Annotated in this window: 69 protein-coding genes, 2 rRNA genes, 1 pseudogene, 1 riboswitch and 2 other annotated features (1 of these 75 only partly in view); all 72 genes and pseudogenes read left to right on the top strand. The window is 39.1% G+C overall.

Features of this window, described 5'->3' with window-relative positions:
- A 23S ribosomal RNA gene (locus ABDZ63_RS13825) occupies positions 1 to 111 on the top strand; the annotation flags it as partial.
- 92 nt (positions 112 to 203) lie between these two features.
- Positions 204 to 319: ribosomal RNA gene (gene rrf, locus ABDZ63_RS13830) — 5S ribosomal RNA — on the top strand.
- Between the two features lie 186 nt (positions 320 to 505).
- Positions 506 to 1165, top strand: coding sequence for an MgtC/SapB family protein (locus ABDZ63_RS13835; protein ID WP_425541994.1), 660 nt, complete (start codon positions 506 to 508; stop codon positions 1163 to 1165).
- A 238-nt stretch (positions 1166 to 1403) separates the two neighbouring features.
- Positions 1404 to 1868: a CtsR family transcriptional regulator gene (locus tag ABDZ63_RS13840; RefSeq protein WP_343784453.1), complete on the top strand. Its 465-nt coding sequence runs from the start codon at positions 1404 to 1406 to the stop codon at positions 1866 to 1868.
- A gap of 14 nt (positions 1869 to 1882) precedes the next feature.
- Positions 1883 to 2428, top strand: a complete 546-nt coding sequence (mcsA, locus tag ABDZ63_RS13845) for a protein-arginine kinase activator protein McsA (protein WP_343784455.1) — start codon at positions 1883 to 1885, stop codon at positions 2426 to 2428.
- Positions 2428 to 3501, top strand: coding sequence for a protein-arginine kinase McsB (mcsB, locus tag ABDZ63_RS13850; protein WP_343784457.1), 1074 nt, complete (start codon positions 2428 to 2430; stop codon positions 3499 to 3501). The genes mcsA and mcsB overlap by 1 nt, the downstream gene beginning before the upstream one ends.
- A 15-nt stretch (positions 3502 to 3516) precedes the next feature.
- The gene (gene clpC / locus ABDZ63_RS13855; RefSeq protein ID WP_343784459.1) at positions 3517 to 5976 is read left to right on the top strand and encodes an ATP-dependent protease ATP-binding subunit ClpC; all 2460 of its coding nucleotides are present in this window, start codon (positions 3517 to 3519) and stop codon (positions 5974 to 5976) included.
- Positions 5977 to 6046: 70 nt separating this feature from the next.
- The gene (gene radA / locus ABDZ63_RS13860; protein ID WP_343784461.1) at positions 6047 to 7417 is read left to right on the top strand and encodes a DNA repair protein RadA; all 1371 of its coding nucleotides are present in this window, start codon (positions 6047 to 6049) and stop codon (positions 7415 to 7417) included.
- A 186-nt stretch (positions 7418 to 7603) separates the two neighbouring features.
- Positions 7604 to 8692, top strand: coding sequence for a PIN/TRAM domain-containing protein (locus tag ABDZ63_RS13865; protein ID WP_343784637.1), 1089 nt, complete (start codon positions 7604 to 7606; stop codon positions 8690 to 8692).
- A 178-nt stretch (positions 8693 to 8870) separates the two neighbouring features.
- A pseudogene (ispD, locus tag ABDZ63_RS13870) lies at positions 8871 to 9527 on the top strand (2-C-methyl-D-erythritol 4-phosphate cytidylyltransferase); the annotation flags it as partial.
- A gap of 48 nt (positions 9528 to 9575) precedes the next feature.
- Positions 9576 to 10052, top strand: a complete 477-nt coding sequence (gene ispF / locus ABDZ63_RS13875; protein ID WP_343784639.1) for a 2-C-methyl-D-erythritol 2,4-cyclodiphosphate synthase — start codon at positions 9576 to 9578, stop codon at positions 10050 to 10052.
- Between the two features lie 51 nt (positions 10053 to 10103).
- Positions 10104 to 11579, top strand: coding sequence for a glutamate--tRNA ligase (gltX, locus tag ABDZ63_RS13880; protein WP_343784463.1), 1476 nt, complete (start codon positions 10104 to 10106; stop codon positions 11577 to 11579).
- A gap of 27 nt (positions 11580 to 11606) precedes the next feature.
- Positions 11607 to 11821: a binding site (T-box leader), on the top strand.
- A gap of 206 nt (positions 11822 to 12027) precedes the next feature.
- The gene (gene cysE / locus ABDZ63_RS13885; RefSeq protein ID WP_343784465.1) at positions 12028 to 12684 is read left to right on the top strand and encodes a serine O-acetyltransferase; all 657 of its coding nucleotides are present in this window, start codon (positions 12028 to 12030) and stop codon (positions 12682 to 12684) included.
- Positions 12681 to 14078 (top strand): cysteine--tRNA ligase, encoded by a 1398-nt coding sequence (gene cysS, locus ABDZ63_RS13890; protein ID WP_343784467.1) that lies wholly within the window; start codon positions 12681 to 12683, stop codon positions 14076 to 14078. Before cysE ends, cysS begins: the two co-directional genes overlap by 4 nt.
- Complete coding sequence (locus tag ABDZ63_RS13895; protein WP_343784469.1) at positions 14075 to 14473, top strand: Mini-ribonuclease 3; 399 nt, start codon at positions 14075 to 14077, stop codon at positions 14471 to 14473. Before cysS ends, ABDZ63_RS13895 begins: the two co-directional genes overlap by 4 nt.
- Before the next feature lie 5 nt (positions 14474 to 14478).
- Entirely contained in the window at positions 14479 to 15219 is a 741-nt protein-coding gene (gene rlmB / locus ABDZ63_RS13900) for a 23S rRNA (guanosine(2251)-2'-O)-methyltransferase RlmB (RefSeq protein ID WP_425541993.1), read from the top strand.
- A 5-nt stretch (positions 15220 to 15224) separates the two neighbouring features.
- A complete protein-coding gene (locus ABDZ63_RS13905; protein ID WP_343784473.1) occupies positions 15225 to 15734 on the top strand; it encodes an NYN domain-containing protein in 510 nt (169 codons plus the stop codon).
- 157 nt (positions 15735 to 15891) lie between these two features.
- The gene (gene sigH / locus ABDZ63_RS13910) at positions 15892 to 16542 is read left to right on the top strand and encodes an RNA polymerase sporulation sigma factor SigH (protein WP_343784476.1); all 651 of its coding nucleotides are present in this window, start codon (positions 15892 to 15894) and stop codon (positions 16540 to 16542) included.
- Between the two features lie 86 nt (positions 16543 to 16628).
- The gene (gene rpmG, locus ABDZ63_RS13915; protein WP_343784478.1) at positions 16629 to 16775 is read left to right on the top strand and encodes a 50S ribosomal protein L33; all 147 of its coding nucleotides are present in this window, start codon (positions 16629 to 16631) and stop codon (positions 16773 to 16775) included.
- A gap of 29 nt (positions 16776 to 16804) precedes the next feature.
- Entirely contained in the window at positions 16805 to 16972 is a 168-nt protein-coding gene (secE, locus tag ABDZ63_RS13920) for a preprotein translocase subunit SecE (RefSeq protein WP_343784480.1), read from the top strand.
- Positions 16973 to 17233: 261 nt separating this feature from the next.
- Entirely contained in the window at positions 17234 to 17767 is a 534-nt protein-coding gene (gene nusG, locus ABDZ63_RS13925; protein ID WP_343784482.1) for a transcription termination/antitermination protein NusG, read from the top strand.
- A 142-nt stretch (positions 17768 to 17909) separates the two neighbouring features.
- Positions 17910 to 18335, top strand: coding sequence for a 50S ribosomal protein L11 (rplK, locus tag ABDZ63_RS13930; protein ID WP_343784484.1), 426 nt, complete (start codon positions 17910 to 17912; stop codon positions 18333 to 18335).
- 195 nt (positions 18336 to 18530) lie between these two features.
- Positions 18531 to 19229, top strand: a complete 699-nt coding sequence (gene rplA, locus ABDZ63_RS13935) for a 50S ribosomal protein L1 (protein ID WP_343784486.1) — start codon at positions 18531 to 18533, stop codon at positions 19227 to 19229.
- A gap of 45 nt (positions 19230 to 19274) precedes the next feature.
- Positions 19275 to 19430: a sequence feature (ribosomal protein L10 leader region), on the top strand.
- 45 nt (positions 19431 to 19475) lie between these two features.
- A complete protein-coding gene (gene rplJ / locus ABDZ63_RS13940; RefSeq protein ID WP_343784488.1) occupies positions 19476 to 19982 on the top strand; it encodes a 50S ribosomal protein L10 in 507 nt (168 codons plus the stop codon).
- A 55-nt stretch (positions 19983 to 20037) separates the two neighbouring features.
- Positions 20038 to 20403 carry a 50S ribosomal protein L7/L12 gene (gene rplL, locus ABDZ63_RS13945; protein WP_343784490.1) on the top strand — a complete coding sequence of 122 codons (366 nt, stop codon included), beginning with the start codon at positions 20038 to 20040 and terminating at the stop codon, positions 20401 to 20403.
- 93 nt (positions 20404 to 20496) lie between these two features.
- Positions 20497 to 21102, top strand: a complete 606-nt coding sequence (locus tag ABDZ63_RS13950) for a class I SAM-dependent methyltransferase (RefSeq protein ID WP_343784492.1) — start codon at positions 20497 to 20499, stop codon at positions 21100 to 21102.
- Positions 21103 to 21505: 403 nt separating this feature from the next.
- Positions 21506 to 25060 (top strand): DNA-directed RNA polymerase subunit beta, encoded by a 3555-nt coding sequence (gene rpoB, locus ABDZ63_RS13955; protein ID WP_343784494.1) that lies wholly within the window; start codon positions 21506 to 21508, stop codon positions 25058 to 25060.
- A 48-nt stretch (positions 25061 to 25108) separates the two neighbouring features.
- Positions 25109 to 28723: a DNA-directed RNA polymerase subunit beta' gene (gene rpoC, locus ABDZ63_RS13960; protein ID WP_343784496.1), complete on the top strand. Its 3615-nt coding sequence runs from the start codon at positions 25109 to 25111 to the stop codon at positions 28721 to 28723.
- A 197-nt stretch (positions 28724 to 28920) separates the two neighbouring features.
- Positions 28921 to 29172 carry a ribosomal L7Ae/L30e/S12e/Gadd45 family protein gene (locus tag ABDZ63_RS13965; RefSeq protein WP_343784498.1) on the top strand — a complete coding sequence of 84 codons (252 nt, stop codon included), beginning with the start codon at positions 28921 to 28923 and terminating at the stop codon, positions 29170 to 29172.
- 95 nt (positions 29173 to 29267) lie between these two features.
- On the top strand, positions 29268 to 29681 hold the full coding sequence (gene rpsL, locus ABDZ63_RS13970) for a 30S ribosomal protein S12 (protein WP_343784500.1): 414 nt from the start codon (positions 29268 to 29270) through the stop codon (positions 29679 to 29681).
- 37 nt (positions 29682 to 29718) lie between these two features.
- Positions 29719 to 30189, top strand: a complete 471-nt coding sequence (gene rpsG / locus ABDZ63_RS13975; RefSeq protein ID WP_343784502.1) for a 30S ribosomal protein S7 — start codon at positions 29719 to 29721, stop codon at positions 30187 to 30189.
- A gap of 41 nt (positions 30190 to 30230) precedes the next feature.
- A complete protein-coding gene (fusA, locus tag ABDZ63_RS13980) occupies positions 30231 to 32309 on the top strand; it encodes an elongation factor G (protein ID WP_343784504.1) in 2079 nt (692 codons plus the stop codon).
- Positions 32310 to 32432: 123 nt separating this feature from the next.
- On the top strand, positions 32433 to 33623 hold the full coding sequence (tuf, locus tag ABDZ63_RS13985; protein ID WP_343784506.1) for an elongation factor Tu: 1191 nt from the start codon (positions 32433 to 32435) through the stop codon (positions 33621 to 33623).
- Between the two features lie 431 nt (positions 33624 to 34054).
- Positions 34055 to 34363, top strand: coding sequence for a 30S ribosomal protein S10 (gene rpsJ / locus ABDZ63_RS13990; RefSeq protein WP_343784508.1), 309 nt, complete (start codon positions 34055 to 34057; stop codon positions 34361 to 34363).
- A gap of 21 nt (positions 34364 to 34384) precedes the next feature.
- A complete protein-coding gene (gene rplC, locus ABDZ63_RS13995) occupies positions 34385 to 35011 on the top strand; it encodes a 50S ribosomal protein L3 (protein ID WP_343784510.1) in 627 nt (208 codons plus the stop codon).
- A 28-nt stretch (positions 35012 to 35039) separates the two neighbouring features.
- On the top strand, positions 35040 to 35663 hold the full coding sequence (gene rplD, locus ABDZ63_RS14000) for a 50S ribosomal protein L4 (RefSeq protein WP_343784512.1): 624 nt from the start codon (positions 35040 to 35042) through the stop codon (positions 35661 to 35663).
- Entirely contained in the window at positions 35663 to 35953 is a 291-nt protein-coding gene (gene rplW / locus ABDZ63_RS14005) for a 50S ribosomal protein L23 (RefSeq protein WP_343784514.1), read from the top strand. The genes rplD and rplW overlap by 1 nt, the downstream gene beginning before the upstream one ends.
- 28 nt (positions 35954 to 35981) lie before the next feature.
- Positions 35982 to 36812 (top strand): 50S ribosomal protein L2, encoded by an 831-nt coding sequence (gene rplB / locus ABDZ63_RS14010; RefSeq protein ID WP_343784517.1) that lies wholly within the window; start codon positions 35982 to 35984, stop codon positions 36810 to 36812.
- A 52-nt stretch (positions 36813 to 36864) separates the two neighbouring features.
- Positions 36865 to 37143: a 30S ribosomal protein S19 gene (rpsS, locus tag ABDZ63_RS14015; protein WP_343784519.1), complete on the top strand. Its 279-nt coding sequence runs from the start codon at positions 36865 to 36867 to the stop codon at positions 37141 to 37143.
- 19 nt (positions 37144 to 37162) lie between these two features.
- Positions 37163 to 37507 carry a 50S ribosomal protein L22 gene (gene rplV, locus ABDZ63_RS14020; RefSeq protein ID WP_343784521.1) on the top strand — a complete coding sequence of 115 codons (345 nt, stop codon included), beginning with the start codon at positions 37163 to 37165 and terminating at the stop codon, positions 37505 to 37507.
- 3 nt (positions 37508 to 37510) lie between these two features.
- Positions 37511 to 38152, top strand: a complete 642-nt coding sequence (gene rpsC, locus ABDZ63_RS14025; protein ID WP_343784523.1) for a 30S ribosomal protein S3 — start codon at positions 37511 to 37513, stop codon at positions 38150 to 38152.
- 18 nt (positions 38153 to 38170) lie between these two features.
- Positions 38171 to 38605, top strand: a complete 435-nt coding sequence (gene rplP / locus ABDZ63_RS14030) for a 50S ribosomal protein L16 (protein ID WP_343784525.1) — start codon at positions 38171 to 38173, stop codon at positions 38603 to 38605.
- Positions 38595 to 38798: a 50S ribosomal protein L29 gene (gene rpmC, locus ABDZ63_RS14035; RefSeq protein WP_343784527.1), complete on the top strand. Its 204-nt coding sequence runs from the start codon at positions 38595 to 38597 to the stop codon at positions 38796 to 38798. Before rplP ends, rpmC begins: the two co-directional genes overlap by 11 nt.
- Positions 38799 to 38817: 19 nt before the next feature.
- Positions 38818 to 39081, top strand: coding sequence for a 30S ribosomal protein S17 (gene rpsQ, locus ABDZ63_RS14040; RefSeq protein ID WP_343784529.1), 264 nt, complete (start codon positions 38818 to 38820; stop codon positions 39079 to 39081).
- 42 nt (positions 39082 to 39123) lie between these two features.
- On the top strand, positions 39124 to 39492 hold the full coding sequence (rplN, locus tag ABDZ63_RS14045) for a 50S ribosomal protein L14 (protein ID WP_343784531.1): 369 nt from the start codon (positions 39124 to 39126) through the stop codon (positions 39490 to 39492).
- Positions 39493 to 39530: 38 nt separating this feature from the next.
- Positions 39531 to 39842: a 50S ribosomal protein L24 gene (gene rplX, locus ABDZ63_RS14050; RefSeq protein WP_343784533.1), complete on the top strand. Its 312-nt coding sequence runs from the start codon at positions 39531 to 39533 to the stop codon at positions 39840 to 39842.
- A 26-nt stretch (positions 39843 to 39868) separates the two neighbouring features.
- A complete protein-coding gene (rplE, locus tag ABDZ63_RS14055) occupies positions 39869 to 40408 on the top strand; it encodes a 50S ribosomal protein L5 (RefSeq protein ID WP_343784535.1) in 540 nt (179 codons plus the stop codon).
- Between the two features lie 25 nt (positions 40409 to 40433).
- Positions 40434 to 40619: a type Z 30S ribosomal protein S14 gene (locus ABDZ63_RS14060; protein WP_091773731.1), complete on the top strand. Its 186-nt coding sequence runs from the start codon at positions 40434 to 40436 to the stop codon at positions 40617 to 40619.
- Positions 40620 to 40649: 30 nt separating this feature from the next.
- Positions 40650 to 41048, top strand: coding sequence for a 30S ribosomal protein S8 (rpsH, locus tag ABDZ63_RS14065; protein WP_343784540.1), 399 nt, complete (start codon positions 40650 to 40652; stop codon positions 41046 to 41048).
- A 31-nt stretch (positions 41049 to 41079) separates the two neighbouring features.
- Positions 41080 to 41616: a 50S ribosomal protein L6 gene (rplF, locus tag ABDZ63_RS14070; protein WP_343784542.1), complete on the top strand. Its 537-nt coding sequence runs from the start codon at positions 41080 to 41082 to the stop codon at positions 41614 to 41616.
- A gap of 32 nt (positions 41617 to 41648) precedes the next feature.
- Positions 41649 to 42011: a 50S ribosomal protein L18 gene (gene rplR, locus ABDZ63_RS14075; RefSeq protein ID WP_343784544.1), complete on the top strand. Its 363-nt coding sequence runs from the start codon at positions 41649 to 41651 to the stop codon at positions 42009 to 42011.
- A 24-nt stretch (positions 42012 to 42035) separates the two neighbouring features.
- Complete coding sequence (gene rpsE, locus ABDZ63_RS14080; protein ID WP_343784546.1) at positions 42036 to 42539, top strand: 30S ribosomal protein S5; 504 nt, start codon at positions 42036 to 42038, stop codon at positions 42537 to 42539.
- 12 nt (positions 42540 to 42551) lie between these two features.
- Positions 42552 to 42734 (top strand): 50S ribosomal protein L30, encoded by a 183-nt coding sequence (gene rpmD, locus ABDZ63_RS14085; RefSeq protein ID WP_343784548.1) that lies wholly within the window; start codon positions 42552 to 42554, stop codon positions 42732 to 42734.
- Positions 42735 to 42768: 34 nt separating this feature from the next.
- A complete protein-coding gene (gene rplO, locus ABDZ63_RS14090; protein ID WP_343784551.1) occupies positions 42769 to 43209 on the top strand; it encodes a 50S ribosomal protein L15 in 441 nt (146 codons plus the stop codon).
- Positions 43209 to 44501 carry a preprotein translocase subunit SecY gene (gene secY / locus ABDZ63_RS14095; RefSeq protein WP_343784553.1) on the top strand — a complete coding sequence of 431 codons (1293 nt, stop codon included), beginning with the start codon at positions 43209 to 43211 and terminating at the stop codon, positions 44499 to 44501. The genes rplO and secY overlap by 1 nt, the downstream gene beginning before the upstream one ends.
- A gap of 41 nt (positions 44502 to 44542) precedes the next feature.
- Positions 44543 to 45196 carry an adenylate kinase gene (locus ABDZ63_RS14100; RefSeq protein WP_343784555.1) on the top strand — a complete coding sequence of 218 codons (654 nt, stop codon included), beginning with the start codon at positions 44543 to 44545 and terminating at the stop codon, positions 45194 to 45196.
- On the top strand, positions 45193 to 45939 hold the full coding sequence (gene map, locus ABDZ63_RS14105; protein ID WP_343784557.1) for a type I methionyl aminopeptidase: 747 nt from the start codon (positions 45193 to 45195) through the stop codon (positions 45937 to 45939). Before ABDZ63_RS14100 ends, map begins: the two co-directional genes overlap by 4 nt.
- A 16-nt stretch (positions 45940 to 45955) precedes the next feature.
- Positions 45956 to 46252: a KOW domain-containing RNA-binding protein gene (locus tag ABDZ63_RS14110; protein WP_343784559.1), complete on the top strand. Its 297-nt coding sequence runs from the start codon at positions 45956 to 45958 to the stop codon at positions 46250 to 46252.
- 19 nt (positions 46253 to 46271) lie between these two features.
- A complete protein-coding gene (infA, locus tag ABDZ63_RS14115) occupies positions 46272 to 46490 on the top strand; it encodes a translation initiation factor IF-1 (RefSeq protein WP_017185218.1) in 219 nt (72 codons plus the stop codon).
- Positions 46491 to 46523: 33 nt separating this feature from the next.
- Positions 46524 to 46637 carry a 50S ribosomal protein L36 gene (gene rpmJ, locus ABDZ63_RS14120; RefSeq protein WP_343784564.1) on the top strand — a complete coding sequence of 38 codons (114 nt, stop codon included), beginning with the start codon at positions 46524 to 46526 and terminating at the stop codon, positions 46635 to 46637.
- 24 nt (positions 46638 to 46661) lie between these two features.
- Entirely contained in the window at positions 46662 to 47027 is a 366-nt protein-coding gene (gene rpsM, locus ABDZ63_RS14125; RefSeq protein ID WP_343784566.1) for a 30S ribosomal protein S13, read from the top strand.
- Between the two features lie 25 nt (positions 47028 to 47052).
- A complete protein-coding gene (gene rpsK / locus ABDZ63_RS14130) occupies positions 47053 to 47454 on the top strand; it encodes a 30S ribosomal protein S11 (RefSeq protein WP_343784568.1) in 402 nt (133 codons plus the stop codon).
- Between the two features lie 171 nt (positions 47455 to 47625).
- Entirely contained in the window at positions 47626 to 48570 is a 945-nt protein-coding gene (locus ABDZ63_RS14135) for a DNA-directed RNA polymerase subunit alpha (protein ID WP_343784570.1), read from the top strand.
- Between the two features lie 42 nt (positions 48571 to 48612).
- Complete coding sequence (gene rplQ, locus ABDZ63_RS14140) at positions 48613 to 48975, top strand: 50S ribosomal protein L17 (RefSeq protein ID WP_343784572.1); 363 nt, start codon at positions 48613 to 48615, stop codon at positions 48973 to 48975.
- Between the two features lie 449 nt (positions 48976 to 49424).
- Positions 49425 to 50261 carry an energy-coupling factor transporter ATPase gene (locus ABDZ63_RS14145; protein WP_343784575.1) on the top strand — a complete coding sequence of 279 codons (837 nt, stop codon included), beginning with the start codon at positions 49425 to 49427 and terminating at the stop codon, positions 50259 to 50261.
- Positions 50237 to 51103 carry an energy-coupling factor transporter ATPase gene (locus tag ABDZ63_RS14150; protein WP_343784577.1) on the top strand — a complete coding sequence of 289 codons (867 nt, stop codon included), beginning with the start codon at positions 50237 to 50239 and terminating at the stop codon, positions 51101 to 51103. Before ABDZ63_RS14145 ends, ABDZ63_RS14150 begins: the two co-directional genes overlap by 25 nt.
- Positions 51100 to 51897 carry an energy-coupling factor transporter transmembrane component T family protein gene (locus tag ABDZ63_RS14155; RefSeq protein WP_343784579.1) on the top strand — a complete coding sequence of 266 codons (798 nt, stop codon included), beginning with the start codon at positions 51100 to 51102 and terminating at the stop codon, positions 51895 to 51897. Before ABDZ63_RS14150 ends, ABDZ63_RS14155 begins: the two co-directional genes overlap by 4 nt.
- Positions 51898 to 51910: 13 nt before the next feature.
- Positions 51911 to 52648: a tRNA pseudouridine(38-40) synthase TruA gene (truA, locus tag ABDZ63_RS14160; RefSeq protein ID WP_343784581.1), complete on the top strand. Its 738-nt coding sequence runs from the start codon at positions 51911 to 51913 to the stop codon at positions 52646 to 52648.
- A 102-nt stretch (positions 52649 to 52750) separates the two neighbouring features.
- A riboswitch (purine riboswitch) is annotated at positions 52751 to 52853 on the top strand.
- 199 nt (positions 52854 to 53052) lie between these two features.
- Positions 53053 to 53553 (top strand): 5-(carboxyamino)imidazole ribonucleotide mutase, encoded by a 501-nt coding sequence (gene purE, locus ABDZ63_RS14165; RefSeq protein WP_343784583.1) that lies wholly within the window; start codon positions 53053 to 53055, stop codon positions 53551 to 53553.
- On the top strand, positions 53541 to 54689 hold the full coding sequence (gene purK, locus ABDZ63_RS14170) for a 5-(carboxyamino)imidazole ribonucleotide synthase (protein ID WP_343784585.1): 1149 nt from the start codon (positions 53541 to 53543) through the stop codon (positions 54687 to 54689). The genes purE and purK overlap by 13 nt, the downstream gene beginning before the upstream one ends.
- Positions 54667 to 55962 (top strand): adenylosuccinate lyase, encoded by a 1296-nt coding sequence (purB, locus tag ABDZ63_RS14175; RefSeq protein WP_343784587.1) that lies wholly within the window; start codon positions 54667 to 54669, stop codon positions 55960 to 55962. Before purK ends, purB begins: the two co-directional genes overlap by 23 nt.
- A 56-nt stretch (positions 55963 to 56018) precedes the next feature.
- Positions 56019 to 56448, top strand: partial view of a phosphoribosylaminoimidazolesuccinocarboxamide synthase gene (gene purC, locus ABDZ63_RS14180; protein WP_343784589.1) — the 5' portion only. The gene runs 293 nt beyond the window's last position; only the first 430 of its 723 coding nucleotides appear in the window; the start codon lies at positions 56019 to 56021; the stop codon falls past the right edge of the window.

Consider the following 56448-nt stretch of genomic DNA (forward strand, 5'->3'; position numbering starts at 1 on the left):
ATCGCTTCAAGCGAGTAAGATCCCTCAGAGACGATGAGGTAGATAGGTCCGAGGTGGAAGCGTGGTGACGCGTGGAGCTGACGGATACTAATCGATCGAGGACTTAACTTAAATCAACGTGATAAAACGCGTCTTCGACTTTGGTTGAATCTTATCTAGTTTTGAAGGTATTAGATCTTCAATTAATCTGATATATTGATTTGTCCGGTGGTTATGGCAGAGAGGTCACACCTGTTCCCATGCCGAACACAGTAGTTAAGCTCTCTAGCGCCGATGGTAGTTGGGGTTCTTCCCCTGTGAGAGTAGGACGCCGCCGGGCACCTTATAAAAGCTAAGAAGATTTGTCTTCTTAGCTTTTTTTGTATATGATTAACTAATATACTTGAATATAAATGATTAAGTGAACACATAAAATAAAAATATATACATTTCTAATATTGTACTTTAAAAGGAGGGGGAAGAGTTGTTTGATTTAGGCTCATTTTTAGGAGAAAACTTTGATGTTATGGTTTATCGAGTCATTCTTGCTACTATTTTATGTGGGTTAATTGGATTTGAACGCGAATTAAAAAAGCATTCAGCCGGATTTAGAACCCATATTTTAGTAGGGGTCGGTGCATGTGTTATGATGCTATTATCTATTTATGGCTTCCAGCCGTACATAACTGACCATTATACAATTCGATTTGACCCAGCTCGTATCCCTTCATATGTTATTAGTGGTATTGGATTTTTAGGTGCAGGTACGATATTGGTACACGGAGTGACAGTGAGAGGTTTAACAACAGCTGCTTCTATTTGGACTGTAGCTGGTTTAGGCCTTGTGATTGGTGCTGGAATGTATGCTTTAGCTATTTTAGCAACATTAGTGGTTTTGTTAAGTTTAATTTTCTTGAACTCGTTTGAAAAGTTATTTACAAGAAAAAAATATGATAACCGCGTGCATTTACTAGTAAAAGAAGACGTTTATTTAGGAGATGTTTTAAATATATTTGATGAATTTGATCTTTTAATAAAACGAATGGAAATAGAAAGTGAAAGTAGTCTACAAAGAAATATATATATTGAGTTAGAAAAAGATCAATCCTATAATAAAAATGACCTGTTAGACCGAATTAGTAAAATAGATCACGTGACATATATATATGAAAAAAATAATCTTTGATAAAAACCCCTTTTAACGCGAATGCGAAGGGGTTTTTAACTTTCTTAAAGGAGCATAACCTACAGGGCTCTATTAAAAGTAGTTAATAAGCAGGAAATATTATTAAATTTACATAATCAAGTTTAAATCAAAATGTTTGCAACACCCTACAAAGTGGGTATAATATAAATATAGTCAAAGATAGTCAAAGTCAAATTAATCTTATTGACTTAAGTTGATCTAAAGGAGGGAAAATGCGGTGAGAAACATTTCAGACGTGATAGAAGACTATTTAAAACAAATTATTCAATCAAGCAATAGTGATGTCGTAGAGTTAAAGCGTAGTGAAATTGCTGAGAGTTTTGAATGTGTCCCTTCTCAAATAAATTATGTCATTAATACCCGATTTACTTTAGAAAAAGGCTATCTTGTGGAAAGTAAAAGGGGTGGTGGTGGCTATATTAGAATAATTCGATTAAAGCCAAAATCAAACCAAGAATTAATTAAAGAAATGGATTTAGTAGCTAATCAACCTTTAACACAACAATCCGCTTTTGATTTAGTAGAACGATTAAAAGAAGAAGATTTAATCACTGAAAGGGAAAAACGTTTAATGCTAAAGGTGATGCACCGAGATATTTTAGATATTCCCTTGCCACATCGAGATCTAATTCGCTCTAAAATTTTTAAAGAGTTATTAACAACAATTAAAATGCATGGTTGATTGGAGGGTGAAAGATGCAATGTCAAAAGTGTCAGCAGCATGAAGCTTCTGTCCATTACACTCAAGTAGTTAATGGACAAAAGAAAGAAGTTCATTTATGCGAACAATGTGCCCATGAAGAAGGATATATGGATTTTACGAATGAGGGGTTGTCCCTTCATCATTTCTTAACAAACATGTTTCCATTTGATCAATCGATTAACCAACAGCATAAAGAAAAAGTACACCCTGCCGAAAGTTTAACATGCCAAGGTTGTGGATTGAGCTATTCACAATTTAGAAGGAAAGGTAAGTTTGGATGTAGTCAATGTTATGAAACGTTTGATTCTTATTTAAATCCGATTTTTAAACGTGTTCATAGTGGTAATACTGAGCACGTTGGTAAAATTCCAAAACGAATCGGTGGGGATATTCATAAACGTAAAGAGATTGATCAATTAAAGAAAAACTTACAACAAGTAATTGAAGATGAAAATTTTGAAGAAGCAGCGCAAATTCGTGATCGTATAAGAAATTTGAAACAAGATTTAGATGATGCACAACAAGGTGGTGATGCGTAGTGTCGTTGCAAGATTTTATAAATGAAGCAATCAGCCCTTGGATGAATGATGAGGGAAATGACTCTGATATCGTTTTAAGTACACGTATTCGACTAGCGCGTAACTTAGAGGAAGTGCCATTTCCAACAAGTCAAGATCAGAATTCACAACATAAAGTGTTACAACATGTCGAACAAGAATTTAATCAGCATTCTGTTCATGACTTTAAAAAGTTTCAACTTGTGAAGATGGCTGACTTAGAGCCAATTGAAAAGCGAGTGTTAGTTGAGAAACATTTAATTAGTCCTAATTTAGCGGACAATAAAGAAACTGGTGGTGTTCTGATTTCGGAAAATGAACAGGCATCGATCATGATTAATGAAGAGGATCATTTACGAATACAACTTTACTATTCAGGTTTTGAATTAACTGAAGCGCTACAACAAGCTCAAGAACTTGATGATTGGTTTGAAGAGAGAACGCGCTATGCTTTTGATGAGCATAAAGGGTATTTAACCAGTTGTCCAACAAATGTTGGAACAGGTTTAAGGGCGTCTATTATGATGCATTTGCCAGCTTTAACCATGACGAACCAAATGAACCAAATTGTCCCTGAAATTAACAAGATCGGATTAGTTGTTAGAGGGATTTATGGTGAAGGTACTGAAGCGTTAGGGCAGTTGTATCAAATTTCAAACCAAATGACTTTAGGTAAATCTGAAGATGACATTATTGAAGATCTACAAAGTGTAGTCAAACAAGTGATTGATAGTGAACGAAAAGCGCGTGAGTGGGTGATGCAACAATCGGGTATACAGTTAGAAGATCGTATTTTCCGTTCATATGGGGTATTAGCTCACAGTCGTATTATTGAATCAAAAGAAGCATCAAAATGTCTATCAGATGTACGGTTAGGTATTGATTTAGGCTTAATAAAACATGTTTCAAAAAATATATTAAATGAGTTAATGGTTTTAACACAGCCAGGGTTTTTACAACATTACGCTAAAAAATCACTGAAACCAAATGAGCGTGATTGGTTTAGAGCTAACTTAATTCGTGAAAGATTACAATTAGAGCAGTATAACAATTAAAAGGAGGTCATTCATATGATGTTTGGACGATTTACAGAACGAGCTCAAAAAGTTCTTGCCCTATCACAAGAAGAAGCTGTACGCCTAGGGCATAACAATATAGGAACAGAGCACATTTTACTTGGTTTAATTAAGGAAGGCGATGGGATTGCAGCCAAAGCATTAAAATCTTTAAATGTAACAGCTGAACAAATACAAGAGGAAGTTGAACAGTTAATCGGGACTTCTCAAAGTACTCAACAAACAATCCATTATACCCCACGTGCTAAGAAAGTTATTGAACTATCAATGGATGAAGCCCGTAAATTAAACCATTCATACGTAGGAACAGAACACATATTATTAGGGTTAATCCGTGAAGGTGAAGGGGTTGCAGCACGCGTGTTTAACAATTTAGGTGTAAGCCTGAATAAAGCGCGTCAACAAGTTCTTCAACTGCTTGGTAGTAATGAATCAACGTCAAATCAACGCCAACAAAAGCAATCTAACAATGCTAATACTCCAACACTAGATTCGTTAGCACGAGATTTAACGTCAGTTGCACGCGAGGGTGGTGTCGACCCAGTTATTGGTCGAGGTAAAGAAATTGAACGTGTTATTCAAGTCTTAAGCCGTCGTCGTAAAAATAACCCTGTACTAATTGGGGAGCCAGGTGTTGGTAAGACAGCTATTGCAGAAGGTTTAGCGCAACAAATCGTTAACAATGAAATTCCCGAAATCTTACGTGATAAGCGAGTGATGACGTTAGATATGGGAACAGTTGTAGCTGGAACAAAATATCGTGGTGAGTTTGAAGATCGTTTGAAAAAAGTTATGGAAGAAATTCGCCAAGCGCGTAATATTATTCTATTCATTGATGAACTACACACATTAATCGGTGCTGGCGGAGCAGAAGGTGCTATTGATGCTTCAAACATTTTAAAACCAGCCCTAGCTCGCGGTGATCTACAATGTATCGGTGCAACGACATTAGATGAGTATCGTAAATATATCGAAAAAGACGCAGCATTAGAACGCCGCTTCCAACCAATCCAAGTTGATGAGCCGACTCCTGAGGAATCTCAACAAATCCTTGAAGGTTTAAGGGATCGTTATGAAGCGCATCACCGTGTGACAATATCTAATGATGCAATTGAAAGTGCTGTGCGTTTGTCAGATCGTTATATTACTGATCGGTTCTTACCAGACAAAGCAATTGATTTAATTGATGAAGCAGCTTCACGCGTAAGACTAAGAAGTTATACAGCTCCACCAAACTTAAAAGACCTTGAGCAAAAGCTTGAAGAAGTGAAGAAAGAGAAAGATGCTGCTGTTCAAAGTCAAGAGTTTGAAAAGGCAGCATCACTTAGAGATAAAGAACAGAAATTAAAAGACGAATTATCTAAAACAAAAGATGAATGGAAAGAAAAGCAAGGTAAAGAAAGCTCTGAAGTCACTTTAGATGATATAGCCCATGTTGTTTCAACGTGGACTGGTGTACCAGTATCTAAGTTAGCTAAAGATGATAAAGAAAAATTACTAAACCTTGAAAAGACACTTCATGATCGAGTCATTGGTCAAGATGAAGCGGTTAAAGCCGTTTCTAAGGCAGTAAGGCGTGCAAGAGCTGGACTTAAAGACCCGAAGCGTCCAATTGGATCATTTATTTTCTTAGGACCAACAGGTGTTGGTAAAACAGAGCTTGCAAGAGCACTTGCTTCATCAATGTTTGAGGATGAAGATGCGATGATTCGTATTGATATGTCTGAATATATGGAGAAACACGCAACGTCTCGTTTAGTTGGTTCACCACCGGGGTATGTCGGTTATGATGAGGGTGGTCAATTAACAGAGAAAGTTCGAACAAAACCTTACTCTGTCATCTTATTAGATGAAATTGAAAAGGCGCACCCTGAAGTATTTAATATATTATTACAAGTGCTAGAAGATGGCCGCTTAACAGACTCTAAAGGTCGAGTAGTCGACTTCCGTAATACTGTGTTAATTATGACATCTAACGTTGGTGCTCATGAGTTAAAACGTCAAAAGTATGTCGGGTTTAGCGTTGATGATCATGAGCAAGATCATAAGCAAATGAAGTCTAAAGTCTTGGATGAATTAAAGAAAGCATTCCGTCCAGAGTTTTTAAACCGTATTGATGAAACAATTGTATTCCATTCGCTTGAAGAAAAACACATTCAAGAAATTGTAGAGCTTATGGTGAAACAATTACAAGATCGATTGAAAGATAGCGAGATTAACTTTACGTTATCTGAGGCAGCTATTAAGAAAATTACTGAAGAAGGAATGGACTTAGAATATGGTGCAAGACCACTTCGCCGCTCAATCCAAAAGAACGTAGAAGACTTCTTATCTGAAGAATTACTCAGTGGTACCATTCAAACAGGTCAAGAAGTAGAAATTGATGTTAATGATGATGGTGAATTGTATATTGCATCAACGAAACAACTAGAAACAGAACTAAGTGAAAAGTAGTCTAATAAACAGCCGGATTTCTATTGTTTTCCGGCTGTTTTTTCCATAATGATAGGAAAGGGAGTAAAACATGGCTAAAGCAAAAGTAATATTTTTCTGCCAAGAATGTGGTTATGAATCACCTAAGTGGATGGGTAAATGTCCTGCATGTCATCAATGGAATACATTAGTTGAAGAAAAAGTATCGAAGAAATCAGATCGTCATGATATTGGTACAAACCAGTCAAAGAAACGTAAAAAACCACAATCAATTAAACAAGTTTCATCGAAGGAAGAAACGCGTGTCACAACTAAAATGGAAGAGTTAAACCGTGTGCTAGGCGGGGGGATTGTGCCAGGGTCGTTAGTTTTAATCGGTGGTGACCCAGGTATTGGGAAGTCTACACTATTACTACAATTATCTTCTGAGGTAGCTAATTTGAACATGAATGTTTTATACATATCAGGTGAAGAATCAGAAAAACAAACTAAACTAAGGGCCGACCGACTCGATGTTAGTGAAAGTGATCTATATATTATGGCAGAAACGAATTTGGAATATGTCATTGATGCGATTGATGAAATGAATCCATCTTTTGTCGTAATTGATTCGATTCAAACGGTTTACCACGATGCTGTTACATCAGCACCAGGCTCTGTATCCCAAGTAAGAGAGTGTACGAGTGCTTTAATGAAAGTAGCCAAAACAAAAGGGATTCCAATATTTATTGTTGGACACGTGACAAAAGAAGGGGCAATTGCTGGGCCGAGATTATTAGAGCACATGGTAGATACAGTTTTGTATTTTGAAGGCGAGCGTCACCATACGTTTAGAATTTTAAGAAGTGTTAAGAACAGATTTGGTAGTACTCATGAAATGGGTATTTTTGAAATGAAAGAAGAAGGCTTAGTAGAAGTGAATAATCCTTCAGAAATCTTTTTAGAAGAACGATCACAAGGGGTAGCTGGTTCTACAGTTGTTGCTTCTTTGGAAGGAACTAGACCGATGTTAGTTGAAATTCAAGCATTAATCTCACCTACACAGTTTGGAAATTCAAGGAGAATGGCTACCGGGTTGGACCACAACCGTGTTCCGTTATTAATGGCTGTGTTAGAAAAACGTGCAGGCCTTCTCTTACAAAATCAAGATGCATATGTCAAGGTGGCAGGGGGAGTGAAACTGGATGAACCTGCTATAGACTTGGCTGTTGCTATTAGTGTTGCTTCTAGCTTCCGCGATCACGCGACAAGGCCAGATGATGTTTTTATTGGTGAGGTGGGATTGACTGGTGAAGTTAGAAGGGTTGCGCGTATTGAGCAACGAATTCAAGAAGCACATAAGTTAGGGTTTAAGCGAATTGTTTTACCACGAAAGAATTTAGGTAGTTTTACACCCCCTACTGGCGTTGAATTAGTAGGTGTTGATTCTGTTCAAGAAGCATTGAAAGTTGGTTTGGAATAATAGTATTACAAACAAAATATATTTGTAACTTTATTGACACATAATCTTAATTGGTGATATAATATTTGCTATTTTATTTTGACGGTGCCTCGATGAGCATGGTATAATTTACAATTATAGTTAAATTGACAACATACTTATGTTCATCGAATGATTTGGTGAAACTAGTATATAGGAGGTGCATGGATTTTGAAGAAGATTATACAGCTATTTATAATTGTAGCTGGTGGAACGCTAGGTTTTCTTTACTTTCCGAACTTAGCGGCTTTAGCAGGTTTTGAAGAGCCGAGTTGGCTTATTCCTTACTTTGGATTAGTGTTTGGTGCAATTATATTATTTTTATTAACGTTTTGGCTTGTTGATTATGTAGTAGATTTCCTTAAAATTATAGAAGAAAGACTTGTTAAAGCACCGGTTGGAGACCTTTTATTTGGAAGTTTAGGTTTAATTGTAGGGTTAGTGACAGCATTTTTAGTTAATATTTATTTACAAGGTTTTGGGATCGCGCTTGTTTCAGAGATTTTACCAATTTTTGTAACCTTAATATTAGGTTATTTAGGGTTTCAAGTTGGTTTTAAGCGTCGAAATGAATTTATTGGATTGTTATCTAAAACAAGAAACAAAGAAAAAGACCCGAACGAAAAAGCTGTTGATGGTGATGGTAGTATTCGTCCGAAAATTTTAGATACTAGTGTAATTATTGATGGTAGAATCGCAGACATTTGTGATACACACTTTTTAGAAGGGTCCATTATTATTCCGCACTTTGTATTAGAAGAATTGCAGCATATCGCAGATTCATCAGATGTTCTAAAACGTAATAGGGGGCGTCGTGGTCTCGATATTTTAAATCGACTGCAGAAAGAAGTACCAGTTGATGTGCAAATCTATGAAGGTGACTTTGAGGAAATTCATGAGGTTGACAGTAAATTAGTTAAATTAACGAAATTATTAGATGGTGTGTTAGTGACAAACGACTTTAACTTAAATAAAGTTTCTGAGTTTCAAAATGTTACGGTACTAAATATCAACGACTTAGCAAATGCGGTTAAGCCAGTTGTATTACCGGGTGAAGAGATGAATGTTCATGTTATTAAAGCCGGTAAAGAAGACAAACAAGGTGTTGCCTATTTAGATGATGGTACGATGATTGTTGTTGAAGATGGCAAAGGGTTTATTGGTGATGCATTAGATGTGATCGTGACGAGCGTATTACAAACTTCAGCTGGGCGAATGATCTTTGCGAAGCCTAAAGCAATGGAAAAAGCACAATAATTAGATGTAAGGGTTGGCTCCATTATTCGTGTAGATGCGAATAAATGGTTTAAGTCAACCCTTTTAATGTGTAAAAAGCACCTAAAAAGCTTGTTAGTTGGCAAGTTTTCTTTATGTTATTAGAGAAAATGGTGTAAAATAGTAAGAGGTAAGTTTTCAAGAGAATAGGAGAAAGTGTATGGAGAACTATCAAGTTATTGTCTTAGCGGCAGGACAAGGTAAGCGCATGGATATAGGCCATAACAAACAACTGATGATGGTAAACGATCGCCCATTAATTGCCCATACATTAGATGTGTTTGAACAGGACTCTTGGTGTTCAGCAATTTATTTAGTCGTACATCCAGAAGAACAACTAGTTATGCAGGGTGTCGTTAATGACCATCATTTTAACAAAGTGAAAAAGTTAATCATTGGTGGCAAAGAACGCCAACACAGTGTTAAAAAAGGTGTAGAAGGTCTGATTGAAAGTATTATAACGTTCGTTCATGATGGAGCAAGACCTTTTGTTAGCCATGAGGAACTCCATAAATTGTACAAAGCAACAGCTGATTATGGGGCGGCTTTTTTAGCAACGCCTGTGACAGATACGATTAAACAGGTAAATCAAGATGGAGTGAGAACGCTTGATCGTAGTCAATTGTATCAAGCACAGACCCCACAAGCTTTCAATTATGGTTTATTAAAAAAAGTACATAATTACGCTGAAAAAGAGAATGTATTAGCGACAGATGATGTTGCGTTGTTAGAGTTAATGGGTGAAAGTCCAGTCGTAGTTGAAGGAAGTTATAATAATTTCAAGTTGACGACACCTGAAGATATACAAAAAGCTGAAAATATGCTAAAAATAAATAGGCAAGTAAAAGATAGGGAGGACCTTTCATTGTTTCGGATAGGACAAGGGTTTGATGTGCATCAGTTAGTTGAGGGTAGACCGTGTATAATAGGTGGTGTCACGATTCCTTATGAGAAAGGTTTGTTAGGGCATTCAGATGCTGACGTTTTATTACATACGATTGCAGATGCAGCATTAGGTGCAATTGCAAAGGGTGATATTGGACGCCACTTTCCCGATGATGACCCGAAGCATGAAGGGTTAGATTCTAAAGAATTACTTCGAGATGTGTGGAATAAAGTAGAACAACAAGGGTATACATTAGGGAATGTGGATTGTACGATTATGGCACAGGCGCCTAAAATGGCACCATACATAGGAGAGATGCGACAAGTGATTGCTGAGCTTTTAAATACTGATGAAAGTCGAGTGAATGTAAAAGCGACCACAACAGAAAAGCTTGGTTTCACAGGGCGTAAAGAAGGAATCGCCGCACAGGCAGTCATTTTGTTACAACAAGACTAATAAATCTTGTACAATATAAAGATAGATGAATATAGAAAGGAGAACATATTCATGACTGAAAAAGTGAGAGTGCGTTATGCTCCAAGTCCAACAGGGCATTTGCATATAGGTAATGCAAGAACGGCTTTATTTAACTATTTATTTGCAAGAAGTACAGGTGGCGATTTTGTCATTCGTATTGAAGATACAGATCAAAAACGTAATGTCGAAGGTGGAGACATTGGTCAACTTAAATATTTAAAATGGCTAGGTATTGGTTGGGACGAAAGTGTAGATATAGAAGGTGAATTTGGCCCATATCGTCAAATGGATCGTTTGCATATTTATAAAAAATACGCTGATGAACTTTTAGAAAAAGGTTTAGCTTATAAATGTTATATGACAGAAGATGAGCTAGAAAAAGAACGTGAAGAACAGCGAGCACAAGGCAAAGTTCCAATGTATTCAGGTGCTCATCGTAATTTAACTCAAGAAGAGATTGAGGCGTTTGAACAAGAGGGGCGTAAACCGAGCCTTCGTATACGTGTTTTAGAGAATGAAACATATACTTTTAATGATATTGTAAAGAAAAACATTACATTTGAATCAAGCGACTTTGGTGATTGGGTTATTATGAAGAAAGATGGCACGCCAACATATAACTTTGCATGTGCGATTGATGACTATTTAATGAAGATCACACATGTATTGCGTGGTGAGGATCATATTTCAAATACACCAAAACAGATGATGGTTTACCGTGCATTTGGATGGGAAGTTCCTACTTTTGCGCATATGACTTTAATTGTGAATGAGGAGCGTAAGAAGTTAAGTAAGCGTGATGAAAGTATTATTCAGTTTATTGAACAATATGCTGATTTAGGCTATTTACCTGAAGCTTTATTTAACTTTATTACGTTATTAGGTTGGTCGCCTCAAGGTGAGGAAGAGCTGTTTACGAAAGATGAGCTTACAGAAATTTTCGATCCTGAGCGTTTGTCTACCTCACCAGCTGTCTTTGATCCGAATAAGTTAAAATGGATGAATAACCAATACATTAAAGAAAGCTCTCTTGAACGCGTGATTGACTTAACATTACCGCACTTAATTGAAGCAGGGAAAGTCGATGAGAGCATGGATGAGTCAACTCGTGAATGGGTTGAACAATTAATCGCTTTATACCACAATCAGTTAAATTATGGTGCTGAAATCGTAGAATTGACAGAGCTATTTTTCAGAAAAGAAATTAGCTATAACGATGAGTGTATGGAAGTGTTAAATCAAGAGCATGTACCGAGCATGCTTGAACATTTCAAATCAGAATTAGAGCAATTAGAAGAATTAACACCTGAGAATGTGAAAGCGGCGACTAAAGCCACACAAAAAGCAACAGGCAATAAAGGTAAAAAACTGTTTATGCCGATTCGTGTTGCGACAACAGCACAAACTCACGGCCCAGAATTACCTAATGCAATTAGTTTGTTAGGTAAAGAGACCGTTTTACACCGCTTAGAGCAACTAATTGGTCAATTAAATTATTCGTCTTAACAATGATGAGAACTTAATAATATCATATACAAAACGTAGATGAGGAGAAGTAAAACGCTTCAAGCTAAATACAGAGAAAGCTACATTAGCTGAGAGTAGCTTTTAGGTTGACGTTTGAAATGCACCTCTGAGTCTTCACTTGAAAATAAGGTAGGGTGAAGCGGCTAAGTACCGTTAAACACTTCTGAAGTTGAGAGGATACCTCTAAACAGAGTGGAACCGCGTGAAAAAGCGTCTCTGTCTATATTAATAGACAGAGACGCTTTTTTTGATCTTTAAGATATAGTGTTTAGCTTTAAATAATGGCACTTAATTGTTGTGTTGTGATGAACGAAGGTGTTATGACTTTAGGTCGACTAACATTTAGGTCTTTTCAGAATGAGGGAACCGCCTCCATCTTAATAGATTAATCAGCTTAGAAAATAATTGCTTAAAGGAGGGAGTTTGCATGATTAAATTCTTTAAACTTCTTCGTGAAGATGTTGACGTTGTATTTGACCAAGACCCGGCTGCTAGAAGCAGAACGGAGGTCATTTTAACTTATGCGGGTGTTCATGCTATTTGGTCACATCGATTCGCTCACGCTTTGCATAAGCGAAAAATGTACTTTATTGCCCGGGCTATTTCACAAATTAGTCGATTTTTCACAGGGGTCGAAATTCACCCAGGTGCTAAAATTGGCCGCCGTTTCTTTATCGACCATGGTATGGGGGTTGTAATTGGTGAGACGTGTGAGATTGGTGATTATGTAACGATCTATCAAGGTGTAACACTTGGGGGAACTGGTAAGGAATCAGGGAAGCGTCACCCAACACTTAAAGACAACGTTTTAGTAGCAACAGGTGCTAAGGTGTTAGGTTCGATTACGATTGATGAACATTCTAAAATTGGCGCAGGTTCTGTCGTATTAAAAGATGTTCCAAAGTATTCGACTGTTGTTGGGATACCAGGCAATATTGTTGTTAAGAATGGAGTTAAAGTAAAAAAGAACTTAGACCACCATAAGTTGCCAGACCCAGTATCTGAAAAATGTGACATGCTTGAACAAAAAATTGTTGAACTACAAAATGAAATAAAAGAGCTGAAAGGAGATGATCAATCGTGACCATTAAACTATATAATACGTTAACACGCACTAAAGAAACGTTTAAACCATTAGAAGACGGAAAGGTTAAAATGTATGTGTGCGGTCCGACAGTTTATAATTATATTCATGTCGGAAACGCACGCCCTGCCGTTGTATTTGATACTGTTCGTCGTTATTTTGAATATGTCGGATATGATGTTGAATACGTTTTAAACTTCACAGATGTTGATGACAAACTGATTAAAGCAGCTAATGAACTAGGTGAAGAAGTGCCAGAGATTGCAGAGCGCTTTATTAAAGCCTACAAAGAAGATGTAGGAGAACTAAACGTTCAAGAAGCTGTCCACCACCCAAGAGTTACAGAGACTATGGATGAAATTATTGAGTTTATTAAAGGTTTAATTGATAAAGGTTATGCCTATGAAGCAGATGGTGACGTTTATTTTAAAACACGAGCTTTTGATGATTACGGGAAATTATCACATCAGTCTGTTGATGAATTAAAATCTGGAGCAAGAATCCAAGTCGGTGATAAAAAAGAAGACCCGTTAGACTTCGCGCTTTGGAAGGATGCGAAAGATGACGAAATTGCGTGGAATAGTCCGTGGGGAGAAGGGCGTCCGGGTTGGCATATTGAATGCTCTGCTATGGCGAAAAAGTATTTAGGTGACACAATTGATATACATGCTGGTGGCCAAGATTTATCTTTCCCTCACCACGAAAATGAAATTGCGCAATCTGAATGCTTTAATGACCAAACTTTTGCGAATTATTGGTTACACAATGGATATATTCAAATTGATAACGAGAAAATGTCTAAATCATTAGGAAACTTTATTTTAGTTCATGACCTAGTACGTAATCATGACCCGAATGTTGTTCGATTCTTTATGTTAAGTGTTCATTACCGTAATCCAATTAACTTTAACGATGAACTACTTGCCAGTGCGAAAAATAGTTATGACCGTATTAAGACAGCATACGACAATTTAAGTCACCGCAGGCAAGCGAGCATGAATTTAGCAGGTGATACACAGGAATGGAAAGACAAGATTGACCAGCATTTAAACACATTTAAACAAGAGATGAATGATGACTTTAATACTGCCAATGCAATATCAGTACTATTTGAATTATCGAAAGATGCCAATTTATATATCGAAAAAGACCAAACGTCTACAGAAGTCATTGATTACTTTACCCAAGCATTTGATGAAATGACAGCAGTATTAGGTTTCTCATTATCGACAGATGAATTGTTAGATGAAGATATAGAAGCATTAATCGAAGAGCGAAAACAAGCACGTAAAGACCGTGATTTCACCCGTGCAGATGAAGTTCGAGATGAACTAAAAGACTTGGGCATCATTCTAGAAGATACTCCACAAGGAACGAGATGGAAAAGACAATGAGTAAAGAGATCAACCCTAGCTTAATGAAAAGTTTAACATTAGCTTATATGGGCGATGTAATCTATGAGAAGTACGTTAGAGAATATATTATTCAAAAAGGTGAAGTAAAACCTCAAGCATTACACACAATGGCTGTGTCCTTTGTTTCTGCAAAGGCGCAGTCGTATGTACTTCACCGCTTTCTTGATGATGGACTATTAACAGAACAAGAGGAAGCTATTGTTAGAAGAGGGAGAAATGCAAAATCCAACGTCCCTAAAAACACAGATCCTCAAACTTATCGTTACAGTACAGCTTTTGAAGCGCTAATCGGGTACTTATATTTAAATGAGGAGTTTGAACGGTTGGACTACCTTGTATTTCAGGCAATATTAGACTTAGAAGAAAGGAGATGATCAAGATGAATGAAGAATGGATTACGGGTAAAAACCCTGTGTTAGAAACGTTGAAATCAGGGCGGTCAGTCAATAAGGTTTTTATACTTGAGTCAATGAAGCCTCAAGTTCAAAAACAGGTATTTAATGCCGCAAAACAACAAGGGATTAATGTTCAAAAAGTCCCGAAGCAAAAGCTTGATTCAATTGGTGAAAACCACCAAGGTGTAGCAGCCTCAGTAGCAGCTTATGACTATTCTTCTTTAGATGATCTGTTTCAAATTGCAGAAGCCAGGCAGGAAGCACCTTTCTTTATTTTATTAGATGAGTTAGAAGACCCTCAAAACTTAGGTTCAATTATGCGGACAGCAGATGCTGTTGGCGCACATGGTATTATTATTCCGAAACGTCGATCAGTACAATTAACTCAAACCGTGGCAAAGGCTTCTACAGGGGCGATCGAATATATTCCGGTTGTTAGAATTACTAATATGAACCAGACGATTGAGGAGTTAAAAGAACGGGGAGTTTGGGTTGTTGGAACAGATGCTAAAGGTGAACAAGACTACAGACGCTCAGCTTATGACATGCCACTTGCTTTAGTGATTGGTAGCGAAGGGCGAGGGATTAGTCGTCTTGTTGCTAAAAACTGTGACTGGCTTGTTCATATGCCGATGAAAGGTGAAGTGACTTCTCTTAATGCTTCTGTTTCTGCTGGTATCCTGATGTATGAAATTTATCGTAAACGCTACCCAATTGAGGGATAATTATCATGATTGTATTGGTCGTTGATGGTTACAATATGATTGGGGATTGGCCGGAGTTACAGAGGCTGAGTGAAAAGGACTTCGAAGCGGCAAGAAACCGTCTTGTAGAAATGCTTGCAGAATACCAGGCATATGTCGGACATCGCGTGATCGTTGTATTTGATGCTTACACTGTAAGGGATGTAGAGCGTAATTATAATCATTTAAAAGTTGAAGTCATATTTACCAAAGAAAAAGAAACAGCAGATGAAAAAATTGAAAAGCTTGTCAAACAAATCATGAATGTCAAAACAAAAGTTTACGTTGCAACATCAGATTATGCAGAACAATGGACAATCTTCTCAAGAGGTGCTCTTAGAAAATCAGCGCGAGAGTTGTTAATTGAAATACAAGCCATTGACATTGACATCCAAAAAGACCTTAAAAAGCAAGTAGAATTACAACCGAAAGCTAAAATACCACTGAGTGAAGATGTGTTGAAAACCTTCGAAAAATGGCGAAGAGGGGATAAATAACGAGATTCAGTTGACTGAAAATTCGCAACTCCTGTATAATAACCTTATAATTACGCTATTAATGATATAAAACCTCATACATTAAGAGAGTAGAGGCAAACAGTAATAGACTAACAGATGTTTTTAGTAGGTCTGGTTCAATACGGGAGGAATCTGTGTGAGCATCAAACAAGAAGTGAAGAACCATCCTAATTATTCACAACTTGAGGATGAAGAAGTGGTGGATTTTGTCCAAAATGGTGAAGTACAAGCTTTAGAACACTTAATCAATAAGTATCGAAGCTTTGTAAGAGCAAAGGCGAGAACGTATTTTTTGATTGGCGCGGACCGTGAAGATATTGTACAAGAAGGGATGATTGGGCTTTATAAAGCAATTCGTGACTTCCAGAATGATAAACAGTCATCTTTTAAAATGTTTGCTGAGCTGTGTGTGACACGACAAATTATTACAGCAATAAAAACAGCCACAAGACAGAAGCACATCCCATTAAATTCATACGTCTCATTGGACAAGCCTGTTTATGAAGAAGATTCTGATCGTACATTAATCGATATTATTGCAGAAGATGAGATGTCTGACCCTGAGCAGCTCTTGATTAATCGGGAAAAGTACGGTGATATGGAAATCAAGATGAGAGAGTTGTTAAGTGATTTAGAACGAGAAGTATTACATTTATATTTAGATGGGCGTACATATCAAGAGATTTCTGTACTCCTTGATCGTCATGTTAAATCGATTGATAATGCATTACAACGTGTGAAACGAAAGTTAGAACGTTATTTATCCATTAGTGAAATATCGTTATGAGGCACCTTGAGTTAATTTGACATAATCATACTACCATGATAGATTATTAAAAGTGATAAAATAGGTGATAAAAAGAGGTATGATTTATGCGAAAAAAGGTCGCATTAGCGTGTACACAATGTAATCAACGCAACTATACAACAGAGAAACCAGCTCAAACCTCTGAACGAATAGAAATAAAAAAGTATTGTAAAAGGTGTTCCAAGCATACGCTCCACCGTGAAACGAAGTAGTGTCGGTATTGATGTTAGGGGGGAAAAACGTGTTTAGCTTCTTAAAAGATGTCAGCCGTGAAATGCGCAAGGTTAGTTGGCCGAAAAGTAATGAGTTAACTCGATATACGATTATCGTTATTTTAACGGTCGTATTTGTTTCAATCTACTTTACAGTCTTAGACTTAGGAATTACACAAATCTTGGAACGTATATAAGAGTATGACGATTGAAAAATGCGAGATTGTGATATAATGTTAAAAGAAAAACCCGCTTGGTCGGGTTTTTTATATTTGTTCTAAAACAGTTATATATACAGAAGGTGCTGTTAGAGTTGAGTGTTGTTTTGAAGGTGGATCAATTAAAATGTCATTGATCTCTTCAAATAACGAGGTGCAAAGTCAGCTATAAGCTTTAACATAGCCGTCTTAAAAATATATGGACAGTAAATAGGAGGGAAGGCGTAAAGCCAGGTTGATATGGAAAAGAATTGGTATGTGGTGCACACTTATTCAGGCTATGAGAACAAAGTAAAGTTAAACTTAGAGAAGCGAATTGAATCAATGGGAATGGAAGACAAAATCTTTCGTGTAATCGTCCCAGAAGAAGAAGAGACAGAAGTGAAGAACGGTAAAAAGAAAACAGCTATGAAGAAAGTTTTCCCTGGTTATGTTTTGACTGAAATGGCGATGACAGATGACTCTTGGTTTGTTGTTCGTAACACACCTGGTGTAACAGGTTTCGTTGGTTCAACAGGTTCAGGTTCAAAGCCAACACCATTGTTACCAGAAGAAGCGAGTCAAATCTTAAAGCGTATGGGCGTTCAAGAAGCAGCTCAAGAGATTGATTTTGAAGTCAAGGAAACTGTCCGTGTTACAGATGGTCCGTTTGGTAACTTTACTGGAACAATTGAAAACATCGACATGGATAAACAAAAAATTAAAGTTCATGTTAATATGTTTGGCCGTGAGACACCAGTTGAGCTTGATTTTACTCAAATAGAAAAATTATAGTCAACCACTTGCATATTTTGAGGAAAGATGCTAGAATTTTTATGTTTCGTATGGCTTGAAAAAAGCTATTGTAAAAATGAGTGGGAGGGGCATCTCATATGACCCCAGTTACCACATCACGGACTTTAAGGAGGTGTGTCTCGTGGCTAAAAAAGTAGTAGACGTTGTAAAACTGCAAATTCCTGCAGGTAAAGCTAACCCAGCTCCGCCAGTAGGTCCTGCACTAGGTCAAGCTGGTGTTAACATCATGGGATTTTGTAAGGAATTTAACGCACAAACACAGGATGAAGCTGGTATGATTATCCCGGTTGAAATTTCGGTTTATGAAGACCGTTCATTTACATTCGTAACCAAAACGCCACCGGCTGCAGTTCTTCTAAAGAAAGCGGCTGGTATTGAATCAGGTTCAGGTGAGCCAAACCGTAATAAGGTGGCTACTGTTAAGCGTGATCAAGTACGTGAAATCGCTGAAACAAAAATGCCTGACTTAAACGCTGCTGACGTTGATGCGGCTGTGCGCATGGTTGAAGGTACTGCACGCAGCATGGGTATTAATGTTGAAGACTAATACCACCGTCAGTTATTAGTTGTGAAAGTAGGTTGCGAAAGATTTTTCGCAACCTTTATTACGCGTAAAACATGTTCAGAGGTTTGTGTAAAAGCCAATACACAACCTGCTGTCTTCGCCTAAAGGCTCGTTCTGAAACGAGTTGACTTTAGTGGGAGGTTCAACCGTTAAAACCACATTGAGGAGGAAATTAAAATGGCTAAGAGAGGTAAAAAGTATCAAGAGGCTTTAAAGCTTGTTGATCGTACGCAAGCTTATGAAGTTAACGAAGCAATTGAGTTAGTGAAGAAAACGACAGCTGCTAATTTTGATGAAACTGTTGAAGCGGCTTTTCGCCTAGGTGTAGACCCTAAGAAAGCGGATCAACAAATTCGTGGAGCGATGGTTTTACCACATGGTACAGGTAAAACTCAGCGCGTTCTAGTAATCGCTAAAGGTGATAAAGCAAAAGAAGCAGAAGCTGCAGGTGCAGATTACGTTGGTGATCAAGAATACATTGATCAAATCAACAAAGGTTGGTTCGAGTTCGACGTAGTTGTAGCAACACCTGATATGATGGCTGAAGTTGGTAAGTTAGGCCGTGTTTTAGGACCTAAAGGCTTAATGCCAAACCCTAAAACAGGTACAGTAACTTTTGAAATCGAAAAAGCTGTTCAAGAAATCAAAGCAGGTAAAGTTGAATACCGTGTAGATAAAGCGGGTAACATTCATGTACCAATTGGAAAAGTTTCATTCGATAATCAAAAGCTAGTTGAAAACTTCGAAGCAATTACAGAAACGTTAGTAAAAGCTAAGCCGCAAACTTCTAAAGGCACTTATATGCGTAATGCTTCCGTTTCATCGACTATGGGTCCTGGTATTCGTGTTGATGTTACAAGCTACGTGAAAAAGTAATTGACTTTAGAGTGGTAATTGTTATATAATTGATTCCGTTGTGAAAATTGAATGTTAATTATACCGTAGACAGCAGGAGCGATTATTCGCTTAAATTTTCCTGCCGAGGTGTGTGAACGTATATTTTGTACAAGTATATTATTGTACAACATTGTCTATTCATGCCTCCATGTCTACATGGAGGCATTTTTTAATAGCGCGAAAACACCTTATCGGTATGATGATAAATAACTAGGGGGTGGAACGATGAGCAAAGGTCAAGTACTAGAACACAAAAAGCAACAAGTTGAGATGATCGCTGAAGGTATCCAAAACAGTAAAACATCTGTCCTTGTTGATTACCGTGGTCTAAATGTTGATCAAGTAAGCGAACTTCGTCAACAACTACGTGAAGCGGGTGTAGATTTCCGTGTTTACAAAAACACTATGACACGCCGAGCAGTAGAGCAAGCTGGTTTTGAGGAACTAAATGAAGTATTAGAAGGCCCAACAGCTATTGCTTTCTGTAAGGAAGATGCAGTAGCTCCAGCTAAAGTTCTAGGTCAATTCGCTAAAGAAAACGAAGCTCTAGAATTTAAGGGTGGCGTAATCGAAGGTCAAATTGCAACTGTAGACCAGTTGAAAGAACTTTCAGAATTACCATCTCATGAAGGACTTGTATCTATGCTACTTAGCGTATTACAAGCACCAGTACGAAACTTCGCATACGCGACACAAGCTATTGCGGAGCAGAAAGAAGAAGAAGGCGCTTAATAGCGTTTTAGCCGGATAAATAACATTTATAAATTATTTAAGGAGGAACTTAATCATGACTAAAGAGCAAATCATTGACGCGGTTAAGGAAATGTCAGTTTTAGAATTAAATGAATTAGTAAAAGCAATTGAAGAGGAGTTTGGTGTATCAGCAGCGGCACCAGTTGCAGCAGCAGGTGCAGCAGCAGGTGGCGAAGCTGAGGAAGAGCAAACTGAATTCGACGTTGTATTAGAAGACGCTGGTGCTTCTAAGATCAAGGTTGTTAAAGCAGTTCGCGAAATCACTGGCTTAGGCTTAAAAGATGCTAAAGAGCTAGTTGACAACGCTCCTGGTACAATTAAAGAAGCAGTTGCAAAAGAAGAAGCAGAACAGATGAAAGAGCAGCTAGAAGAAACTGGCGCGAAAATCGAATTAAAATAAATTATTTATAAGTTAAATAAGCTCGCTGAGAAAAATCAGCGAGCTTATGTTTATTGATGATGAAATTGAATGTTTTCAAGAAGGTGAAAAGTCATGAGTGAACATTATTTTACGAACAATCCCCAAAGTGACAGTAAACCATTTCAATTCCAGACTACGATTAACTCTTACAACTTGTCTTTTGAAACAGATGATGGCGTTTTTTCTAAGAAGCAAATTGATTATGGAACGCGTGTGTTATTGGAGCAATTTATAGCTCCTGGTGTCGAAGGTGATCTGCTTGATGTTGGCTGCGGGTACGGGCCTATCGGTATAACGTTAGGGAAATCATACCCTGAGCGTCAAGTTGATCTGATTGATATCAATGAACGCGCTGTTTCATTAGCGAATCAAAATCTGCAACTTAATCAAATTAGTAATGCACAAGCATTTGTTAGTGATGGCATAGATGGCTTTTCTGAGAAGAGTTATGCTGCTGTGGTAACAAATCCTCCGTTTCGAGCAGGGAAGCAAGTTGTGGTTGAAATGATTCAAGATAGTTTTTTGAAGCTAAAGAATTATGGTGAGCTGTGGCTAGTTGCTCAAAAAAAGCAAGGTGCTCCTTCATTGAAAAATAAGATGGAAGAACAGTTTAATAATGTTGAGGTTATTAAACGTGATAAAGGATATTATGTATTGAAATCCAAAAGAATTGACTAGCTATTTGCTGTGTGATAGTATTAAAAAATGCCAATAGATACGTTTCTTTGTCAAGTTATTTTTTTAGAAACTTTTAAACGTATATATGAGTGTTTATAAACCAATAATGAAATCATTAGGGTGTTTATAGATATATAGTTTATCATTTTTTTGTTAAGTTGTATATCCTGAAGTTTAGTTATAGTTTGATATCACATTTGTTGTTAGGACAAATGTTATCTATATATGCTTGTGAAACTTGGTTGATCAGGCAAGTTCGGCATGCCTTTGTGCCGAATTGTTTTTAGTAGTAGAAAGAGCCAAGAGCTTTCCTGCTACATAAGGGTGACACTTAGGCTCCTGTCATTTAGTTGGAGCTAAGTTTTCTTTACTTTAAATATTGGTTGTTTGAGGGGTGAAGCAGTTGACAGGTCAACTAGTTCAATATGGTCGACACCGCCAGCGTAGAAGTTACGCTAGAATTAACGAGGTGCAGGAGTTACCGAATCTAATTGAGATTCAAACTGCATCTTATAAGTGGTTCTTAGATGAAGGATTAAGAGAAATGTTTGCGGATATTTCTCCGGTAGAGGATTTCACAGGAAATCTTTCATTAGAGTTTGTAGATTATTCATTAGGAGAACCAAAATACCCAGTGGGTGAATCGAAGGAACGTGATGTAACACATAATGCACCTTTACGTGTTAAAGTTCGCCTTCTAAACAAAGAAACAGGAGAAGTTAAAGAGCAAGAAGTGTTTATGGGTGATTTCCCATTAATGACAGACACAGGCACCTTTATTATTAATGGTGCAGAACGTGTTATTGTTTCACAGCTTGTTCGTTCTCCAAGTGTATACTTCAATGAAAAGATTGATAAAAACGGGAAACATGGTTACACAGCAACTGTAATTCCTAGCCGTGGTGCTTGGTTAGAGTTTGAAACGGATGCAAAAGATGTTGTGCATGTTCGAATTGACCGCACTCGTAAACTACCGATTACGGTGTTATTACGTGCTTTAGGTTTCAGTTCTGATGATGAGATTATCGATTTATTAGGTGATAATGAATATATAAGAAACACGTTAGAAAAAGATAACACTGAAGATAGTGAGAAAGCGTTAATCGAAATCTATGAACGCTTACGTCCTGGTGAACCACCAACGGCAGAAAACGCAAAAAGCTTACTATATTCTCGTTTCTTTGACCCGAAGCGTTATGACTTAGCGCGCGTAGGTCGTTATAAAATGAACAAAAAGCTTCATATTAAAGATCGTTTATTTAACCAAACGTTAGCCGAGACAATTGCTGATGAGGAAACAGGAGAAGTAATTGCGCGTAAAGGTGACAAATTAAATCGTCGCTTGCTTGATGAATTAATTCCTTATCTAGAGAAGTCAGAAGAAGCTACAGGCGAAAAGGTTATAGAACCACAGGATGGAGTGCTAGATGACCCTGTGAAAATCCAGTCCGTTAAAATTGTAGACCCTACTGATGCGGATGGTGAAAAGACATTAAATGTTATTAGCAACGGAAATGTTGAAGAAGAAGTAAAGCATATTACATATGCTGACATCATCGCATCTATTAGTTACTTCTTTAACATTTTACACACGGTAGGAAATACAGACGATATTGATCATTTAGGTAACCGTCGTTTACGTTCAGTTGGTGAATTACTGCAAAACCAATTCCGTATTGGTTTATCTCGTATGGAGCGTGTGATTCGTGAGCGTATGTCCATCCAAGATACTGAGTCAATCACACCTCAACAATTAATTAACATAAGACCGGTTATTGCATCGATAAAAGAGTTTTTTGGTAGCTCACAGTTATCGCAGTTTATGTACCAAACAAACCCATTAGCTGAATTAACTCACAAACGTCGTTTATCCGCTTTAGGACCAGGTGGACTGACTCGTGAACGTGCTGGTATGGAAGTGCGTGACGTTCACTATTCTCACTATGGTCGTATGTGTCCGATCGAGACGCCAGAAGGACCGAACATCGGTTTAATTAACTCGCTCTCTTCGTATGCGAAAGTTAATCCTTTTGGGTTTATTGAGACGCCATATCGTAAGGTAGACCATGATACGGGTAAAGTGACAGGTCAAACAGATTATTTAACAGCTGACGAAGAAGATAACTATATTGTTGCTCAGGCTAACGCACGTCTAAATGACGATGGTACGTTTGTTGATGAAGAAGTTATTGCTCGTTTCCGCGGTGAGAACATTGTTGTTTCGCGCGATCAAATTGATTACATGGACGTATCACCAAAGCAGGTTGTATCAGCTGCAACAGCTTGTATTCCATTTTTAGAGAATGATGACTCCAACCGTGCTTTAATGGGTGCAAACATGCAACGCCAGGCTGTACCTTTAATTGAGCCTGATTCCCCAATCGTCGGAACTGGTATGGAATATGTATCTGGTAAAGACTCAGGTGCAGCGGTTGTTTGTCAGCATGAAGGAATAGTTGAAAAGGTAGAAGCTAAAGAAGTTCATGTTAGAAGAATTGAAATGGTAGATGGTAAAGAAGTTGAAGGTGACTTAGATCGCTACCGTTTCCAAAAATTCATCCGTTCTAACCAAGGTTCTTGTTATAACCAGAAGCCAATTGTATCCAAGGGCGACCGCCTTGAAAAAGGTGAAGTCATTGCCGATGGACCATCGATGGACCAAGGTGAGTTAGCGTTAGGTAGAAATGCTTTAGTTGCCTTTATGACTTGGGATGGTTATAACTATGAGGATGCGGTAATCATGAGTGACCGCCTTGTTAAAGGTGATGTGTTCACATCTATTCATATTGAAGAATTTGAATCTGAAGCAAGAGACACGAAGTTAGGACCAGAAGAGATCACACGTGATATCCCGAATGTTGGTGAAGATGCTCTTAAAAACCTTGATGAAAACGGAATTATTCGTGTAGGCGCTGAAGTAACAGATGGTGATATTTTAGTAGGTAAAGTTACGCCTAAAGGAATGACCGAACTGTCCGCTGAAGAACGATTACTACATGCAATATTTGGAGAGAAAGCCCGTGAAGTAAGAGATACCTCATTGCGTGTACCTCACGGTGGTGGCGGTATTGTTCACGACGTTAAAGCGTTCAACCGCGTAGATGGTGATGAGCTATCACCAGGTGTGAATAAGCTAGTGCGTGTGTATATCGTACAAAAACGTCGAATTTCTGAAGGGGATAAGATGGCAGGTCGTCATGGTAACAAGGGTGTTATTTCACGCATTTTACCAGAAGAAGATATGCCATTCTTACCAGACGGAACACCGGTAGATGTCATGCTTAACCCATTAGGTGTACCTTCACGTATGAACATTGGCCAGGTATTAGAGCTACATTTAGGAATGGCCGCACGTGAATTAGACATTAAAGTTGCGACGCCAGTTTTTGACGGTGCCGATGAAGAAGATGTTTGGGAAACAATGGAAGAAGCAGGGTTGCCACGTGATGGTAAAACGGTTCTTTATGACGGCCGTACTGGTGATGCATTCGACAACCGTGTATCTGTCGGTGTGATGTATATGATTAAACTAGAACACATGGTAGATGATAAGCTGCACGCCCGTTCTACAGGACCTTATTCACTAGTTACCCAACAGCCTCTAGGTGGTAAAGCGCAGTTTGGTGGTCAGCGTTTCGGTGAGATGGAAGTTTGGGCACTTGAAGCTTATGGTGCTGCTTATACACTACAAGAATTGCTAACAGTTAAGTCTGACGACGTAGTTGGTCGTGTTAAGACGTATGAAGCAATTGTTAAAGGTGAGAATTTACCTGAACCTGGTGTTCCAGAGTCATTCCGTGTACTAATTAAAGAACTCCAAAGCCTTGGCATGGACGTGAAAATGTTAACTGATGACGAAACAGAAATTGACATGCGTGATTTAGAGGATGATGAGCAGTCATCTGATCAGTTAAATGTAAACATTGAGAAGAATGAACCTGAAGAATCAACTGAATAACGAACACTTAACAATATATTGTTGGAAAAAATAAGGGAGGTAGGCTCCTTGATCGATGTAAATAGATTTGAATATATGAAAATTGGCTTAGCGGCATCGGAGAAGATTCGTGCGTGGTCGTATGGTGAAGTTAAAAAGCCTGAGACTATTAACTACCGTACGCTAAAACCAGAAAAAGATGGACTTTTCTGTGAGAGAATTTTTGGACCAACAAAAGACTGGGAGTGCCATTGCGGTAAATACAAACGTGTACGCTATAAAGGTATTGTTTGTGATCGTTGTGGTGTTGAGGTAACTAAAGCGAAAGTTCGCCGTGAGCGTATGGGGCACATTGAATTAGCTGCCCCAATTTCTCACATCTGGTATTTTAAAGGTATTCCAAGTCGTATGGGGTTAGTGCTTGACCTATCACCTCGCGCATTAGAAGAAGTAATTTATTTTGCGGCTTATATCGTAACAGAGCCAGGTGATACGCCGTTAGAGAAAAAGCAATTATTATCTGAAAAAGAATACCGTGCCTATTATGATAAGTACGGTAAATCTTTCAAAGCACAAATGGGCGCAGAAGCAATTCGTAAGTTATTACAAGATGTCGATTTAGAAGGGGAAGTTGCTGATCTAAAAGAAGAGTTAAAAACAGCCCAAGGTCAGCGTCGTACTCGTGCGATTAAACGTTTAGAGGTATTAGAATCATTCCGTCACTCTGGTAACGACCCAGCTTGGATGATTCTTGATGTGTTACCTATTATTCCACCAGAATTAAGGCCGATGGTTCAACTAGATGGTGGGCGTTTTGCAACTTCTGACTTAAACGATTTATACCGTCGTGTGATTAACCGTAACAATCGACTGAAACGTTTACTTGATTTAGGTGCGCCAACGATTATCGTTCAGAACGAAAAACGTATGCTACAAGAGTCAGTAGACGCACTAATTGATAATGGACGTCGTGGTCGACCGGTTACTGGACCAGGAAACCGCCCATTAAAATCTTTATCTCACATGTTAAAAGGTAAGCAAGGTCGTTTCCGCCAAAACCTACTTGGTAAACGTGTTGATTATTCTGGTCGTTCTGTAATTGTAGTAGGACCTAACTTGAAGATGTATCAGTGTGGTCTGCCAAAAGAAATGGCCATTGAACTATTTAAGCCATTTGTTATGCGCGAGTTAGTTGAGCGTGGATTAGCGCACAATATTAAATCAGCTAAACGTAATATTGAGCGTTTACGCCCAGAAATTTGGGATGTATTAGAAGACGTTATTAAGGAGCACCCAGTGCTATTAAACCGTGCACCAACACTGCACCGTCTTGGTATTCAGTCGTTTGAGCCTGTGTTAGTGGAAGGTCGTGCTATTCGTCTTCACCCATTAGTGTGTACAGCATATAACGCAGACTTTGATGGTGACCAAATGGCTGTGCACGTTCCATTATCACCAGAAGCTCAATCAGAAGCTCGTGTACTAATGTTAGCAGCTCAAAACATTTTGAACCCTAAAGACGGTAAGCCAGTTGTTACGCCGTCGCAGGATATGGTATTAGGTAACTACTACTTAACGTTAGAACGTCAAGGGGCACTTGGTGAAGGCAGACTATTCTCAACGCCTGCTGAAGCGTTAACTGCTTATGAAAATGGTTATGTACATTTACACAGCCGAGTTGGTGTGCAAGCTAGCTCGTTACAAAATCCTAGGTTCACAGAAGAACAAAACAAAAAGGTCTTACTAACAACCGTTGGTAAATTGATCTTCAACGAGATTTTACCTAGTTCGTTCCCTTATATAAATGAACCGACATCATCTAACTTAGAAATTGAAACACCAGATCTATATTTTGTTGACCCTACAGAAGACTTAAAAGAGGTGTATCAATCTCGTGAGTTAGTAGCGCCATTTAAAAAAGGTATATTAGGCGATATTATCTCAGAAGTCTTTAAGTATTATAAGCTTTCAGAGACATCTAAGATGCTTGATCGTATGAAAGACTTAGGTTTCAAGTATTCGACGAAAGCTGGTATAACAATTGGTGTATCTGACATCGTTGTATTAGGTGATAAAGAACGCGTACTAGATGAAGCGCAATCAAAAGTTGACAAAGTGACTAAACAATTCCGTAGAGGTTTAATTACTGAAAGTGAACGTTATGACCGCGTAATCGCCATTTGGACTGAGGCTAAAGATGAAATCCAAGATAAACTGATGTTATCTTTAGATACCCTTAACCCAATCTACATGATGAGTGACTCTGGTGCGCGTGGTAACGCATCTAACTTTACGCAGCTTGCAGGTATGCGTGGTTTAATGGCTAACCCGTCTGGTAAAATCATTGAACTACCAATTAAATCAAGCTTCCGTGAAGGTTTAACAGTATTAGAATACTTCATTTCGACTCACGGTGCGCGTAAAGGTCTAGCCGATACAGCGCTTAAGACAGCTGACTCAGGTTATCTAACCCGTCGTCTAGTTGATGTTGCACAAGATGTCATTATTCGTGAAGAGGATTGCGGAACAGATCGTGGTATGACAGTTGAAACGTTACGTGAAGGTAATGAAATCATTGTTCCGTTATACGATCGTTTAGTTGGTCGTACAGCATTTAAGTCAGTTAAGCATCCAGATAAAGAAGAAGTATTAATTCAACGTAATGAACTGATTACAGAAGATATTGCTAAAGATATCGTTGAATCAGGTGTAGAAGAAGTTGTTATTCGTTCAGTATTCACTTGTAACACGCATCATGGTGCTTGTAAGAAGTGTTATGGTCGTAATATGGCTACAGGTGACCAAGTGGATGTTGGTGAAGCAGTTGGTATTATTGCAGCGCAATCAATTGGTGAACCAGGTACACAGCTGACAATGCGTACATTCCACACAGGTGGTGTAGCAGGAGATGACATTACACAAGGTTTACCGCGTATTCAAGAGGTATTCGAAGCTCGTAACCCTAAAGGTCAAGCATCAATCAGTGAAATCCATGGTACAGTTAAAGAAATCAATGAATTTAAGGATAAGAAAGAAATTGTTATCCAAGGTGATGTTGAGCCAAGGACTTACACAGCTTTATATAACGCGCGAATGAAAGTACAAGAAGGAGACCAAGTAACCCCAGGCCAGCCATTAGTTGAAGGTTCTATTGACCCGAAAGAACTAATAAATGTTCAAGGATTACAAGGTGTCCAGGAGTACTTATTAAAAGAAGTACAAAAAGTTTACCGTATGCAAGGTGTTGAAATCAGTGATAAGCACGTTGAAGTTATGGTAAGACAGATGTTACGTAAAGTACGTGTGATTGAAGCTGGCGATACAGAACTGCTTCCAGGTTCATTGATGGACTTCCAGCAGTTTAAAGAGGCGAACCATGACGTGCTAGTTCAAGGTGGTCAACCAGCTGTTGCGAAACCAATCATCTTAGGTATTACGAAAGCGTCACTTGAAACGGATTCATTCTTATCTGCTGCATCATTCCAGGAGACAACACGTGTCTTAACAGATGCTGCGATTAAAGGTAAGTATGATGAGTTGATGGGTCTAAAAGAGAACGTTATTATCGGTAAGTTAGTCCCAGCAGGAACGGGTCTAAATCGTTACCGCAATTTACAACCAGTTAAAGACGAACCAGAAGTTGAAGAAGTAAAAGAGGCAGAAGAGGTTACGACTGAAATATAAGAGTGGAGAGCACTGTCATACGTGGCGGTGCTCAAACCACTTCATACTTTAGATCAAAACAAAAACAAGTTGATTGCACCGATGAACAAAATAAAAGCTCAAATTATTTTATTACAATATTCGTTGACATAAATTTGTCTCAGTGATAATATATCAAAGGTGCTTCATTTAACCTTGTTACTTTGGAGGATGAAAAGATGTCTTATGAAAAAGTAGCACAGGCACAAAAGCAGTTGAGAATTGGAGCAAAGCAAGTGCTAAAATCCATTAAAAATGGTGAAGTGCTAGAAGTCGTTATTGCAACTGATGCAGAGCGACATGTAACAGATAAAATCGTTAAACAAGCTGAACAACAAAACGTTCCAGTTTATGAAGTTGATTCTATGAAAGAATTAGGTCAAGCGACTGGAATCGATGTTGGCGCAGCGACAGTGGCAATCACTAAATAACTTTATATGTGAATAGCATATAATGTTTCTTTTTTGCCAATTTATGAACCACCTGGATGTGTGGGATTACAAAAGATTGAAAGGAGGAAAATCAAATGCCTACAATTAACCAACTTGTACGTAAAGGTCGTAAATCTAAAAAAGCAGGTTCAGACGCTCCAGCGTTAAACAAAGGTTATGACTCTCAAAGAAAACGCCAGACAGATAACCCTGCACCTCAAAAGCGTGGAGTATGTACACGTGTTGCAACAATGACACCGAAGAAGCCAAACTCAGCACTTCGTAAATATGCCCGTGTACGTTTATCAAACCAAATTGAGGTTACAGCATATATCCCGGGTATTGGTCACAACCTACAAGAGCACAGTGTTGTACTAATTCGCGGTGGACGTGTTAAGGACTTACCAGGTGTGCGTTACCATATCGTTCGTGGTGCATTAGACACTGCAGGTGTTGAAGGTCGTATGCAAGGTCGTTCTAAGTACGGTGCAAAGCGACCAAAAAAATAAACGTTATTTAAAACAACAAGTGAAGGGAGGATAACCCATGCCACGTAAAGGAGCAGTACCAAAAAGAGATGTACTACCAGATCCAATTCACAACTCAAAGCTAGTTACTCGTTTAATCAACCAAATTATGGTTGATGGTAAAAAGGGAACTGCACAAAAGATTCTATATAGCGCATTTGATCTAGTACAAGAGCGTAGCGGTCAAAACCCTATGGATGTATTTGAAGAGGCGATGAAAAACGTTATGCCAGTACTTGAAGTTCGTGCTAGACGTGTTGGTGGTTCTAACTACCAAGTACCAGTTGAAGTTCGCCCTGAGCGTCGTCAAGCATTAGGTCTACGTTTTATCGTAAACTATGCAAGGCTTCGTGGTGAGAAGACAATGGAAGAACGTCTTGCTAATGAAGTTCTAGATGCTGCAAATAATACAGGTGCAGCGGTGAGACGCCGTGAAGAAATGCACAAGATGGCAGAAGCGAACAAAGCATTCGCTCACTATCGTTGGTAATCAATCTAATTTAAATTCAAATACAGGAAGGAGAAATTATTATGCCAAGAGAGTTCTCCTTAGACAAGTATCGTAATATCGGCATTATGGCTCACATCGATGCTGGTAAAACAACAGCTACTGAACGTATCTTATTTTACACAGGTCGTATTCATAAGCTGGGAGAAACTCACGAAGGTGCTTCCCAAATGGACTGGATGGACCAAGAGCAAGAGCGTGGTATTACTATCACATCTGCTGCTACTACAGCCCAGTGGAATGACCATCGTATTAATATTATCGATACACCAGGACACGTAGACTTCACTGTAGAGGTTGAGCGTTCCTTGCGTGTACTAGACGGATCTGTAGCCTTACTTGACGCTCAGTCAGGAGTTGAACCACAAACAGAAACGGTTTGGCGACAAGCTACTACTTACGGAGTTCCACGTGTTGTTTTCATTAACAAAATGGATAAAATGGGTGCAGATTACCTATATTCTGTAAGTACTCTTGAAGATCGTCTAGGTGCTAATGCGCACCCAATTCAGTTACCAATCGGTGCTGAAGATGACTTTAATGGAATTATTGATTTAGTAGAAATGAAAGCTTATTTCTACGGAGATGATTTAGGTAACAAGATTACATCTGGAGAAATCCCGGATGAGTACAAAGATCAAGCTGAAGAGTATCGTACTCGTCTAGTAGAGGCTATAGCTGAATTAGATGAAGATTTAATGGAGAAATACCTAGAGGGAGAAGAGTTCACAACAGATGAATTGAAAAAAGCGATTCGTCGTGCAACATGTGATGTTGAATTCTACCCAGTACTAGTGGGGTCTGCGTTTAAGAATAAAGGTGTTCAATTACTTCTAAATGCAGTTATTGATTACTTGCCTTCTCCACTAGATGTACCAGCAATTGAAGGTCATGTAGCTGGTACAGATGAAAAGGTTATCCGTAATCCAGATGACAAGGAGCCTTTTTCAGCGCTTGCATTTAAAGTTGCAACAGATCCATTTGTCGGTAAAATCACATTCTTCCGAGTGTACTCAGGTATTTTAGAGAGTGGTTCATATGTGAAGAACTCTACGAAAGACAAGCGCGAGCGTGTCGGTCGTATCCTACAAATGCATGCAAACCACCGAGAAGAAGTTAGTGCTGTATATTCAGGTGATATTGCAGCGGGTGTGGGTCTTAAAGATACAGGTACAGGCGATACACTTTGTGCAGAGAAGGACAATGTTATTTTAGAGTCAATGGAATTCCCTGACCCAGTTATCGCTGTTGCGATTGAACCGAAGTCAAAAGCGGACCAAGATAAAATGGGTATTGCTTTAGGTAAACTTGCTGAAGAAGATCCAACATTCCAAACTGAAACAAACGAAGAGACAGGTCAAACGATCATTCATGGTATGGGTGAGCTTCACCTAGACATTATCGTAGACCGTCTAAAGCGTGAGTTTAAAGTAGAAGCTAACGTTGGTGCTCCACAAGTTGCTTATCGTGAAACTTTCCGTGCTTCAGCTCAAGTTGAAGGTAAATTCGTACGTCAGTCTGGTGGTCGTGGTCAATACGGTCACGTTTGGATTGAATTCGAACCAAATGAAGAAGGCGCAGGCTATGAATTCATCGATAAAATTGTTGGTGGTGTTGTACCACGTGAATATATCCCAGCTGTAGGGCAAGGGATTAAAGAAACGATGGAAAATGGTGTGCTTGCCGGATATCCATTAATCGATGTTAAAGCGACACTTTATGACGGTTCATACCACGATGTAGACTCAAACGAAACAGCGTTCAAAGTAGCTGCATCTATGGCACTTAAAGAAGCTAAGAATAAATGTCAACCAGTTCTTCTTGAACCAATGATGAAAGTAGAAATTGTTGTCCCTGAAGAGTATATGGGTGATATCATGGGTGATGTTACATCACGCCGTGGACGCGTAGAAGGTATGGGCGCACGCGGTAACGCATCAGTTGTAGATGCATTCGTTCCACTTTCAGAGATGTTTGGTTATGCAACAGCACTTCGTTCAAACACGCAAGGTCGTGGAACTTACACAATGCACTTCAGCCACTACGAAGAAGTTCCTAAATCAATTTCAGAAGAAATTATTAAGAAAAATAGTGGCCAATAATTGATTTTTTAACTTAATTTTCGTATAAAGGTATTGTAAGTAGTTATCTTTCGGGGTTAAACCTCGAAAGATAACCTAACAATATAAATACATTAAAACAATTTTTTTAAGGAGGAAATATAAATGTCAAAAGAAAAATTTGATCGTTCCAAGCCCCATGTTAATATTGGGACTATTGGACACGTTGACCACGGAAAAACTACTTTAACTGCAGCAATCACTACAGTATTAAACAAAAAATCTGGTTCAGGTGAAGCTATGGCTTATGACCAGATCGATGGTGCTCCTGAAGAGAAAGAGCGTGGAATCACAATCTCAACTGCGCACGTTGAGTATGAAACTGACAACCGTCACTATGCACACGTTGACTGCCCAGGTCACGCTGACTATGTTAAAAACATGATCACTGGTGCGGCGCAAATGGACGGTGCGATTCTAGTTGTATCTGCAGCTGACGGCCCGATGCCACAGACTCGTGAGCACATCCTACTTTCTCGTCAGGTTGGTGTACCAGCAATTGTTGTATTCCTAAACAAGTGCGACATGGTAGATGACGAAGAGCTATTAGAATTAGTAGAAATGGAAGTACGTGACCTACTAGGTGAATACGACTTCCCTGGTGATGACATCCCAGTTGTTAAAGGTTCTGCTTTAATGGCAATCGAAGGTCAAGAGCAATATGAAAACGCAATTGTTGAATTAATGGAAGCTGTTGATGAGTACATTCCAAACCCAGACCGTGACACTGACAAGCCATTCATGATGCCAGTTGAGGACGTATTCTCAATCACTGGTCGTGGTACAGTTGCTACTGGTCGTGTAGAGCGTGGCCAAGTATCAGTTGGTGATGAAGTAGACGTTATTGGTATGGCTGAAGAGACAGGTAAGACTACTGTAACTGGTGTTGAAATGTTCCGTAAGCTACTAGACTACGCTGAAGCTGGTGACAACATTGGTGCACTACTACGTGGTGTATCTCGTGAGGATATCAGCCGTGGGCAAGTTCTAGCTAAGCCTGGCACAATCACGCCACACACTCAGTTCAAAGCTGAAGTTTATGTACTATCAAAAGAAGAAGGTGGACGTCACACTCCATTTTTCACTAACTACCGCCCACAATTCTACTTCCGTACAACGGACGTTACTGGTGTAATCCAACTACCAGAAGGTGTAGAGATGGTAATGCCTGGTGATAACGTAGAAATGGACGTTGATCTTATTGCTCCAATCGCAATTGAAGAAGGTACTAAATTCTCAATTCGCGAAGGTGGCCGTACAGTAGGCGCTGGCGTAGTTGCTACAATCGTTAAGTAATTAAACAACGTATTATAAAAAACTACCGTGGTAACTGACCTCGGTAGTTTTTTAATTGATCCCTTTACTCCATCAGGTGTTATCTTTTTGGAATAAATGATAAGTTGCTATCCTATTAAAAGAGATACGCTATTGAAAACGTCAAGACAACTCTATTTTTTGAACTTACAGGCGCTATTTTTCTGAATATTATCTTAGGACTTGAAATTTATCGTCTAGGTTTGTATAATATTTGAGTGGCTGCAAATGAAATATAGCGATTTCCCTTGAAATAAAAGAGAGATTTATATATAATGAGTAATGTTGCAGCCCTAACAAGGCGATGAAGTGGAAGGTTGCTGACACACCCGGCCCCTTTGCCATGGCAAGGTGTGGGGAAATTTCCGCGGAGAATGTCTGTTGAAAAGATAGGCGATAAAGGAGGGAAAGTAATGGCAAACGAAAAGATTCGTATCAGATTAAAAGCTTATGATCACAAAATTTTAGATCAATCGGCTGAAAAGATCGTAGAAACGGCAAAGCGTGCTGGAGCAGAGGTTTCTGGTCCAATCCCATTGCCAACTGAGCGCTCTGTTTATACAGTCTTACGTGCAACACATAAGTACAAAGATGCTCGTGAACAGTTCGAGATGCGTACACACAAGCGTTTGATTGATATCTTGAGCCCGACTCCACAAACAGTGGATTCATTAATGCGTTTAGATTTACCATCTGGCGTAGATATCGAAATTAAATTATAAATTTTTTAGGAGGTGTAACGGATGGCGCAAGGAATCTTAGGACGAAAAGTCGGTATGACTCAACTTTTCTCTGAAAATGGAGAGTTAATCCCGGTAACAGTCGTTCAAGCTGAAGGTAATACTGTTCTTCAGAAAAAGACAGTAGAAAACGATGGGTATGAAGCAGTACAGATTGGTTTTGCAAATCAAAAACCAAACAACACAAACAAAGCAGAAAAAGGTCATGCTGAGAAAGCAGAAGCTGAACCTAAGCGCTTCGTTCGCGAAGTCCGTGACGCAAACCTTGACGAATATGAAGTAGGTCAAGAGTTAAGCGTTGATATGTTTGAACCTGGACAAATGGTAGATGTAACAGGAACTTCAAAAGGTAAAGGTTTCCAAGGTGCAATCAAGAGGCACAATCAAAGCCGTGGACCTGAAACTCATGGTTCCAATTTCCACCGTGCCCCAGGTGCGATGGGTGTAATTGACCCAATGCGTGTATTCAAAGGTATGAAAGGCCCTGGTCAAATGGGTGGCGAGACTGTCACAATCCAAAACCTTGAAGTGGTTAAAGTAGACGCTGAAAACAACTTAATCCTTATAAAAGGTAATGTACCAGGCGCAAAAAAATCTTACGTAAAAGTTTCAAGTGCAGTTAAGGCGTAACAATTAACTAACGAAGGGAGGATATGTCATGCCTAAAGTAGCACTATACAACCAAGCAGGTTCTCAAGTAGGAGACGCTGAACTTAGAGAAAGCGTGTTTGGAATTGAGCCTAATGAAAATGTCTTACAAGATGCAGTTGTTATGCAACAATCTAGTAAGCGTCAAGGATCTCATAAAGTTAAAGGTCGCTCAGAAGTTAGTGGTGGTGGACGTAAGCCGTGGCGCCAAAAAGGTACTGGCCGTGCACGTCAAGGATCAATCCGCTCACCTCAGTGGGTTGGTGGTGGAACAGTATTTGGCCCAACACCTCGTAGCTATAGTTACAAGCTACCTAAAAAAGTTCGTCGTTTAGCTTTAGTTTCAGCACTAGCTTCAAAAGTGAAAACTGAAGACATCTATGTGCTTGATGAATTAAACATCGAAGCACCAAAAACAAAAGAAATCGTTACAATGTTAAACAACTTCAATTTAGAAGGTAAGACGTTAATCGTGACTGCTGGCACTAACGAAAATGTTGAGCGTTCTGCTAACAACATTCAAGGTGTTGAAGTATTAACAGTTGATGATATTAACGTATTAGATTTAGTGAAGCATGACACGCTGCTAATTACTAAAGAAGCAGCTGATCAAGCAGGGGAGGTGCTTGCATAATGAAAGAACCAAGAGATATCATTAAGCGCCCAATTATTACAGAACACTCTGCGGATTTAATGGCTGAGAAGAAGTACACGTTTGAAGTTTCACCAAAAGCTAATAAGACTGAAATCAAAAAAGCTGTAGAAGAAATCTTCAACGTAAAAGTAGAAAAAGTTAACACTCTAAACTTAAAAGGTAAGTTTAGAAGAATGGGTCGTTACGGTGGATATCGTCCAGACCGTAAGAAAGCTATTGTTCAACTTACTGAAGACAGTGAAGAACTAGACTTCTTTGAAACTGTATAATAAAAACTATTAAAAGGAGGGAAAAAAGATGGCGATCAAGAAGTATAAACCAACTACAAATGGACGTCGTTTCATGACAACATTAACTAATGATGAAATTACAACGTCTACGCCGGAAAAAACCCTGCTTGCACCTATCAAAAAACGTGCAGGTCGTAATAACCAAGGGAGATTAACAGTTCGTCATCAAGGTGGAGGCCACAAGCGTAAATATCGTATCATCGATTTCAAGCGTAACAAAGATGGTATACCAGGGCGCGTTGCTACTATTGAGTACGACCCTAACCGTTCTGCTAACATCGCGTTAGTACATTACGCTGACGGTGAGAAACGCTATATCCTTGCACCAAAAGGTCTAAAAGTAGACCAAAAAGTAATGTCAGGTGAAAATGCAGATATCCAATTAGGTCATGCATTACCACTTAAAAATATTCCAGTAGGTACTACAGTTCACAATATCGAACTAAAGCCAGGTCGTGGTGGACAGCTAGTACGTTCTGCAGGTTCTCAAGCGCAAGTGCTTGGACGTGAAGAGAAGTACGTATTAGTGCGTCTATCTTCAGGTGAAACACGTAGGATTCTATCAACTTGCCGTGCGACAATCGGCCAAGTAGGTAATAACGAGCATGAACTTGTTAAAGTAGGTAAAGCAGGTCGTAGTCGTTGGAAAGGTATCCGTCCAACAGTACGTGGTTCTGTTATGAACCCAAGTGATCACCCACACGGTGGTGGTGAAGGACGCGCACCTATCGGAATGCCTTCTCCTGTAACACCATGGGGCAAACCTACACTTGGATATAAGACTCGTAAGCGTAACAAGAACTCTGACAAATATATTGTACGTCGTCGTAAGAAGTAATGGTGATAAGCAACAAAAACAAGTTGCTTAAACTCGGAAGGGAGGTTTATTAATGGGTCGTAGTTTGAAAAAAGGACCTTTCGCGGATGATCATCTGATGAAGAAAGTCGAGAAGTTAAACGAAACTGACGGTAAACAAGTGATTAAAACTTGGTCTCGCCGTTCTACAATCTTTCCACAGTTCGTAGGACACACGATTGCCGTATATGACGGTCGTAAACATGTACCTGTATATGTAACTGAAGATATGGTTGGCCACAAACTAGGAGAGTTTGCACCAACTCGTACGTTTAAAGGTCACTCTGGTGACGATAAGAAAACAAAACGCTAGATGAGAGGAGGTTTGCATGATGCAACAAGCCAAAGCTGTAGCTAAGACGGTTCGTATCGCTCCTCGTAAAGCTCGTTTAGTTATCGATTTAATTCGAGGAAAAGACGTAGGCGAAGCTCTCGCATTACTAAAGCACACAAACCGTGCAGCATCACCACACATTGAAAAAGTTTTAAACTCTGCTGTAGCAAATGCAGAGCACAACTATGAATTGGATATAGATAACCTAGTTGTTACTGAAGCATATGTAAATGAAGGTGTGACTCTTAAGAGATTCCGCCCACGTGCGCAAGGTCGTGCAAGCGCAATTAACAAGCGCACAAGCCACATTACAGTCGTGGTATCAGAAAAGAAGGAGGGATAAGTAGTGGGTCAAAAAATTAACCCTAAAGGTCTTCGCGTAGGCGTAATCCGTGACTGGGAATCAAAATGGTACGCTGAGAATGAATACGCTGACCTTTTACATGAGGATATTAAAATTCGTGAATATATTCAGGGTCGCTTAAAAGACTCTGCGGTTTCTCAAATTGATATTGAGCGCGCAGCAAACCGTGTTAACATTTCAGTTCACACTGCTAAGCCAGGCATGGTAATTGGTAAAGGTGGTTCGGAAGTTGAAAACCTTCGTAACCAATTAAACCATTTAACTGGAAAACGTGTTCACATCAATATTGTAGAAGTTAAGAAACCAGAATTGGATGCAACATTAGTTGCTGATAATATTGCTCGACAATTAGAAAATCGTGTATCTTTCCGTCGTGTACAGAAGCAAGCAATCCAACGTGCTATGCGCTCAGGTGCTAAAGGTGTTAAAACACAAGTTTCTGGACGTTTAGGCGGAGCAGACATTGCACGTGCTGAAAATTACAATGAAGGAACTGTGCCACTTCACACACTTCGTGCAGACATTGACTATGGTACTGCAGAAGCTAACACAACTTACGGTAAGCTTGGTGTTAAAGTGTGGATCTACCGTGGTGAAGTCCTTCCAACTAAAACTGATAAATAAGGAAGGGGGATCAGCAATATGTTAATGCCTAAACGCGTTAAATATCGTAAGCAACACCGCACTAGCCTTAAAGGTAAGGCGAAAGGTGGAACAGAAGTATCATTCGGTGAATTCGGCTTACAAGCACTAGAAGGTGAATGGATCACAAGCCGTCAAATTGAGGCTGCTCGTATTGCAATGACTCGTTATATGAAACGTGGCGGTAAAGTCTGGATCAAAATCTTCCCAGATAAGCCAAAAACAGCTAAGCCACTAGAAGTTCGTATGGGTTCCGGTAAAGGTGCTCCAGAAGGATGGGTAGCTGTAGTAAAACCAGGAAAAGTTATGTTTGAAGTAGCAGGTGTAAGTGAAGAGGTTGCTCGTGAAGCATTACGTCTTGCATCTCACAAACTTCCAATAAAAACGAAGTTCGTAAAACGTGAAGAAATTGGTGGTGATAGCAATGAAGGCTAACGAAATTAGAGAACTAACCACTGCCGAAATCGAACAAAAGGTCAAATCACTTAAAGAAGAACTGTTTAACCTACGTTTCCAACTTGCTACAGGACAGCTAGAAAACACTGTTCGTATCCGTGAAGTACGCAAAGCAATTGCACGTATGAAGACAGTTGTTCGTGAAAGAGAACTCGGCGCTAATAATCGATAATTGAGAGGAGGTTACCTCAATGGCTGATCGTAATTCTCGTAAATCATACAGTGGTCGTGTTGTTTCAGATAAAATGGATAAAACAATTACTGTTTTAGTTGAAACGTATAAATTCCACCCACTATATGGTAAACGTGTTAAATATTCTAAGAAGTTCAAAGCTCATGATGAAAACAATCAAGCGAAAAAAGGCGACGTTGTACGCATTATGGAAACTCGTCCATTATCAGCTAGCAAACGTTTCCGTTTAGTTGAAATCGTAGAAGAAGCTGTAGTTATTTAATATAGTTCGCTCGGAATGTTTCCGAAGGGAGGTTGCAATTGTATGATTCAAGAAGAAAGTCGTTTAAAAGTTGCTGATAACTCTGGTGCTCGTGAAGTTCAAACGATCAAAGTACTAGGTGGTTCTGGACGTAAAACAGCTAACATTGGTGATATCATCGTTTGTTCGGTGAAACAAGCAACACCAGGCGGCGTTGTTAAAAAAGGTGAAGTCGTAAGAGCGGTTATTGTACGTTCAAAGAGCGGTGTTCGTCGTAAAGATGGTTCATACATCCGATTTGATGAAAATGCGGCAGTAATTGTACGTGAAGACAAAAGCCCTCGCGGAACTCGTATCTTCGGACCTGTTGCCCGTGAACTACGTGAAAACAAGTTTATGAAGATCGTTTCCCTAGCTCCAGAAGTTTTATAATAGAGAAAAAAGAGCCTTGTTAAGGAGGTGCACGATTCATGCATGTAAAAAAAGGCGATAAAGTTAAAGTAATTTCCGGTAAAGACAAAGGAAAAGAAGGCACAGTTCTAGAAGCTTTTCCTAAGAAGGAACGCATTGTGGTTGAAGGTGTTAACTACATGAAAAAGCACACTCAGCCTTCTCAAGAAAATCCACAAGGTGGAATTCTGAACCAAGAAGCGCCAATTCATGTTTCTAACGTGATGCCTATTGATCCTAATACAAATGAACCAACTCGTGTTGGTCATGAAGTTCGTGATGGTAAAAAAGTTCGCATAGCTAAGAAATCTGGTGAACCTTTAGATAAATAGTTTTGTGATGAAAGGAGGTCTACTTGATGAACGCACTAAAAAAACAGTACAAAGAAGAAGTTGTTCCAAGTTTAATGGAAAAGTTCGAGTATGATTCAGTAATGCAAGCACCAAAGCTTGAAAAGATCGTTGTCAACATGGGTGTTGGTGATGCTGTTCAAAACTCAAAAGCGTTAGATAACGCTGTTGAAGAATTAGAGTTAATTTCCGGTCAAAAGCCAATGATTACAAAGGCGAAAAAATCAATCGCGGGCTTCCGTTTACGTGAAGGAAACCCAATTGGAGCTAAAGTAACTCTGCGTGGTGAGCGTATGTACGAGTTTTTCCAGAAGTTAATCGCAGTTTCTTTACCACGTGTACGTGACTTCCGCGGAATTTCAAGCAAAGCGTTTGATGGCCGTGGTAACTACACATTAGGTGTTAAAGAGCAATTGATTTTCCCGGAGATTGATTACGATAAAGTAAACAAAGTACGCGGTATGGATATCGTAATTGTTACAACTGCTGATACGGATGAAGAATCACGTGAATTATTAACTCAGTTCGGAATGCCTTTCAGACAGTAACCTTGACCTTAAAGGAGGGAAAATTGTGGCTAAAAAATCAATGATCGCTAAGCAAAAACGTAAACAGAAGTTTAAAGTACGTGAATACACTCGTTGTGAACGTTGTGGACGCCCACATTCGGTCATTCGTAAATTTAAACTATGCCGAATTTGTTTCCGTGAATTAGCATACGAAGGTCAAATTCCAGGCGTTAAAAAAGCAAGCTGGTAAGCCCATAGCAGGGAAGGAGGTAATGAGAAAATGGCAATGACAGATCCAATTGCAGATCTATTAACAAGAATTCGTAATGCAAACATGGTACGTCATGAACAGTTAGAAGTACCTGCTTCTAAACTGAAAAAGGAAGTCGTTGAAATCTTAAAGACTGAAGGTTTCATCCGTGACTACGAATTTATTGAAGATAATAAACAAGGCGTTTTACGTCTTTTCCTAAAATACGGTGCTAATAACGAGCGCGTTATTACAGGAATTAAAAAGATCAGTAAACCAGGTCTACGTGTGTATGCAAAAGCTGAAGAGCTACCACGTGTGTTAAACGGCCTAGGAATCGCTGTTATATCAACTTCCAAAGGTGTTTTAACGGATAAAGAAGCTCGTCAACAAGCAGTAGGCGGCGAAGTGCTAGCTTACGTTTGGTAATCACTATTGAACAGTCAGGAGGTGTAAAGGAATGTCTCGTGTAGGTCTAAAACCAGTAGAAATTCCAAACGATGTAGAAATTAACGTAGATGGTACTTTAGTGACTGTTAAAGGCTCTAAAGGTGAACTATCACGCCAAATTCATGAAGATATGAAAGTTAACATTGACGATAATGTTTTAACTGTTGAGCGTCCAAGCGAAAACAAAAAACACCGTTCAATTCACGGTACAACTCGTAGTAACATTGCGAATATGATCGAAGGCGTTTCTAAAGGTTTTGAAAAAGCTTTAGAAATCCAAGGAGTCGGTTACCGTGCGCAATTGCAAGGTGAAAAGCTAGTTGTTAACGCTGGTTACTCTCACCCAGTTGAAATCGAATCAGTCGAAGGTATTGAAATTGAGTGCCCATCAAACACACGTATCCTTGTTAAGGGCATTGATAAGGAACTAGTTGGTGCGGTTGCAGCAAATATCCGTTCAATTCGTACACCAGAGCCTTACAAAGGTAAAGGTATTCGTTATGAAGGTGAACGTGTCCGTACAAAAGAAGGTAAAACTGCTAAATAATTTCCGTTAAAAGACAGAAAGGAGTGACCTAGATGATTACGAAGCAAGATAAGAACGCTGTTCGTAAAAAGCGTCATGGCCGTGTTCGTCGTAATTTAACCGGTACTTCAGAGCGTCCTCGCTTGAATGTATACCGTTCAAATAAACACATTTATGCACAATTGATCGATGATCTTGCTAGTCAAACTGTCGCTAGTGCTTCAACAGTTGATAAAGAATTTAACGGTGAGTCAACAGGAAGCGTTGAGGCTGCAAAGCAAGTCGGTGAACTAGTTGCAAAGCGTGCTACAGAAAAAGGTTATAAATCAGTTGTCTTTGATCGTGGTGGTTACTTATACCATGGTCGTGTAGAAGCTCTAGCTGAAGCTGCTCGCGAAGCAGGTTTAGAATTTTAATTAAGACACAAAGGAGGGAAAGGCATGCGTACAAAAATCGATCCAAGCAAGCTTGATATAGAAGAGCGTGTAGTTACAGTTAATCGTGTATCAAAAGTTGTGAAGGGTGGTCGCCGTTTCCGCTTCACAGCATTAGTTGTTGTTGGTGACAAGAATGGTCATGTTGGTTTCGGTACTGGTAAAGCACATGAGGTACCAGAAGCGATCCGTAAAGCTATTGAGGACGGTAAGAAGAATTTAATTCAAGTACCAATCGTAAATACTACAATTCCACATGAAATTCATGGTCAGTTTGGTGCTGGTAACATTTTATTAAAACCAGCTCAAGAAGGTACTGGAGTAATCGCAGGTGGCCCAGTACGTGCGGTGTTAGAACTAGCAGGTGTTCATGACATCCTATCTAAATCACTAGGTTCAAACACACCAATCAACATGGTGCGTGCTACAATTCAAGGTTTAAGTGAACTTAAGTCAGCTGAAGATGTAGCAAAATTACGCGGTAAATCAGTTGAAGAACTGTTAGGATAAGGAGGGATATACATGGCTAATAAATTAGAAATCACCCTCACACGTAGTGTTATTGGTCGCAAGCAAGACCAACGTGACACAGTCAAAGCGTTAGGTTTAAATAAAATCAGTCAATCAGTCGTTCATAACGATACAGAGGCTATTCGTGGTATGATCAATAAAGTATCCCACTTAGTTGAAGTAAAAGAAGCGTAAGTGACGATTTTCGTAAAGAGGAGGTGCCAGACGAATGAAACTTCATGAGTTGAAAAGAGCTGAAGGCTCTCGTAAGAAACGTAATCGTGTAGGTCGTGGAATGGCTACAGGTAACGGTAAAACTTCAGGTCGTGGTCATAAAGGACAAAAAGCACGTTCAGGCGGTAATGTACGTCCTGGTTTCGAAGGCGGTCAAATGCCTTTATACCAACGCCTACCAAAGCGCGGTTTCACGAACATTAACCGAAAAGATTATACGATTGTGAACTTGGATACACTAAATCGTTTTGAAGAAGGAACTGAAGTAACACCAGAACTATTATTAGAATCTGGTTCAATCAGCAAGATAAAAGCAGGAGTTAAAGTACTAGGTAATGGTAGCCTAGATAAAAAATTGACTGTTAAAGCTGATAAGTTCTCTGCTTCTGCGAAAGAAGCTATTGAAGCGGCAGGCGGTCAAACTGAGGTGATTTAATGTTCCGCACATTTTCCAATCTATTTCGCGTAGCTGACATTAGACAGAAGATCATTTTCACCCTTGCTATACTAATCGTATTTAGACTTGGTACTTTCATTCCAGTTCCATTTGCTGATAATGAAGCTCTGACAATGATGAATGAAGTTAACGCCTTTGGGTTTATTGACACATTCGGAGGAGGCGCTTTAAGTCAGTTCTCTGTTTTTGCGATGGGCGTATTCCCATACATCACAGCTGCGATTATTATGCAGCTATTACAAATGGACGTTGTACCTAAGTTTACTGAATGGCGTAAACAAGGTGAAATGGGCCGTCGTAAGCTAGCGCAATTCACACGTTATTTCACAGTGATTTTAGCATTCATTCAAGCAATCGGAATGTCAGTCGGATTTAACCATTTAACTGATGGGACATTAATTGCAAATCCAACACCAATTACGTACTTAACTATTGCAGTTGTACTAACGGGTGGTACGACATTCTTAATGTGGCTAGGTGAGCAAATCACTGAATTTGGCGTAGGTAATGGAATTTCAATCTTAATCTTTGCTGGTATCGTTGCAGGAATACCAAATGGTGTTAACCAGCTTTATGAGCAATATATCTCAGGTGCTGGTGACCAGTTATTCATTAACTTAGCTGTTTTAGGAATCATTTTATTAGTCGTTATAGCTGTGATCGTTGGTGTTATTTTCATCCAACAAGCTCTACGTAAGATTCCAATTCAGTATGCAAAGAGAACAGTTAACCGTTCTCCAGTTGGAGGGCAGTCAACTCACTTACCATTAAAGGTAAATGCAGCGGGAGTTATTCCAATCATATTTGCTATTTCGTTTATCATTGCACCTCAGACAATTTCAGGATTCTTTGAAGGTAACGAATTCGCACAAACAATGGCTTGGGTGTTTGATTACACAGAGCCAGTTGGAATGGTGATCTACTTTGCTTTAATCATTGCGTTTACGTATTTCTACACATTTGTTCAAGTTAATCCTGAGCAAATGGCAGAAAACCTACAGAAACAAGGCGGTTATGTTCCAGGAATTCGTCCTGGTAAAAATACAGAGACGTATTTAACACGTGTTATGTACCGCTTAACGTTCGTTGGGGCATTGTTCTTAGCTGTCGTTGCAATCTTCCCGATCATTTTAGGTAGTATTGCAAACCTTCCAGCAGCCGTTCAAATTGGTGGAACAAGTCTACTAATCGTTGTAGGTGTAGCGCTAAATACAATGAAGCAGCTAGAAAGTCAATTAGTAAAGCGTCACTATCGTGGCTTTATTAAATAATGCTCCGATGTTACGGAATTAACGAGAGCGAGGGGAAAGATATGAATCTAATATTGATGGGACTGCCTGGTGCTGGTAAAGGTACTCAAGCAGAAAAAATCGTAGAAAAATATAGTATCCCTCATATCTCAACTGGAGATATGTTCCGTTCTGCGATCAAAGAAGGAACGCCACTAGGAAAAGAAGCAAAGTCTTACATGGATCAAGGGGATTTAGTCCCTGATGAAGTCACAATTGGTATTGTTAAAGAACGTTTAAGTAAGCCTGATTGTGAGAAAGGCTTTTTATTAGATGGTTTTCCTAGAACGGTAGCGCAAGCAGAAGCTCTAGAAAAACTATTAAGTGAATTAAACACGAAGCTTGATTATGTATTACATGTTCAAGTACCAGAAGAAAAGTTAGTCGATCGTCTAACAGGTCGTCGCATCTGTCCAGAATGTGGTGCTACTTTCCACGTGGAATTCAACCCTCCTAAACAAGATGGGAAATGTGACGTTGACGGTGCGACATTAATGCAACGTGAGGACGATCAACCTGAAACTGTTAAAAATCGTCTAAATGTAAATATGGAACAAACTAAACCATTGTTAGATTATTATGGCGATAAAGGTTATCTTGTTGATGTTAACGGTGATAAGCATATCGATGATGTGTTTGAACAAATCGATGAGAAAATCGGAGGCTTAGCTAAATGATCATTCGTAAAACACCACGGGAAATTGAAATCATGCGTCAAGCTGGGAAGATTGTTGCTCTAACTCACCAAGAGTTAGCTAAACACATTAAACCTGGTGTAACGACTAATGAACTTGATGAGATTGCTGAGGAGTTCATTCGCAGTCACGATGCAACACCCTCATTCAAAGGATTATACGGTTTTCGTGGTAGCATTTGCGTCTCAGTAAATGAAGAGCTCGTACACGGTATTCCAAGCGATCGCAAGCTAAAAGATGGCGACATTATTAGTATCGATATCGGTGCTAATTATAGTGGTTATCATGGTGATTCAGCATGGACTTATGCAGTTGGCGAGATTGATGAACAAACTCAAAATTTGCTTGATGTGACTGAGGAATCTTTATTTAAAGGTTTAGAACAAATTAAACCTCATAATCGTTTAACTGATATTTCACATGCTATTCAAAGTTATGTAGAACCCTATGGTTATACGATTGTTCAAGAATATGGCGGTCATGGAATTGGCCAAAGCATTCATGAAGACCCACACATCTCAAACTTCGGTCCACCTAACAAAGGACCACGTTTGAAAAAAGGAATGGTCTTAGCTATTGAGCCAATGGTTAATCTTGGCGAACGTTATGTTCGAACGTTAGATGATGATTGGACAGTGGTTACAGCAGATCACAAGTATTGCGCTCACTTTGAGCATACAATCGCTGTAACAGATGATGGTTATGAGATTTTAACGAAAGCTTAAGTGAAGGTGATGACGGTTGAACGAAGGTGATTCGAGTTGTCCTAAGCTCGGGCAGTTAGTGAGAATAAAACGTGGTCGTGAATCAGAACAATACTTTATTATTATTGGAATTGATGATCGAAAGTTTGTTAAGCTAGCAGATGGTGAAAAGCGGAAGTTCGATCGACCAAAGCGCAAAAACCTTCATCATGTTGAAATGATCGATTTTGTTTCTCCTGAAGTCAAACGCAGCTTAGAAGAAACAGGTCGAGTAACAAATGGTAAACTTCGCTTCGCAATATCAAAATTTGTCAACGATATGATGACAGGTTAGAAGAAGGGAGATTCTCTCGATGGCGAAAGACGATGTAATTGAAATGGAAGGAACGGTTCTTGAAACTCTACCTAACGCAATGTTTAAAGTAGAGCTAGAAAATGGACACGAAATCCTTGCACACGTATCGGGCAAAATTCGTATGCACTTTATCCGTATTTTGCCTGGAGATAAAGTTACGGTTGAGATGTCACCTTATGATTTATCAAGAGGTCGAATCACATATCGTTATAAATAACGAGAAGACTCCGATCTTAAAGGAGGTAGGAAAATGAAGGTAAGAGCGTCAGTAAAACCTATGTGTGAAAAATGTAAAGTTATCCGCCGTAAGGGTAAAGTAATGGTGATTTGCGAAAATCCTAAACACAAACAAAAACAAGGATAATTTTGAAGGAGGTGCAATGCACTCATGGCTCGTATTGCAGGTGTAGATATTCCACGTGATAAGCGTGTTGTAATCTCATTAACGTATATTTTCGGTGTAAGTCATACAACAGCTCGTCAAGTACTAGAAGCTTCTGGTGTTGCTGAGACAACTCGTGTACGTGACTTAACTGAAGAAGAACTATCAAACATCCGTAAAGAGATGGATCAGTATACGGTAGAAGGTGACCTTCGCCGTGAAACTTCACTAAATATTAAGCGTTTAATCGAGATCGGCTCTTATCGTGGAATCCGTCATCGTCGTGGTCTACCAACTCGTGGTCAGAAGACAAAGAACAATTCTCGCACACGTAAAGGCCCACGTCGTACAGTAGCGAATAAGAAAAAATAACTAAAACAAAGGAGGTATGCTAGTCATGGCTCGTAAGGGTAATAAAACTACTACACGTAGAAAGCGTCGTGTGAAAAAGAATATAGAATCTGGTGTTGCTCACATTCGTTCAACATTTAACAATACGATTGTGACAATCACAGATGATAACGGTAATGCGATTGCTTGGAGCAGTGCTGGATCTTTAGGCTTTAAAGGTTCTCGTAAGTCTACTCCATTTGCAGCGCAGATGGCTTCAGAGGTAGCGGCGAAATCAGCTCAAGAAAACGGCATGAAAACTATTGAAGTGGCTGTAAAAGGCCCAGGTGCAGGTCGTGAAGCAGCGATTCGTTCATTACAAGCTGCAGGCCTAGAGATTACTGCAATCGTAGATGTTACACCGGTACCTCACAATGGTTGCCGCCCACCAAAACGTCGTCGTGTTTAATTGGAAGTATATAATTTGTCATCCCGTCTATAATGGGATATGATGGCTTTAAAAAGCTTTGCACGGTTATAGGGGGGTTGTTCCGCGTTATAGACGTGGAACCCACCCGTTTTTGGAATATCGATGTATGGAACCATCGTTGTTTCGACGTTTTGAAGGAGGGTTTTGTGAATGATTGAAATTGAAAAACCGAAAGTTGAAACGGTTGAAGTTAATGAAAATGCTAAGTTCGGTAAATTTGTTATTGAACCATTAGAGCGTGGATATGGTACAACAATGGGTAACTCCTTGCGTCGTATCCTATTATCCTCCCTTCCAGGAGCAGCAGTAACATCTGTTCAAATTGAAGGCGCGTTGCATGAGTTTACGACATTAGATTATGTTGAAGAAGATGTGACAATGATTATCTTAAATCTTAAAAAGTTAGCTTTAAAGATTTACTCTGATGATCCTAAAACGCTAGAACTAGATGTTCAAGGAGAAGGAGAAGTCACAGCGGCAGACATTCAACATGATAGTGATGTCGAAGTGTTAAACCCTGATTTAAAGATTGCAACCATCACTGGTAAAGGTAAGCTTAACATGAAAATTTTCGCTGAGAAGGGTAGAGGCTATCGCCCTGCTGAAGAAAACAAAAGTGATGAGCAACCAATCGGTGTTATTCCAGTCGATTCAATCTTCACACCAGTTGAGCGTGTAACGTACCAAGTTGAGAATACTCGTGTTGGTCAAGTGGCAAATTTCGATAAGCTTACATTAGATGTATGGACTGATGGGAGCATCCGTCCAGAAGAAGCAATTTCTCTAGGTGCTAAAGTGTTCACAGAGCACTTAAATGTATTTGTTGGCTTAACTGATGAAGCGCAAAATGCGGAGATTATGGTTGAAAAAGAAGAAGACCAAAAAGAAAAAGTGTTAGAAATGACTATTGAGGAGTTAGACCTTTCTGTTCGCTCTTACAATTGTTTAAAACGTGCGGGTATTAATACAGTACAAGAACTAACACAGAAATCTGAAGAAGACATGATGAAAGTGCGTAACTTAGGACGTAAATCTCTTGATGAAGTAAAACACAAGCTTGATGCCCTTAACTTAGGCTTACGTAAAGACGATTAATATAGCATCACAGTGAATTCCTAAACAAAGGAGGTTTTGAGAATGGCAAAAGCGAAATTAGGTCGTACGACTGATCAACGCGTGGCTCTATTACGTAACTTAGCAACTGACTTAATCGTTCATGAGCGCATTGAAACGACAGAAGCTAAAGCGAAAGAGCTACGTCCAGTTGTTGAAAAAATGATTACATTAGGTAAACGTGGAGACCTTCACGCTAAGAGGCAGGCTGAGTCCTTCCTACGTAAAGTAGAAGCGGACGAAGAAGGTACAAACGCTTTACAAAAACTATTCTCTGACATTGCTCCACGTTTTGAAGAGCGCCAAGGTGGATACACTCGTATCCTTAAACTAGGTGAGCGTAAAGGTGACGGAGCAAAAACAGTGATTATTGAATTAGTTGACTAATTGAATGATTGAAGAAAGAAAGGTGTTCAGATCTCATGTGAATGAGAACTGAACCCTTTTTTTTATGGCTCTACAATATTTGTTGGGGTAGAAACACAATTCAGAGTGAGGTTTTGGATGGCGGCCGCCCGGCGTCAGGTGTTCCGCTTACGGTGGATGCTTGCACCCAAAGGGCACAAGTGCAACATCTGCTTAAACTTCCCTACGGTCGTTTGTCGCAGTGTTTTCTTTGCCGCGAGCACGGCTCATGGCCAAACAGCCTCATCGATTAGACATCGTAGTGTTTTGCACCGAGGAAGCATACTTCGGAGCGTTACTAGCGAGACATAATTTATTATTCTTGTTATTTACTTATCAAGGTGGCATAGACGTCTCAGACAAGCATTTTGACTAAGTGAATCCTACCCTTGTTTTATTTGTGATACAATTGATTAAAAGTCGCATGAGGAGTGCTTTTGTTGATTGAGTTTAATCAAGTATCTTTCCGGTATAAACCACACACAACCAATGTTATAGACAACTTCAACTTAACGATTAATCGAGGTGAGTGGATTGCATTAGTCGGCCATAATGGTTCAGGTAAGTCGACAGTAGCGAAACTCATAAATGGTCTATTAATGCCAAACGATGGCATTGTAACAGTTGATGGAACGCAGGTATCACAAGAGTCGATCTATGAGATTCGTAAACATGTCGGCATGATATTTCAAAATCCTGAAAATCAGTTCGTCGGCACTACAGTTATTGATGATGTTGCCTTTGGGTTAGAAAACCTTGGAGTTCCTCGGGATGAGATGATTGGCCGCATTGATGAAAGTCTAAAACAAGTCGATATGGCTTTATATAAATGGCATGAACCCATTAAGCTCTCAGGTGGCCAAAAGCAACGTGTAGCCATTGCTGGTGTTTTAGCAATGAGGCCTGATGTAATCGTTTTTGATGAAGCTACTTCTATGTTAGACCCAACTGGAAAGAAAGAACTAATTCAAATGATTCGTTCATTACACGAAAAGCACCATTTAACAGTTATAACGATCACACATGACTTAAATGAAGCAGCGTATGCCGATCGTGTTGTTGCCCTAAGTGAAGGAGAGGTTTGGTTTCAAGGGGCGCCAAGGAGGCTCTTTCAATATGGTGAAAAACTACAAGAGGTTGGACTTGAGCCGACATTTGTTACAAGAGTTTATAGTGAGTTACAAAAGCATTCGATTGAAATTAAACAAGAACCGTTACATTTTAAAGAGCTGGTGGATGAGTTATGGACATCATATTTAAAGACGTAAATTATACATATCAACCGAATACGCCATTTAGTCATCACGCTTTAAAGACTATTAATTTAGAAATTCAGTCGGGTTCATTCATTGCTATTGTTGGGCATACAGGCTCTGGTAAATCGACCTTATTACAACATTTAAATGGTTTACTTAAACCGACAAGTGGACAAATTTCCTTAGGTAATACTGAATTACCAGGTGCCACATCTAAACAGCTTAAAGATTTAAGACAACAAGTAGGGCTTGTTTTTCAAAACCCTGAGCATCAATTGTTTGAAGAAACTGTGAAGAAAGATTTGCTCTTTGGCCCGAAAAACTTCGGATTTAACGTGAAAGATGTCGAAAAAGAATTAAATGATGTTATGGAACAAGTTGGTTTAGATCATACAGTTTTAGAACGCTCACCTTTTGAATTAAGTGGTGGACAGATGAGGCGTGTCGCTATTGCAGGTATGCTTTTAGTAAAGCCTCAAGTACTCGTTTTAGACGAGCCAACCGCAGGACTAGACCCATCAGGTCAAAAGGAAATGCTTCAAATGTTTAAGGCTTTGCACGAAATGAAGCAACATACGATTATTTTAGTCACTCATAGTATGGAGGATGCCTTAAATTATGCTGAACAAGTCGTTGTCATGAATCAAGGGCAAATTGAATGTGTTAATAAGCCTGAGGACCTTATGCATAACCAAGAGCGATTAAGGAGGATTGGACTTGATATACCCGAACCAATCGAATCCATTCGGTATATGAAAGAACGCTTAGGACTAGAGTGGCAAGAAAAGGAGTATACAGAGGAGGCAATTAGCCGCACCTTAATTGAATATATAAAGGCAGGTGCGACCTCTTGAATCAGTCGCTAATTATTGGTCAATATGTTCCAGGAGACTCCATTATTCACCGGATTGACCCAAGACTTAAAATCATCATCATTTTCCTTTTTGTCATTGCGGTATTTATGGCAAATAGTTTTTGGAGTTATATGTTACTGTATTTCTTTGTATTTATAAGTGTAGGACTCTCGCAAATCCCAAGCTCATATATATTAAAAGGTTTAAAACCGGTTTGGTGGATTATTGCCTTTACTTTTTTATTTCACGTTATTTTTAATAGTGAAGGAGAAGTATTGTTTGATATATTTGGGTTTAATATATATGATGGAGCCCTCATACAAGGGATTAATATTGCATCAAGAATCTTTTTATTAATTTTATTAGCTACTCTTCTCACATTATCAACAACACCACTTTCAGTTACTGATGCGGTAGAATCTTTATTAAAACCGTTAAAAAAATTACGATTCCCTGTGCATGAACTGGCTCTTATGATGTCGATTTCACTGCGCTTTATTCCAACTTTAATGCAAGAAATGGATAAGATTTCAAAAGCCCAGGCTGCAAGAGGGTTAGATTTTACTCAAGGTAAATTTAAAGATCGTTTTAAAGCATTGTTACCTTTATTAATTCCGTTATTAATTAGTGCGTTTAAACGTGCAGAAGAGCTTGCTTTAGCTATGGAAGCAAGAGGTTATCGTGGAGATGAGGGGCGGACTAAGTTTCGCCAGTTAAAGTATCAAAAGTTAGATTTAGTCGTGATCATAATATTTACTTTCATATTATTGATCTTTTTTATGCTTAGAACGTAAGGAGAAAGATGACATGGAACGAATTAAAATTCATTTTGCATATGACGGGACCGATTTTGCGGGTTATCAAGTTCAATTAGAGAAGCGGACTGTGCAGTTAGTGATTGAGCAGGCTTTAGCCAAAATACATCGTCAAGACATTAAAGTCTTTACATCAGGCCGTACGGATTCAGGGGTTCATGCTATTGATCAAGTCATTCATTTTAATACACCATTGACTCTGGATTGTTCAGCATGGCGCAATGCACTACAAACATTACTACCAATTGATATCCAAATTAAGCATGTTGAAAAAGTGGATGAATCGTTTCATGCTCGAAAAAGTGCAAAAGAAAAAATATACCGATATCAAATCATCAATCAACGTGAATATGATTTATTTAAGAGAATGTATGAATGGCATGTCATAAAACCGATTAATATAGATCAAGTGAAAATAGCAGCTAAGCGAATTGAGGGAACACATGATTTCACTGCTTTTTCAGCATCAAAATCTAATGTAAAAGGTGATAAAACGCGAACGATCCATGCTATTGACGTATTAGAAGAGTTTGGGCGTATTGTCATTGAAGTTAGGGGAGACGGCTTTTTAACCCATATGGTTCGTATTATTGTTGGTACGTTAGTTGAAATTGGGATAGGGAGAAGGGATCAATCGTGTATAGACCGAGCGTTTGCGACGTTAGATCGCCAAGTTGTTGGTTTAACAGCACCTAGTCACGGGTTGTATTTATGGAAGGTGGTTTATTAAAAACCGAACATTAAAACTTATATTGATGTTTTTTTTCGGTTTTTACATAATTAATAATTGATTATCATGTTAATCGTGTTATAATGTAATTGTAAATACGAAACTTAAACAATTTTATACCCTCATATAATGTTGGGAATATGGCCCATAAGTCTCTACCCAGTTCGCCGTAAACGACTGGACTATGAGGGAGTGATCTGGTTACTTGATTAAGGGTGTAGTGTCTATTTTGTAGTTTAGAGCATGTCAATTAACTCTCTAGTTACATCAATACATCTAGACCTCTGGCTTTGACTTAAAAGCTTCTTAATCGGTAGATATTTCGTTATCATGTTATGCAGATTGCTTTCCTCATAGTGGGAGAGTAGTCTGCTTTTTATTTTTCAATGGAGAGGATGACATAGATGAAAGCTATAGTAGGTGTCATTATGGGGAGCACTTCTGATTGGGAAACAATGAAACATACGTGTGATATTTTAGAAGAGTTAGAGATCCCTTATGAGAAAGAGGTTGTCTCTGCTCATCGAACACCTGAGAAGATGTTTACATATGCAGAGTCAGCGTATGAACGTGGATTAAAAGTCATTGTAGCAGGAGCTGGTGGAGCGGCACACTTACCAGGAATGGTTGCAGCGAAAACGGTCTTACCGGTAATCGGTGTTCCTGTTGAGTCTAAAACGTTAAATGGTTTAGACTCATTGCTATCAATTGTTCAAATGCCAGGTGGAGTCCCTGTTGCAACAGTAGCAATTGGTGAAGCTGGAGCGAAAAATGCAGGGTTGTTAGCTGCACAACAATTAGCTGCTTTTGACCCGTCTATTTATGAGAGGTTACAAACATACCGCAAACAAATGAAAGATAAAGTAGAATCTAGTAATGAGGAGCTACAAACATGGCACGTTTAATTGGGGCGAGTTCAACGATAGGTATAATTGGTGGGGGCCAACTTGGTCGTATGATGGCTTTATCTGCTAAAGCGATGGGATTTAAAGTGGTTGTATTAGACCCAGCCGACAATTCGCCAACAGGTCAAGTTGCAGATGCAAAGATCGTGGCACCTTATTCAAGTTTAGAAGCCGCTAAACGTTTAGAAGAAGCTTCAGATGTAATCACTTATGAGTTTGAAAATGTTGACGTTAACGTACTTGAGTATTTAGAGCAACATGCGTACTTACCACAAGGTAGCCAATTAATTCAGACGACACAAGATCGAGCATTTGAAAAACAAGCGATGGAGGCAAGTGGCGTAAAAGTCGCCCATTTTAAATTAGTTGATACCTATGAAGATCTAAAGTATGCACTTGCTCAAATTGGCTATCCAGCAATCCTTAAGACGAGACGGTTTGGTTATGATGGAAAAGGTCAAGTGGTTATAGATACAGAAGGCGATTTGTCAGAAGCGGTTCAACTATTAGAACAAGGCTCTTGTATTTTAGAGGAAAAAATAGACTTTAAACAAGAATTATCGGTCATGGTCGTAAGAAGTACGAAGGGTGAAGTCATTACTTATCCAGTATCAGAAAATATTCACGTCAATCACATTTTACATCATTCAATTGTACCTTCTAGAGTTTCTCTGACAGTCGAAGAAGAAGCTAAGTTAGTTGCTGTTCGTATTGCTGAATCGCTAGGTGTGATCGGTGCGTTAGGGGTTGAATTATTCTTAGGCCAAGATGACACAATCTATGTTAATGAAGTAGCACCTAGACCGCATAATTCGGGTCATTATACGATGGATGCTTGTGGAACCTCACAGTTCGAACAGCATGTAAGAGCAATTTGTGGTTGGTCTTTAGGTGAAGTAAATCTGCTAAGCCCGGTTATTATGACGAACATATTAGGGCAACATTTAAATCATGCTAAAGAACAAATAACAAATCTCACACATGCCAAACTACATTTATATGGCAAAGAAGATGCAAAACATAATCGAAAAATGGGGCATATAAACTTTGTTGGAGACGATGTTAATGATATGTTAAAACAGATCAAACAATTAAACATTTGGAGGGAGCAACATGATCGAACGTTACACACGTGAAGAAATGGGCAATATTTGGACAGAGGAAAATCGATTTCAGGCTTGGTTAGAAGTAGAGATCTTAGCTTGTGAAGCATGGGCGGAGTTAGGTGATATTCCAAAAGAAGATGTGAAGGAAATACGTAAGAAGGCATCATTTGATGTGAGTCGGATTCAAGAAATTGAGCAAGAAACACGTCACGATGTTGTTGCGTTTACACGTGCGGTTTCAGAAACGTTAGGAGATGAAAAGAAGTGGGTGCACTATGGATTAACGTCAACTGATGTCGTGGATACAGCCTTATCGTACTTAATTAAACAAGCGAATGATTTAATTCGTCAAGATTTAGAACGCTTTTTAAATGTGATTAAAAAGAAAGCAGAAGAGCATAAGTATACGATTATGATGGGGCGTACACATGGTGTTCATGCAGAACCGACAACTTTTGGTTTAAAACTAGCGCTTTGGTTTGAGGAAATGAAGCGTAATATCGAACGATTTGAAGCGGCTGCTAAAGGGGTTGAAGTTGGTAAATTATCTGGAGCAGTTGGTACATATGCCAATATAGACCCATTTGTTGAGAAATTTGTTTGTGAAAGTCTAGGCTTAACACCATCGCCAATTTCAACTCAAACGCTACAAAGAGACCGTCACGCTGATTACATGTCAACATTAGCTTTAATTGCCTCATCGGTTGAGAAGATGGCTGTAGAAATTCGCGGCTTACAAAAAAGTGAAACGCGTGAAGTAGAAGAATTTTTCGCTAAAGGGCAAAAGGGTTCTTCTGCCATGCCGCATAAACGTAACCCAATTGGTTCAGAGAATATGACAGGATTGGCACGTGTGATTCGTGGTTACATGATGACAGCTTATGAAAATGTACCGCTATGGCATGAACGTGATATTTCACACTCTTCAGCTGAACGCGTCATTATTCCTGATGCGACGATTGCACTTAATTATATGTTGAATCGTTTTACAGGGATTATCGAGAAGTTAACTGTATTTGAAGACAATATGAAAGCAAACATGGACCGAACTTATGGATTAATTTACTCACAGCGCGTATTGCTGACTTTAATTGATCAAGGCTTCTCACGTGAACGTGCTTATGACCTTGTTCAACCATTAGCGATGCAGGCGTGGGAAGAGGGCGTATCATTCCCAGATTTAATTCGTTCGACTGAAGAAATTACAAATGCGATTAGCCAAGAAGATATAGAGGCATGCTTTGATCCAACTTACCATCTGAAAAATGTCGATATGATTTTTGAGCGTTTAGGACTGAAATAAGATTTTGAAGTTACTGTTGTCGCATGTTTGAAAACCAAAAACAAGGAGGTATCTCTTTGGAAAAGCGAGCAATGTTGTATGAAGGGAAAGCAAAGCAGTTGTTTGAAACTACAGAGCCAAACATTCTTTGGGTTCAATATAAAGACGCTTTAACAGCTTTTAACGGAGAGAAAAAAGAACAAGCAAAAGGCAAAGGGCGCTTAAACAATGAAATATCATCACTATTGTTTAAGCAACTTTCAAAAGCAGGTATATCAAACCATTTTGTTAAGCGTATGTCTGAAACAGAACAACTCGTTAAGAAGACATCAATTATTCCAATTGAAGTAGTCATTCGAAATGTTGCAGCAGGAAGTCTTGCAAGAAGGCTCGGCTTAGAAGAAGGGATACCATTAAACACTACGATTGCTGAATACTACTACAAAGATGATGACTTAGGTGACCCGTTAATCAATGAAGATCATATAAAATTTTTAAACTTAGTAT

This window comes from Alkalibacillus silvisoli (genome assembly GCF_039521975.1).
Lineage (GTDB): Bacteria > Bacillota > Bacilli > Bacillales > Alkalibacillaceae > Alkalibacillus > Alkalibacillus silvisoli.

Excerpts from the sequence above, each read along its gene's own strand:
- ABDZ63_RS13835 (WP_425541994.1), top strand. The coding sequence starts at position 506 with ATGGTTTATCGAGTCATTCTTGCTACTATTTTATGTGGGTTAATTGGA.
- mcsA (WP_343784455.1), top strand. The coding sequence starts at position 1,883 with ATGCAATGTCAAAAGTGTCAGCAGCATGAAGCTTCTGTCCATTACACT.
- clpC (WP_343784459.1), top strand. The coding sequence starts at position 3,517 with ATGATGTTTGGACGATTTACAGAACGAGCTCAAAAAGTTCTTGCCCTA.
- radA (WP_343784461.1), top strand. The coding sequence starts at position 6,047 with ATGGCTAAAGCAAAAGTAATATTTTTCTGCCAAGAATGTGGTTATGAA.
- gltX (WP_343784463.1), top strand. The coding sequence starts at position 10,104 with ATGACTGAAAAAGTGAGAGTGCGTTATGCTCCAAGTCCAACAGGGCAT.
- cysE (WP_343784465.1), top strand. The coding sequence starts at position 12,028 with ATGATTAAATTCTTTAAACTTCTTCGTGAAGATGTTGACGTTGTATTT.
- ABDZ63_RS13895 (WP_343784469.1), top strand. The coding sequence starts at position 14,075 with ATGAGTAAAGAGATCAACCCTAGCTTAATGAAAAGTTTAACATTAGCT.
- rlmB (WP_425541993.1), top strand. The coding sequence starts at position 14,479 with ATGAATGAAGAATGGATTACGGGTAAAAACCCTGTGTTAGAAACGTTG.
- ABDZ63_RS13905 (WP_343784473.1), top strand. The coding sequence starts at position 15,225 with ATGATTGTATTGGTCGTTGATGGTTACAATATGATTGGGGATTGGCCG.
- rpmG (WP_343784478.1), top strand. The coding sequence starts at position 16,629 with ATGCGAAAAAAGGTCGCATTAGCGTGTACACAATGTAATCAACGCAAC.
- nusG (WP_343784482.1), top strand. The coding sequence starts at position 17,234 with ATGGAAAAGAATTGGTATGTGGTGCACACTTATTCAGGCTATGAGAAC.
- rplA (WP_343784486.1), top strand. The coding sequence starts at position 18,531 with ATGGCTAAGAGAGGTAAAAAGTATCAAGAGGCTTTAAAGCTTGTTGAT.
- rplJ (WP_343784488.1), top strand. The coding sequence starts at position 19,476 with ATGAGCAAAGGTCAAGTACTAGAACACAAAAAGCAACAAGTTGAGATG.
- rplL (WP_343784490.1), top strand. The coding sequence starts at position 20,038 with ATGACTAAAGAGCAAATCATTGACGCGGTTAAGGAAATGTCAGTTTTA.
- ABDZ63_RS13950 (WP_343784492.1), top strand. The coding sequence starts at position 20,497 with ATGAGTGAACATTATTTTACGAACAATCCCCAAAGTGACAGTAAACCA.
- ABDZ63_RS13965 (WP_343784498.1), top strand. The coding sequence starts at position 28,921 with ATGTCTTATGAAAAAGTAGCACAGGCACAAAAGCAGTTGAGAATTGGA.
- rpsL (WP_343784500.1), top strand. The coding sequence starts at position 29,268 with ATGCCTACAATTAACCAACTTGTACGTAAAGGTCGTAAATCTAAAAAA.
- rpsG (WP_343784502.1), top strand. The coding sequence starts at position 29,719 with ATGCCACGTAAAGGAGCAGTACCAAAAAGAGATGTACTACCAGATCCA.
- fusA (WP_343784504.1), top strand. The coding sequence starts at position 30,231 with ATGCCAAGAGAGTTCTCCTTAGACAAGTATCGTAATATCGGCATTATG.
- tuf (WP_343784506.1), top strand. The coding sequence starts at position 32,433 with ATGTCAAAAGAAAAATTTGATCGTTCCAAGCCCCATGTTAATATTGGG.
- rpsJ (WP_343784508.1), top strand. The coding sequence starts at position 34,055 with ATGGCAAACGAAAAGATTCGTATCAGATTAAAAGCTTATGATCACAAA.
- rplC (WP_343784510.1), top strand. The coding sequence starts at position 34,385 with ATGGCGCAAGGAATCTTAGGACGAAAAGTCGGTATGACTCAACTTTTC.
- rplD (WP_343784512.1), top strand. The coding sequence starts at position 35,040 with ATGCCTAAAGTAGCACTATACAACCAAGCAGGTTCTCAAGTAGGAGAC.
- rplW (WP_343784514.1), top strand. The coding sequence starts at position 35,663 with ATGAAAGAACCAAGAGATATCATTAAGCGCCCAATTATTACAGAACAC.
- rplB (WP_343784517.1), top strand. The coding sequence starts at position 35,982 with ATGGCGATCAAGAAGTATAAACCAACTACAAATGGACGTCGTTTCATG.
- rpsS (WP_343784519.1), top strand. The coding sequence starts at position 36,865 with ATGGGTCGTAGTTTGAAAAAAGGACCTTTCGCGGATGATCATCTGATG.
- rplV (WP_343784521.1), top strand. The coding sequence starts at position 37,163 with ATGCAACAAGCCAAAGCTGTAGCTAAGACGGTTCGTATCGCTCCTCGT.
- rplP (WP_343784525.1), top strand. The coding sequence starts at position 38,171 with ATGTTAATGCCTAAACGCGTTAAATATCGTAAGCAACACCGCACTAGC.
- rpmC (WP_343784527.1), top strand. The coding sequence starts at position 38,595 with ATGAAGGCTAACGAAATTAGAGAACTAACCACTGCCGAAATCGAACAA.
- rpsQ (WP_343784529.1), top strand. The coding sequence starts at position 38,818 with ATGGCTGATCGTAATTCTCGTAAATCATACAGTGGTCGTGTTGTTTCA.
- rplN (WP_343784531.1), top strand. The coding sequence starts at position 39,124 with ATGATTCAAGAAGAAAGTCGTTTAAAAGTTGCTGATAACTCTGGTGCT.
- rplX (WP_343784533.1), top strand. The coding sequence starts at position 39,531 with ATGCATGTAAAAAAAGGCGATAAAGTTAAAGTAATTTCCGGTAAAGAC.
- rplE (WP_343784535.1), top strand. The coding sequence starts at position 39,869 with ATGAACGCACTAAAAAAACAGTACAAAGAAGAAGTTGTTCCAAGTTTA.
- rpsH (WP_343784540.1), top strand. The coding sequence starts at position 40,650 with ATGGCAATGACAGATCCAATTGCAGATCTATTAACAAGAATTCGTAAT.
- rplF (WP_343784542.1), top strand. The coding sequence starts at position 41,080 with ATGTCTCGTGTAGGTCTAAAACCAGTAGAAATTCCAAACGATGTAGAA.
- rplR (WP_343784544.1), top strand. The coding sequence starts at position 41,649 with ATGATTACGAAGCAAGATAAGAACGCTGTTCGTAAAAAGCGTCATGGC.
- rpsE (WP_343784546.1), top strand. The coding sequence starts at position 42,036 with ATGCGTACAAAAATCGATCCAAGCAAGCTTGATATAGAAGAGCGTGTA.
- rpmD (WP_343784548.1), top strand. The coding sequence starts at position 42,552 with ATGGCTAATAAATTAGAAATCACCCTCACACGTAGTGTTATTGGTCGC.
- rplO (WP_343784551.1), top strand. The coding sequence starts at position 42,769 with ATGAAACTTCATGAGTTGAAAAGAGCTGAAGGCTCTCGTAAGAAACGT.
- secY (WP_343784553.1), top strand. The coding sequence starts at position 43,209 with ATGTTCCGCACATTTTCCAATCTATTTCGCGTAGCTGACATTAGACAG.
- ABDZ63_RS14100 (WP_343784555.1), top strand. The coding sequence starts at position 44,543 with ATGAATCTAATATTGATGGGACTGCCTGGTGCTGGTAAAGGTACTCAA.
- map (WP_343784557.1), top strand. The coding sequence starts at position 45,193 with ATGATCATTCGTAAAACACCACGGGAAATTGAAATCATGCGTCAAGCT.
- infA (WP_017185218.1), top strand. The coding sequence starts at position 46,272 with ATGGCGAAAGACGATGTAATTGAAATGGAAGGAACGGTTCTTGAAACT.
- rpmJ (WP_343784564.1), top strand. The coding sequence starts at position 46,524 with ATGAAGGTAAGAGCGTCAGTAAAACCTATGTGTGAAAAATGTAAAGTT.
- rpsM (WP_343784566.1), top strand. The coding sequence starts at position 46,662 with ATGGCTCGTATTGCAGGTGTAGATATTCCACGTGATAAGCGTGTTGTA.
- rpsK (WP_343784568.1), top strand. The coding sequence starts at position 47,053 with ATGGCTCGTAAGGGTAATAAAACTACTACACGTAGAAAGCGTCGTGTG.
- ABDZ63_RS14135 (WP_343784570.1), top strand. The coding sequence starts at position 47,626 with ATGATTGAAATTGAAAAACCGAAAGTTGAAACGGTTGAAGTTAATGAA.
- rplQ (WP_343784572.1), top strand. The coding sequence starts at position 48,613 with ATGGCAAAAGCGAAATTAGGTCGTACGACTGATCAACGCGTGGCTCTA.
- ABDZ63_RS14150 (WP_343784577.1), top strand. The coding sequence starts at position 50,237 with ATGGACATCATATTTAAAGACGTAAATTATACATATCAACCGAATACG.
- truA (WP_343784581.1), top strand. The coding sequence starts at position 51,911 with ATGGAACGAATTAAAATTCATTTTGCATATGACGGGACCGATTTTGCG.
- purE (WP_343784583.1), top strand. The coding sequence starts at position 53,053 with ATGAAAGCTATAGTAGGTGTCATTATGGGGAGCACTTCTGATTGGGAA.
- purK (WP_343784585.1), top strand. The coding sequence starts at position 53,541 with ATGGCACGTTTAATTGGGGCGAGTTCAACGATAGGTATAATTGGTGGG.
- purB (WP_343784587.1), top strand. The coding sequence starts at position 54,667 with ATGATCGAACGTTACACACGTGAAGAAATGGGCAATATTTGGACAGAG.